Genomic DNA, 43276 nt, shown 5'->3' on the forward strand with positions numbered 1-43276 from the left:
GTAAGCATGCGCCGGTAAGCATGCGCCGTAGGCCGCCTTGTTGAGAAGTATTTCGGCGTTCAGCTTTTCGCGTTCGTAATCCGGCAGCATTGCCGGCAGCGGTGCTGGAGAGCTTTGCATGGATGATGAGACCTATGTCCGGCGCCGGCGCTGGAGCATGGAGGAGAAGCGCGCGGTCGTGACCGAGGCGCTGTCGAGCGGGAACGTGATCGCGACGGCGAAGCGGCATGGCATCCAAGCGCAGCAGATCTACCGATGGCGCGAGCGGCTCGATGAACGGCAAAGTCCCACGGCGTTTTTGCCGGTGTCGATTGCGCCGGATTCCGTGCCGCTTAGTCCGACACCGGTGCTGGATCAGGGCAGCAAGGATCACAGTCCAGCAGCGATGCTGGATCGCCCGCCGCGGGTCGAGATCGTGTTGTCAGTCGGTCGGCGCGTCATCGCCGAAGGCGGCGTCGATATCGATGTGCTGCTCAGGTTGGCGCGAGGCCTCGAGGCGCTCAGGTGATCCCGGTTCCGGTTGGCGTGAAGGTGTGGCTGGCGACCGGCCACACCGATATGCGCAAAGGGTTCGCCTCGCTGGCGTTGGTGGCGCAGGAGGTCTTGAAGCGCGATCCGCTCGGCGGCCACGTCTTCTGCTTCCGCGGGCGTCGCGGCGATCTTTTGAAGGTGATCTGGCACGACGGGCAGGCGGCGAGCCTCTATGTGCGGCGACTGGAGAAGGGCCGCTTTTTGTGGCCGTCGCCGGCCGACGGCGTCGTCGCGATCACGCCCGCGCAGATGGGTTACCTGCTCTCCGGCATCGACTGGCGTAATCCGGTGGAGACCTGGCGTCCGACTGCGATCGGATAGCGCTTTGCGCCTTGTTTTTGACGGCGGATGTGATTCCATCGCCTTGTGAACGCGCCCGCTGAATCGCCCGTGCCGCCAACCCTGCCGACCGATTTGGCGGCGGCGCATGCGATGATTCTGGCGGAGCGCCAGGCGAGGATCGAGGCGCAAGCCGAAGCCCTCGCCGCGAAGGCCGCAGCATCATCGACCGAGGTGACGATCGCGCATCTGAAGCTGATGATCGAGAAGCTCAAGCGCGAGCTCTATGGTCAGCGCTCCGAGCGCACCGTGCGCCTCATCGACCAGATGGAACTTCGGCTCGAGGAACTCGAAGCGAAGGCGACCGAGGACGAGCTGGCGGCGGAGGCGATGTCGCGCCAGGCGTCACTGCCTGCAGGGCGCCGCGGTCGCCCTGTCCGCAAGCCCTTCCCGCAGCATCTGCCGCGCGAGCGGGTCGTGATCGCAGCGCCGACGTCATGCCCGTGCTGTGGCTCCATGAAGCTTGCGAAGCTGGGCGAGGACGTCACCGAGACCCTGGAGGTGATCCCGCGCCAGTGGAAGGTGATCCAGACGGTGCGGGAGAAGTTCACCTGCCGCGAGTGTGAGGCAATCACGCAGCCGCCCGCGCCCTTCCATGTGACGCCGCGCGGCTTTGTGGGGCCGAACCTGCTGGCCATGCTGCTGTTTGAGAAGTTCGGTCAGCATCAACCGCTCAACCGCCAGAGCGAGCGCTACGGCCGCGAGGGCATCGACCTCTCGGTCTCGACGCTCGCCGACCAGGTCGGCGCGGCCACGGCGGCGCTGAAGCCGCTGCATGAGCTGATCGCCCGCCACGTCATGGCTGCTGAGAGGCTGCACGCCGACGACACGACGGTGCCGATCCTGGCCAAGAGCAAGACCGACACGGGCCGGATCTGGACCTATGTGCGCGACGACAGACCCTTCGGTGGCGCCGATCCGCCGGCGGCGCTTTACTTCGCCTCGCGCGACCGGCGGCAAGAGCATCCGGACGCGCATCTCGCGGCTTGGCGCGGCATCCTGCAGGCCGACGCCTATGGCGGATACAATGGGCTCTACGAACCCGCGCGTCCGGGCGGGCCGGTCACGTCGGCGCTCTGTTGGTCCCATGCCCGTCGCGGCTTCTTTGAGCTCGCCGACATCGCCGCGAGCGCACGGCGCGGGCCCGGCACCGCGCCTGTGTCGCCGATCGCTCTGGAAGCGGTGAAGCGCATCGACGCGCTCTTCGCCATCGAGCGCGAGATCAATGGTCTGAGCGCCGGCGAGCGCCGCCAGATCCGGCAGGAGCGCAGTCGTCCGCTCGTCGATGACCTGCGCGCCTGGCTCGGCGAGCAGCGCGTCACGCTCTCGCGCTCGGCGACCGTCGTCAAACCCATCGACTACATGCTCAGGCGCTGGGACAGCTTTGCGTCGTTCCTCGACGACGGGCGAGCCTGCCTGTCGAACAATGCCGCCGAGCGCGCGCTCAGAGGTTTTGCCCTCGGTCGAAAAGCGTGGCTGTTTGCGGGCTCCAGCCGCGGCGCCGAGCGTGCCGCCGCCATGGCGACGCTGATCCAGACCGCGAAAATGAATGACATCGATCCACAGGCCTGGCTTGCCGACGTGCTTGCCCGTGTAGCCGAGCATCCAATCCATCGGCTTGACGAACTGCTGCCGTGGAACTGGCGCGCGCAGTCGACCACTGCAATCGCAGCCTGACGATGCAAATCAACAAGGTCCACGCCGTCCGGACCTTGGCGCTCGTCGCAAGAGATCTCGGTGAGGACGTGGACTGGCTCGCCGATATCGCCATCGGCATGGAGCCCGAAGACGGGCTGATCTGGGTCTACGATCCGGAGCACCCGGACGGAACCATGGCCTTCTCACAGTTCGGCATCGAAAGCCTCTGCAACCTCATCGAAATCCACCGCAGCACAACGAAGTAGGTCTGCCGCGGCCCTCGCCGGATGAATACAATGGCCTTCTCACAGTTCGGCATCGAAAGCCTCTGCAACCTCATCGAAATCCACCGCAGCACAACGAAGTAGGTCTGCCGCGGCCCTCGCCGGATGAATACGTTGGTATAGATTGAAATTAGTCAATATGTACTACGGTCCGGACCCATAAAGGCTTCCCTTGAGTTGGCTTTCGTGATTCACATTCTCCAGATGGAGGCCGTTGATGAATCGAGACTATTCTGGCTGACAGATGCGCAGTTCGCGAAGCTTGAGCCATACCTTCCGACCGACACGCGAGGCAAACCGCGCGTTGATGTCCGTCGCGTGATAAGCGGCATCGTCCAAGTCATCAGGAGTGGGCGGACGCTGGTTCAATGTGCCTACGGTCTACGGCCCGAGGAGGACGCTCTACAACCGCTTCCAGCGCTGGGCCGCCAAGGGTGCGCCTCCAGCCGAAAGGCGAGAAGGGCGGTCGTGGGAAAACTATCCAGATTTCGGATAATTTACGAAGGCCGAAGCCAACGCGATGACGTTGCTCAAATTTCGGCAATGTCCCAGCAACAAGCGGCGCAGATGTTGAGTTGCCAAGAGTAGAACGCCCGGTGAACATCTTGCTACCATTTTGCTACCGAACTCCGTAGCAGAATCAGGTACACAACATAACAAGTGGGTGATGGTGCACCGGTAAGTAGCTGATTTTCCGATACGCATCGGGACGATTGATAACAGGGAAATACGGCTCTAAGCGAATTTCAAGACCGGTGCCTTAAACCGCTCGGCCACCCATCCAACATAGCTAGCGCTTTAACGTTGGCTGACGGACTTCGTCAACCGAACTTATGCTTCAAAGCAACAAGTAGGTCGCGGTTGAACATCTGGCGCAAGGCGCGGTCCGGTAACGTCTCTTGCCCTGAATGGGGCGCAAATGCCGCCGTTTGCCACAATGCTGCCGGTTTCCCGTCACATTCGATTAATAAGGAAATAAACAATTCCTGCGCAAATGAGGGTGCGGATTTAGGAAGCGGGTAGTTTTTTCGGGGCGGTTGCGTGTGTTGCAACAACGCTCACGATGAAACCTACAGGGGATAATCTTACATGCAGGCTGTGGCGCGACTGCGTCTTCGTCGCACTATGACCATCGTGTCGTTTACGGCATGTGCAGCCTTGCTTGCCGGTTGCGGGACGCCGCAACCGAAGTCTGTGGCGCAGCAAACCCGCTCAAAGGAATATTTCCCGGAATCGAAATATGGCGTCAAAGCCAGCCCGCGCGTTGCATTCGGCCGCGACGGCATCAGGCGGGGCGGCGGCCGTGACCAGTTGGGAAAACCCTACCAGGTTGCCGGCAAGTGGTACTATCCGAAGGAAGACCGGAAATATTCCAAGGTAGGCTCTGCCTCGTGGTATGGCGACGCCTTCCACGGCCGTCTCACTGCCAATGGCGAGATCTACGACACGGAGCATCTCACGGCGGCGCACCCCACCATGCCGCTGCCCAGCTATGCTCGCGTGACCAACACGGCGAATGGCAGTTCGGTCATCGTCCGCGTCAACGATCGCGGTCCCTATCACGGCAACCGCATCATCGACCTTTCCAAGCGCGCAGCTGAGATGCTCGACTATGCCAGCATCGGAACCGCCAAGGTAAAGGTTGACTATATCGGGCGCGCACCGCTTGAGGGCGACGATGACCATTACCTGATGGCCTCCTACAATCCCGGCAACCGCCCGCACGATCCTTCGGTCGGACTACCCACCGGCGTCATGATCGCCATGAACGGCTCGACGCCAAGCTCGGTAGTCGACGCGCCCGCAGTGCCGTTTCCCGGACAGCTTGTCGACATTGCACCTGCCCAGCCGACTTTCATGACGGCGCAGGCACCGGCACTTGGCTACGTCGTACTGCCTGATTTCGGGCCCATCGTTCCGCAGCGGCCGGACATGAACCTGCCTGAACAGACACCGTTTGCCATCGCGACGCTTTCTTACGCCGACGAGCGTATCGAGCGGGCGGGAGGCGCCTTTGCAGCGCTAGGCACCGCAAGGATGACGTCCGCAGACGTAACCGCGTCCTGGAAGCGTCTGAATGCGGCTGCATCCACTGATGCGGCTCCAACTGGCGACTATGTCGCCGCCGGTTCCTGCGAGAATTCAGCCGATGCTATGCGCGTGGCAAACCAGCTTCGGGCATTCGGCAAGGTCGAGATCCAGAAGGCCGAACTCGACGGCAAGACATGGCACTCGGTTAATCTTTATTCAAACGGCAAGGCCGGGCTCGACGCAATGCTCGAAGCAGCATGGACGCATGGCGCGCCGGATGCGCTGGTGGTGCGCAACTGATCTGGCTATCGGCTTGCATGTCGGGTGCCTAGCAGTTGTCATCATCGGTTGATTTGCAGGGCAGGGGGCTGCTAGCTTCCCACAACCCGCCGGGTGGCTTACGACCGAACAGGGCAATTCTTCTATGATAAATGGTTTGCGCGCACCGATGGCCGGTTTGTTGGCTGTTGTGCTGTTCATGGCTGCGACCTTGAACGAAGCTGCCGCGCAGTTGTTCGAAACCAAGGCAACGCAAGCCTTCATGATCGATGCCGAAACCGGCACGGTGCTGTTTTCCAAAGACGCTGATACCAACATCCAGCCGGCCTCGCTTGCAAAGCTGATGACACTGGAATTGGCCTTCAACGCCATCAAGTCGGGCCGGCTTACGCGTGAGGACACCTTTGTCGTCAGCGAGAACGCCTGGCGTACAGGAGGCGCGCCTTCGGGAACCTCAACGATGTTTGCGGCGGTAAAGTCGGCCATACGCCTTGAGGACCTCATCCGCGGCATTGCCGTGCAGTCTGCCAATGACGGCTGCATCGTGATTGCGGAAGGCTTTGCCGGGTCGGAGATCAATTTCGCCTTGCAGATGACCGAGCGTGCACGCGAAATCGGCCTCGCAAAGTCGACCTTCGTCAACTCCACTGGCTTGCCCGCCGAAGGACAGATGACAACGGTTCGGGAATTGGTGCAGCTTTCGCATCATCTGTGGCGCGAATATCCGGATCTTTATCGCTATCTCGGCGAAAAGGACTTCACCTGGAACAAGATTTCTCAACGCAACCGCAACCCGCTTCTAGCCATGGAGATCGGCGCGGATGGATTGGCGGTCGGTGCAAGCGAGCAGAATGGCTTCGGCATCGTGGGTTCGGTCAGCCAGGGTGGCAAACGGGTGATCGCGGCAATGAGCGGCTTCACTTCCGATCGCGAGCGTGCCGAAGAAGCGCGCAAGCTGGTTGAATGGGGGCTGCGTTCCTTCGAGAAAACCGAGATATTTGCCGCTGACGAAGTGGCTGGTGAGGCGCAGGTCTATGGCGGTACGAAATCCGGTGTTGCTCTCAAGGCCAAGGGGCCGATCGATATTTTCCTGCCGATCACCAATCGCGACAAGGTGACCGCCCGCATCATCTATCAGGGTCCGCTTTCGGCACCCGTGGAGGAAGGCCAGCCGGTCGGCACGTTGAAGGTATGGATTGGCGATACTTTGAGCCAGGAAACTCCGCTATTTGCCGCCGAAACCGTTGAGGTTGGCACGCTGCAGAGCCGAGCGCTCGACGCGGTCGAGGAACTCGCCATCGGCTGGCTGCGTTAATATGCGCGCCTGCGGATCGCTCCACAGATTGCCCGGATTGCTTTGTCAGCGTGGACCTTTCGATCTGCCCGCACTATGAGGAAGACGACAACAGGATATGCGTCTGCCAGTGGCAAAAGGGTTCTTCATAACTTTCGAGGGCGGCGAGGGCGCCGGCAAGTCGACCCAGATCGAGCGGCTTGCAGCGAAGCTGCGTGCCAAGAAATATGCCATCCTGGTTACGCGTGAACCGGGCGGTTCGCCGGGCGCGGAGGCGGTCCGCCATGTGTTGTTGTCCGGTGCAGCCGAATCTTTTGGGCCGAAGATGGAGGCGTTGCTGTTTGCCGCCGCCCGCTCGGATCATGTCGAGCAGGTTATCCGCCCAGCCATCGAACGGGGCGTGATCGTCCTTTGCGACCGCTTCGTCGATTCATCGCGCGTCTACCAAGGCGTGACCGGTGGACTTGATCCGGCTTTCATGGAGGTCGTTGAGCAGGTTTCCATCAACGGCATGGTGCCGGATATGACGCTTATCCTCGACATCGATCCCGCCGAGGGTTTGAAGCGGGCAGCGGTTCGCCGCTCACCCAATGACGTCCCGGATCGCTTCGAAAAGGAAAAGGTTTCGATCCATCAACAGCGGCGCGAAGCCTTTCTCGCGATCGCCGCTTCAGAGCCCGAGCGCTGCGTGGTGATCGATGCTTCGAAATCCCCAGGCGAAGTGGAGGATGCCATCACTGCGGCGGTGTTCGGCGGGCTGGAAGCGCGCATGGCAGCCGGCATCAAGCAGGCGGCGCCAGCATGATTTTCGAGCGCATCGCGCCTGAGCAGCACGACACGCTGGAAGGTGTGCCGGAGCCGTCGGAAATGCCTCGGCTTGTCGGCCACGTGGAGGCGGCAAACATGCTGGTCGCCGCCTATCGCGCCGGCAAGATGCCCCATGCCCTGATCTTTGTCGGACCGGTAGGCATAGGCAAGGCGACGCTGGCGTTCCACCTTGCAAATCACCTGCTGAAATACCCGCGTAGTGAGACATCGCCTGACACGCTTGCGGTGCCGGACCCTGCCTCGCCCTTATTTCGGCAGATCGCCCAGGGCGCACACCCCTCAGTCTTGCATCTCACCCGGCCGTACAATGAAAAGACCAAGACCTACAAATCTGTGGTCACCGTCGACGAGGTTCGCAAGGTCAGCAGTTTCCTGTCATTGACCTCCCATGATGGCGGCTACCGGGTTGTCATCGTCGATCCAGCCGACGACATGAACACAAGTGCTGCCAACGCCTTGCTCAAGAGCCTCGAGGAGCCGCCGGCACGCACCCTGTTCATTCTTGTGGTGCACGCACCGGGATCGCTCTTGGCCACCATTCGCTCGCGGTGCCAGATCGTGCGGCTTTCACCGCTGGATAGGGCTGACCTTGTGAATGTCCTTGGGGGCATGGACATGGCTGGTGAAGAGCCTTCCGCACAAACCTCGCTGGCCGAGCGGGCAGGGGGCAGCGTGCGCAATGCGATCCTGCTCACCCAGTATGGTGGACTGGAAATAGCCGACGCGCTGGATACGCTTGTTCGCTCAAGGCGCGCGAATACGGGCGAGGCGCATCGCCTTGCCGATGCTGTCGCCGGCCGCGACCGGGCCATACCCTTCGACATTTTCAATCGCCGTGCGCTTGATCTTTTGTCGAGCAGCGCCAGCGAAGCCGCCCTTGCGGGCGATCTCGGCCGCGCCAAAGCGCTGACAGACACTTGGCAGAATGCGCGCGACGCGATAATTGAGACCGAAACCTACAATCTCGACAAGAAGCAACACGCACTGACGATGATCGACCGCCTGAATTCTGCGCTGCGAATGTGATGCTCGGCTTTGCTTCGGGATGGCAATTGCTGCCCCGATACGATATCCACCGCCCATTCCTCCCCGCAGGTTCATACGGTCCATTTCATGTCACGCGACACTTTCTACATCACCACTGCGATCTCCTATCCGAATGGCAAGCCGCATATCGGCCATGCCTACGAACTGATCGCCACCGATGCGCTGGCGCGCTTCCAGCGCCTTGACGGCAAGGATGTGTTCTTCCTCACCGGCACGGACGAGCATGGTATCAAGATGCTCCAGACGGCCAAGAAGGAAGGCATTTCGGCACGCGAGCTCGCCGACCGAAATGCCGCGGAATTCAAGCGCATGGCGACCGCTCTGAATGCCTCCAATGACGATTTCATCCGCACCACGGAGGAACGCCACTACGCTGCGTCGCAAGCCATCTGGAAGGCGATGGCGGCAAACGGCGACATCTACAAGGGTGGCTATGCCGGCTGGTATTCGGTGCGCGATGAAGCCTACTACGGTGAAGAAGAGACCGAGGTCCGCGCGGACAATGTTCGCTACGGCCCGCAGGGAACGCCTGTCGAGTGGGTCGAGGAAGAAAGCTATTTCTTTCGCCTGTCGGCCTACCAGGACAAGCTTCTGGCGCTCTACGAGAACCGGCCCGACTTCATCGGCCCCGCCGAACGGCGCAATGAAGTCGCAAGTTTCGTCAGGTCCGGCCTGAAGGATCTTTCGATCTCGCGCACCACCTTCGATTGGGGCGTGCCTGTGCCGGGAGACGAGAAACACGTGATGTATGTGTGGGTCGACGCGCTCACCAATTACATCACGGGTATAGGCTATCCTGATGAAAAGGACGAGAAATGGCGCTTTTGGCCTGCTGATGCCCATATCATCGGCAAGGACATCGTGCGCTTCCACGCCATCTACTGGCCGGCCTTCCTGATGTCGGCTGGCATCGAATTGCCGAAGCGGGTTTTCGGGCACGGTTTCCTGTTCAACCGCGGGGAAAAGATGTCGAAGTCGTTGGGCAACGTCATCGATCCTTCCTCCATGGTCGAACACTATGGCCTCGATCAGGTGCGCTACTTCTTCCTCCGCGAAGTGCCGTTCGGGCAGGACGGCAGCTATAGCCACGAGGCGATCGTTAACCGCACCAACGCCGATCTGGCCAACGATCTCGGCAATCTTGCCCAGCGGTCGTTGTCGATGATTGCAAAGAACAGCAGTGGCGTGGTGCCGGCGCGCGGCGAACTGGCGGATGCCGACAAGGCTATCCTCGACCAGGCAAGCGAAGCGCTTACCATCGCGCGCAAGGCAATGGCGGAGCAGGGGATCCACCATGCGCTTGCGGCTATCTTCGCGGTGGTTGCCGAAGCCAACCGCTATTTCGCGGCGCAGGAGCCGTGGGCGCTGAAAAAGACCGATCCGGCGCGCATGGAAACGGTGCTGTGGGTAACCGCCGAGACGATCCGGCGCGTGGCGATCCTATGCCAGCCCTACATTCCGGGCTCTGCGGCGAAGTTGCTCGATATATTGGCGGTAGCCGAAGATGCGAGGAGCTTTGCGCATGTCGCGGAGGCACACGCGTTGGCGACTGGTACGGCATTGCCGGCGCCACAGCCAGTGTTTCCGCGCTATGTCGAGCAGGAAGCCAGCGCCTGATGCTTGTCGACAGCCATTGTCATCTTGATTTTCCGGACTTTGCCGAGGAGCGGGCGGCTGTTGTCGCCCGCGCCAAGGCAGCCGGGGTTAGCCTGATGGTGACAATCTCGACCCGGGTCAGGAAGTTTCCGCAAATACTTGAAATTGCTGAGACATTCGATGAAGTTTTTTGCTCAGTCGGCACGCATCCGCACAATGCGGGCGAAGAGCTTGATATAACAGCGGAAAAGCTCGTTGAGTTGGCCAAGCACCCCAAGGTCGTGGCAATCGGCGAGGCGGGGCTCGACTACCACTATGACTATGCGCCACGCGAGGCCCAGGTCCAGGGTTTCCGCACGCATATCGCTGCTGCGCGCCAAACAGGTCTACCGCTTGTGATCCATGCACGCAGCGCCGACGACGACGTCGCCATGATCCTCGAGGACGAGACGGGGAAGGGTGCGTTCCCCTTCATTTTGCATTGTTTTTCGTCAGGCAGGCGGTTGGCGGAGGTGGGCGTCGCCTTGGGCGGCTATATTTCATTCTCGGGCATCGTGACCTTCAAGAATTCGGCTGAGCTTCGCGAAATCGCAGCCGGCGTGCCGCACGACCGGCTGCTGGTCGAAACGGATGCACCTTATCTTGCGCCGGTGCCGCATCGCGGCAAGCGCAACGAACCGGCATTCGTTGCGCACACGGCAAAGGTGCTGGCGGAGACAATAGGCGTTACCGACGACGAAATCGCCGCTCTTACCACCGAGAATTTCTTCAGGTTATTCAAGAAGATGCCGCGCCCAGACAGGCAAGGTGGCTAGACGTGTCCGACCGGCTGCGCTTGACGATTTTGGGATGCGGATCGTCGCCCGGCGTGCCTCGCATAACCGGTGACTGGGGCAATTGCGACCCGCACAATCCAAAGAACCGCCGCATGCGGACATCCGCCATGGTCGAGCGCATTTCGGCCAGCGGACGGAAAACGACTGTCGTCATCGATACGGGGCCGGATTTCAGGTCGCAGATGCTGATGGCGAGCGTCAATCGCATCGATGCGGTGCTCTATACGCATCCGCACGCTGACCATATCCACGGCATCGACGATCTGCGTGGTTACGTCCTCGAGCAGAAGCGTTTGATCGACATTTATGCCGATCGTCACACGATGGGCCGTCTGCGCGAGGCATTCGGCTACTGTTTCGAAACACCGGCCGGCAGCTCGTATCCGCCGATCCTTTGGACGCGGACCATCGAGCAGGACAGGCCGGTTGTGATTGAAGGCGAGGGCGGCGCCCTCACCTTTGAGCCGCTGCTACAGGTGCACGGTGACATTGTATCACTTGGCTTCCGGATCGGCGGCCTGGCCTATTGCCCCGACGTCAGCGCGTTTCCCGTAGCGACGGCAAAGCGTCTGGAAGGCTTGGACATGCTGATCATCGATGCTTTGCAGTACAGGACGCATCCAAGCCATTTTTCGCTCGGCGAAGCGCTTGAATGGATCGACAAGCTGACGCCGGTCAAGGCCGTGCTTACGCACATGCACGTGCCGTTGGACTACGCGACGGTGCTCGCGGAAACGCCGGCGCATGTCGAGCCTGCCTATGATGGCATGATCATCGAACTGCCTTACGATTCAAATTGATGGGCGCATGAGTTGACGCGCCGCGCATCGCTCATGGAACGGCAACACTGCAGTCCGCATACAGCAGGTAAGCGCGGCGTTGCTGGCGCTGAGGTCCTCGGCATCTACTGGGGCTACACAAACTAAACGCCCCAAAAGCCCAGTTTCTGGATTGCCAATTGTTCCATAATCTATCTTATGCGACTTTGGTACGTGACTGGCGCGGCGCCCTGGTGATCGGTCGAGCCGCCTACTCCTCTGTGCGCCCTGCGGCATCACGATCGCGCTGATAGTGTCTCGCGAGCGGAAACGGCGGCAGCCAGGATTCACGTCGGATGGTCCAGAGTTCGTAGGTTGGCTTCAATTGGTCGGGTTCATCCAGCGAGCCGAGGTTCACCTCGATTTCGTCTGCGCTGTGCCCAAAAACCGACGAACCACACGTCGGGCAAAAATGGCGTCCTTTGTAATCGTGCGTCTCGCCGTCTACTCTTACTGCGCTCTCAGGGAAAACGGCCGAAGCGTGAAACAAGGCTCCGTGATGTTTGCGGCAATCGAGACAATGGCAGATGCCGACCCGGTAAGGCGCTCCGGACGCCACAAAGCGGACATTGCCGCACTGACAACCGCCTAAAAATCGGTCCATACGTAGCTCCTCCAAATCACGCCGGTAGCATGTCTACAATGAACCGCCACTGGGAACCGCCATCGGGTATCGCGGAAGACAGGTCTGTAGTGACACTTGTCGGCTCTATTGGCCTTTCGTGAAAGCAAGCCAGGTCCAGTAAACGTCCGCAGCGCGATTTTCAGGCTGGATGGAGTCAGCCTCCAACTGGCGCACAACACTGAAGCCTGAATGGCCGGCCGTCGCGACGGTGCTTTGCGGCGATATCGGGAAAACACGCCGGCCCGGCGCTCCCGGCCCGTGGCGTAGCGACATGATCAAAATCCCGTTGGCCGCGACCAGCCGGCCTAGGGCGATCATCGCCGTGCGACGCGCTTGCTCATCGAGGTGTTGCCATACGCCGCACAACAGCACCATGTCGAACGGCCCGCGCGCCTCCAGCTTTTCAAGTTCGGGAAGCCTGTCATCCAGCCATGTTATGTTGGCTGACGGGTGCAGCTTGATACCCGCCTCACGAAGCTGTTGGACCGGCTCGACGGCAAGCACCCGGTGGCCGCGATCAGCCAGCCATGCAGCGTCCCTGCCCGTTCCAGAACCGATATCTGCAACTCTCGCCGGCGATTTTGGCATCAGGTCGAGTACTGGCGCGTAGAGACTCTCGAAATCGAACGACTCATATCGCCCAATCAGCGCAGGCGTTGCCGCGGCCGCATATCCTTCCAGAATATCTTCCATCCAAACTCGCGCAGTTGGCGGTTGCGATTTCCGGCACGATCCCGATGAGATTATGGAGGCTTATCCGATCCAGCGTTGGTAGTCGGAAACCAGCAGATGTAGTGGCGCGGTATCTTCCTCGACATCGGAAAACCGGCCGATCGGTTCCCTGAAGATGTTGTCTGTCAGGTCGTCATTGACCGTCGAGACCTCACCGATCAGCACGTCCTTGCCCTCGCCCCAGAATGCGTGCCAGACGCCGGGCAGAAGGGTTACGCTTTCACCCGGATCGAGTTTCAGCAAACCGCCCGCCGGCAGCTTGCGGATCGTGCCGTCGACGGGAACCGAAACCTCCGCCTTCGGATCGATGCCGCCTTCCGCATCCGGCATGAACAGTTCCAGCACCAGCTTGCCGCCACCGCGATTGATGATGTCCTCGGCCTTGATGACATGCCTGTGCATCGGAGAAAGCTGATCCTTGCGCGAGATCATGATTTTCTCGGCATAGAGCATGCCTGCTCCCTTCTTCATGTCCTCAAAACGGCCATTGCGCACCGTGAACAGGAAAAGGCCGAGCTCATCGAACTTGCCCTGCCCGTAGTCCGTGATGTCCCAGCCGAGACGCGCATCGAAGATGCCCGCCGAGCTTTGCTGGCGTTCCTTCATCTGCTTCGGCGTCCAATAGGCGAAAGGCGGCATGATATAGCCGAACGATCGGATGAACGTGTCCGCTTCGCGGATGATTGAGTTGATCGTTGATCGCTTCATGATTGCTTCCGCGCCTTCGCCAGAGTTCTGACGGCCACTATAAAGTGAAGTTCTATCTCAGGCGTCGCTGTTGCGGGCCGCCAGCCTGCGCATTGAGGCGATGCGGCGCCGGCTGATTTCAGTGCGCATCGCGGTCAGGTGCAGTGCGAAAAAGAGAACGGTGAAGCCAAGCGCCATGACAAGCAGCGGCCACAGCATGCTCGGATCGATGGTCGGGCCATCCATGCGCAAGACCGAGGCAGGCTGATGGAGCGTGTTCCACCACTCGACCGAGAACTTGATGATCGGAATATTGATGAAGCCGACAAGCGTGATGATCGCGGCCGCCCAGGCGGAGCGGCTGACATCATCAAGCGCGCGGGTCAGCGCAATAATGCCGAGATACATGAGGAACAGCACGAAAACCGACGTCAGGCGCGCGTCCCACACCCACCAGGTTCCCCACATCGGCTTGCCCCAGATGGAGCCGGTGATCAGTGCAAGTGCGGTAAAGGCAGCGCCTATAGGTGCCGCCGATTTCAGCGCGACGTCGGCCAGCGGGTGGCGCCAAACCAGCGTGCCGAGAGCTGAAACAGCCATCAGGCCGTAGCACATCATCGCCAGCCAGGCGAACGGCACATGGATGTACATGATGCGCACCGTCGAGCCCTGCTGATAGTCCTCAGGTGCTGCAAAGCTCATATAGAGGCCAACAGCCAGCAGCACGCACGCGATACCTGCCAGCCACGGCACGATCCGGTCGGCAAACGCGACGAAGCGCGTGGGATTGGCGAGGTCGATCCAGTTGGCGAAGCGCGTACGTGTATTGCTCATCATCCCCTGCTTAATAGACCGAGGCTGGGATTCGAGCAATCAGTGACCGGGAGCTTTCCCGATCACAAGCCCGTCAGGCTGCTGCGTCTTCCTTGACCGCAGAAATACGGCTCAGGCGACGGACTTCCTCGTCATTGAGCAGGCCGCCGGCGCGCAGCAGGGCGGCAAAGCGGCCATTGCGCAGGGAAAGCTCGGCAAAGCCGCCCATCTCGACCACCCTGCCCTTGTCCATGAACACGACAAGATCGGCGTCGCGCACGGTGGTCAGGCGGTGAGCGATGATGAAGGTGGTGCGGCCGCGGCGCAACTCGTCGATCGCCTGTTTGACGCGGTCTTCGGTCTCGACATCGAGCGCACTCGTCGCTTCGTCCAGAACGAGGATCGGCGCGTTTTTCAGCACGGCGCGTGCAATGGCGATACGCTGGCGCTCGCCGCCGGACAACTGCCCGCCGCGCTCGCCCACGACCGTGTCGTAGCCACCGCATTTCGAAAGGATGAAATCCTGAGCGACAGCAGCGTCGGCTGCAGCGTGGATCTCGTCATACGTGGCTTCTGCCCTGCCGATGCGGATGTTGTCCTCGATCGACCGGTTGAGCAGGCCGGCATCCTGGAACACCGTTGCAATCGAATGGCGCAGCGAGCGATTGGTCACCGTGCGGGTATCGACGCCGTCGATGAGGATGCGGCCACGCTGCGGCGTGAACACGCGCTGCAACAGGTTGATGAGCGTCGTCTTGCCCGCACCCGTCGGGCCGACGATGGCAACGGTCTGGCCAGCGTGAACCTCGAACGAGACCTCGTCCACGCCCTGCCCTGAGTTGGCGAACTCGAAGCCGACGTTTTCAAAACGCACATGGCCGGTAATTCCACCAAGCTCGCGCAAGCCGGCCGGTTCCGAAACCTCGCGGGAGGAATCTTCCATGCGGTAGAAATCCTCGAGCTTTGCGCGCGCCTCGGAAATCTGGTTCACGAAGGCGGAGATCTGGTCGAGCTTGGAGATGAGAAGCGTCGCGAAACCGGTGAACGCAATGACGTCGCCGATGCGCAACTGCCCGCGCATGACAAGGTAAGAGCCGATCAGCAGCACTACCATCATCGAGATCGTCGAAGACAGGCGGTGCAATGCGCTGGCAAGCGCCCACCAGTCCAGAACCGGATACTGGGCATTCAGCAGATTGCGCACATAGCGCTTGAGAGATTCTGTCTCGTGGCCGATGCGGTTGTAGCTCTGGAGAACGGCGACGTTGCTGACGGAGTCGGTCACATGAGCAAAAACCTTATGGTAGTGCTGTTCGACACTCGCCTGCCCCTGCTTGGTCTTGCGCATGACCAGCCGGCCTATGCAGAAATACAGCGCGCCAAGAACCAGCAGCACCATCGACATGCGCAGGTCCAGGGTCAAAGCGGTTGGAACCAGCAGGACCAGTGCAACCGCGGTAGACAGGTGCTGGCGCATGAATTCCAGCCACAGGCTGAAGAGCGATTCCACCGCGCGCAGGAGCGTATGCAGGGAATTGGAGGTGCCGCGCTCGTGATGCCAGGCGAGCGGCATGGTGATGACGCGTTCGAAGGAGGTGCAAAGCACATCGCTGCGCAGCCGATGCGCGAAACGGTCGGCGCCACGCGCGACCAGCACGAAGGCAACGATATTGAACGCGCCCAGCCCTGCCCACATGACGAGCGCCGGAACGACGTTGATGTGTTCGGAGATCGAGTCGATGACACGGCCGAACAGGATGGGTTCGAGAATTGCAACGATTGCCAAAGTGACGTTGGCGCCGCAGATCAGGGCAACCCGCTTCTTGTCGGCGGCAAGATAGCCGAGAGCACGCCAGTAGACTTGCAGAAGGGACACTCGCTTACTCCGCGAAATCGCTCATTGTGCAATGCACCATTTCCGAAACACGTATCGATCGATGCGCCGCAAAACAATGCCTCCATATCCCTTCAGTTCCCATTTCGCGAACAAAAGATGGCTACGGAAAGAAATCTGGCGTGATCACCTAACGGTTTGAGAAAAAAGGTGAAATGCCCATCATGCGGCAAAATAATGGCAGCGGCGCGCCACTGCCACAATTTTAGTCACATTTGATGAGGGAGCCGTGAAGTCACGATGGAATTCGGACCACGACCTCCATTTCCGCGGCCTTGCCCATATCGAACGATGTTCCCTTTACCTTGGCGCCGTTCACTTCAAGCGAGACGGCCTTGGCGCCCTTGGTGCGCACGACGCGGATATTCTGGCGAGAGCCCAACATATTGAGCGTTGCCGAATAACCATCCCAATGGCTTGGGATGCGCGGGTTGATTTCAATGCGCGTTCCGCGCCGCTGGATGCCGAGGATCGCCTCGATCGCGGCACGATAGAGCCAGCCGGCAGAACCCGTGTACCACGTCCAGCCGCCTCGCCCGCCCTTGTCGCCGGAGTAGATGTCGGCCGCCACCACATATGGCTCGACGCGATAGCGCTCGGCCATTGCCTCGTCTGTCGAATGCATGGCCGGGTTGAGCATGGAGAAGCAGCGGTAGGCGTCGTCAACGCGCCCCATTTCGGCCAGAGCGATGACGAACCATGTCGCGGCATGGGTGTACTGGCCGCCGTTCTCACGCACTCCCGGTGGATAGCTCTTGATATATCCGGGGTCCTTGTCGGTCTTCGAGAAGGGCGGCGTGAACAGTTTCATGATCTTCAACTCGTCATCGACAAGCAGATCCAGCGCCTGATCCATCGCCGTCTGCGAACGGGCAGGATCGCCCTCGCCTGAAAGCACGCTCCATGATTGTGCAATGGAGTCGATCTTGCATTCGTCGGAGCTTCTCGACCCGAGCGGCGTGCCATCGTCGAAGCTGCCGCGCCGATACCACTGGCCATCCCACGCTGTGTTTTCCAAGGCGCGCTTCAGCACGCTCGCGTGTTTCTGCCAGGCTTGGGCGTGCTTGGTATCGCCCTCGGCCTTGGCAACTGCCGCGAAGTCGCCGAGCGTCTTCAGCAGGAACCAGCCCAGCCAAACGCTCTCGCCCCTGCCCTCGTCGCCGACGCTGTTCATGCCATCGTTCCAGTCGCCGCCCAGGATCAGCGGCAGGCCATTCGCGCTGCTGCGCTTGATCGCCAGATCGAGTGCGCGCGCACAATGCTCGTAGAGCGATGCTGTCGTCTTGGTGGCTTCCGGCGTGAAGAAGGCGTCGTGCTCGCCTTCGGCAAGCTTTTCGCCATCGATGAACGGCAGGCTTTCCTTCAGGATCGCGCGGTCGCCCGTCACGGCGATGTAGTAGGCAACGGCATAGGCAAGCCATACGACATCATCCGAAATCATCGTGCGGACCCCTGCCCCGGTGCGCGGCAGCCACCAGTGCTGCACGTCGCCTTCGGGGAACTGCCGCCGGGCGGCATTCAGGATCTGATCGCGCGCAAGGCCCGGATCATGTGCCAGCAGGGCCAGCGTGTCTTGCAACTGGTCCCGGAAGCCGAACGCGCCGCTTGCCTGATAGAAAGCTGAGCGGGCCCGGATGCGGCAGGCTACGCTCTGGTACGGCAGCCAGTGGTTGACCATGGCGTCCAGAGACTTGTCCGGCGTCTCCACCTGGATGGTGTCGAGGAAGCCGCGCCAGTTGGTTTCGTTGTCCGCCAGCCGCTTGTCGAAGTCCTTGTCGCGGTGGCGCTTGATCAGTTCCGAGGCTTCGGCGGCTGATGCGGCGTCACCCAGAAGCCATACCAGCGTCACGTCGCCGTTTGCAGGCACTTCGATATCGCGCGCAATCGCCGCACAGGGGTCGTCTCCTGCCTCGATCCGCCCCGACAACGCAGCGCCAGCCATGACTGCATAAGGTTCAAGGGTTGTGCCGCCCGAACCGAGGAATTCCTGCCTGTCTGCGGTTACCGATTGCGGCTTGGCATCGCCGGCAAGGAATGCAACGCGCCCGCCGAAATCCAGATTGTACGGGTTGATGGCGAAAAGAGCGCCGGTAGCAGCGTCTTGCGATGGAATGATCGTGCCGGCCGTGCGCGAACGGTGTGTGCCGAGAACCCATTCCGCATAGGAATAGATGCGCAACCTAACGGCGCTCGACCCGGAATTCTGGATACGCAGCCTCGAGAGCTTAACGGGATCGACTGGATCGACGACATGGGTCAGATCCATCGACAAAGGTCCGCGCTGCGACCGGAAAGTCGAGAATCCCTGCCCGTGCCATGCTTCGTAGGTCATGGACGGGTCGCGGACCACCGCGGCCATCGGGGAAAACGCCTTGCCGCTGGAATGGTCGTAAATGTAGATGCCCTCTCCAGGTCGGTTCGTGACGGGATCGTTGGACCACGGCGTTAACTGGTAGTCACGGCTGTTGCGGCTCCACGTGAAGGCGGCACCTTCAGCCGAGGTATGGAAACCGAAGCTTTCGTTGGAAATGACGTTGATCCACGGCTGGGGCGTGGTCTTGCTGCCGGTCAGCCGCACGACATAGTGGCGCCCGTCATCGTTGAATCCGCCAAAGCCGTTCCAATTCGACAAGCCGGTTCCGTCACTTGGAATATCTCGCGAGAGCGAGGTAGTGCCGGAGGAAGCGGTTGCAAGATCACGGGAAATGGCCGGCTTGCCCGCATGAAGCGCATCTCGCGCCTGCAGCGCCGTTATTTCCGCACGCTCGATCTGGTCGGCAATCGTGCCATTGCGCGTGTGCAAGACCACCCGCGCCGAGGCCAGCAAGGTCCTGTAGGTGGGCTCATCCATCAAATCCCGCCGTACTGCGAAGATATGCTGGCGGGGTCCGAGTTCCGTGCCTCGCAATCGGCTATTTTCACAAAGTGAATCAATGGCTTGCTGTAGGTCTTGAACGTAAGACGATGCCTGTTCGTTGACGATTACGAGGTCGGCCATCATGCCGCGGGCACGCATGTACTCCTGGAAGCGCAGTGCCTGCGCCACGATCTCAAGGTCGGCCACGTCATCGATGCGCAGGGCAAAGATCGGATAGTCGCCGGATATGCTGGTTGGCCACAGGCTGGATTGCTTGCCGAGGCCCGAGATGATCGCCTCGGATGGCAGCCGCAGGTTGGAATCGGGATAGATCAGATAGCGCGCAAGCTGCTGCCCGATAGCAGCGTCTGCGAGGCTCAGCCCCAGGTGCCGGGTCTGCACTTGCGAACGGGTCCAGGCAAGCATTGCCTGTCTGGCGAAGCTTTCGGGATGGTCAAGCCGGTTTACCGCATCCTCGAGCTCCGTCCGGTTCGCTCCCACGCAGGTCCAGAAGGTCAGCGAGATTTTCTTGTTCGCCGGCACCCGGACCCGGCGTCGCAGCGCCGCAATGGGGTCAAGCGTGAATCCGGTGCTTCCGGTAAGACGAACGCCCGTGTCCATGGCCGCAGGATCGGCAATGGTTCGGCCACGCCCGATGAAGGCGCGCCGGTCGGTTTCTGCTTCGGTATCCCGCGCCAGACCTGACGGATCGGTGACGAAATGCACGGCCGCGAAATCCGGCTCCTTCTGGTCGCGCTTGCGACGGGTGGCGAAGATGGCCCCGTTGTTCGGGGCAATCTCGGTTTCGATGAACATTTTCGAGAACGCCGGATGGGCGTTGTCCGCAGCTTCGGATCCAAGCACCAGCTCGGCGAAAGACGTCACCTCGATATGCCTGTCGGTCGCGCCATCGTTGTAAAGAGTGACGCGCCTGCCCTCACCATTGCCCTCGGAAATGACGATGCATTCGACCTCCGAGCGCAACGAGCGCACGGTCTTGATGAAGCTTGCCTTGTCGTCGGAGAAAAGGGTCTGAGTCACCTCGCCGGGAGCCTGTTTCGGCTCGACGGTGGCAGACCACCAGTCTCCCGTATCGGCATCACGCAAGAAGATGTAGGAGCCCAGCCGATCCTCTGTCGGGTCGGGCTGCCAGCGCGTCACGGCCAATTCGCCCCAGCGGCTGTACCCCGAACCCGTGGCGGCCAGCATCACCGAATAATGGCCGTTGGACATCAGGCTCGTCGAGCGAAGCGCCCATGCCGGGTCGAGGATTATGCGCGTATCGAGGCTCTGCGTTTCGGGTTCGTCCAGCGCCGGCCTTTCCTCGGCCTCCGTACGGACGGTGTCTGCCGGAATTTCGCGCGGCGCCTTTTCCTGCAGCAAGAGTTCGGCGGATTCGATGACGGGATCGCTATGGAACCTGTCGCGCAAACGGCCTTCGAACACGGCGTCGGCAACGGCTGCGATCGACATGCCCGAATGGTGGGCGAAATAGTTCAGCACCACGGCGTGATCCGCGCCTTCCGGCACACGCTGCGGCGTGAAGTCAACCGAGTCGTAGTAGCCGTGCCGGCCCAGGGCGCCGATGCCTTTCAGCCGCCGCAGGTTCTCCACCGCCTCGCGCGGCATGAACTGGGCAGCTAGGATTGTCGCGTATGGCGCGATGACCGTGTTCTGGCCAAGGCCGCGTTTCAGGCCGAGGCCCGGTACGCCGAAATTGGTGTACTGATAGGTCAGTTCGCGATCGCGGGCGTTGTAGGCGGCTTCGGAAATTCCCCATGGGATGTTCTTGGAACGCGCGTACTGCATCTGCCGCTTGATGACGAGCTTGCTGGTCTGGTTGAGCAAGCTGCCATGCGGCTCCTTCATGACCAGGGGCGGCATCAGATATTCGAACATCGAGCCCGACCACGAGATCAGCGCGCCACGGAAGCCGATCTCGACGATCGGTCGACCAAGCTTGAACCAGTGTTCGGTCGGCAGGTCGCCTTTGGCGATGGCGAAAAGGCTGGTCAGGCGCGCTTCCGAGGCCAGCAGGTCGTAGCAGCTTTCATCAAGCTGATGCTCTTCCACGCGGTAGCCGATGGAGAGCAGCTTGCGTTCCGTGCGCATAAGGAAGGAAAAATCCATCTCGAAGGCGAAGCGGCGGGTGCGCTCGCGCAGTTTCTGCAACCTGGCGCGCAGCAGTTCCACCGCCTTCTCGTCACTGTGCGAGTCATGAACGTGCGCTTCGCAGGTCGCCTCCAGCCGCGCCGCCCAATCGACGATGATGTCGCTTTGCGTCGAACCGACTTCCGTGTGGATCGCTGCCGCCAGCTTGCGGATTTCCCCGGCAAGCACCGACAGGTTGATGGTGCGGATGGATGCCATTTCCGGCTGCGCCTTGATGGTGCGAACAGCGCGCTGCATGCCATCCAGCCGATCAGCCAGCCTTTGCCGCAACGGGCGGAGTTGACGGCGGTCGTCGGGCAACTCGTCGAGGCATTCTGAAAGGATCGCCACTACGTCGAGGACGCCTCCGAAATCGCCTTGCAGGTGCACCGACGGCGCCTCTGCCCATTCCGCGCACGTCGCCGCTACCGCTACGAGGTGGCCGGCCAGATTGCCGCTGTCGACGCTCGAAATATAGAGCGGATGCAGCGGCTTCAGGGTCTTGGTGTCGTACCAGTTGAACAGGTGCCCGCGATTACGCGGCATGTTCTCGATGGTCGTCATCGTCGTTTCGATGCGATTGATGGTATCGGCGAGGCTGATCCAGCCGAAATCGCGCGCGGATACGACCGACAGAAGATAGACGCCAATGTTGGTCGGAGAGGTGCGCGGCGCCACCACGGGAACCGGGCTTTCCTGGAAATTGTCCGGCGGCAGGTCGTGGTGCTCGTCGGTGACGAAATTTTCGAAATAGTGCCATGTACGGCGCGCCGCGATGCGCAAGGCATGCATGTCGCGCGCCGACAGGTGCAGGCGATCCTCGGTTTCCGCCGAGCGGCTGATCACCCACGCGAATGCGGGCGAGCCGATCCAGAACAGCGCGAAGAAGAAGGCGACGAAAGCCCCGGTCGAGTCATCGAACACAGGAATGGCCAGGCCGACGACGCCGATGATAACTGCGCCGTACATCGAACTGTAGTAGGAGCCGAGGTCGTTGCCGCCGCCTTTGTGGGCCTGCGAAGCGGTGCGCCATTCGAGCAGGTTCTTGCGGCTTACGAACAGCCGGTAAAGCGTGCGCACCACCGCGTCGCCCATCATCCAGGCGGTATGCGCCATCAACACGATCTTCAGCGCCACCAGCGCCGTTCCGAAGGCGACGTCGTGCGCCAGGGCGGAGAAATGGCCGCGCGGCGTCGCATCGCGGTTCTTGGGCAGGATCGCGTTGACGATATCGAAGGTCGGCGCCATGAACAGGCTGAGTATCAAAAGCGCCTGCCACTGGGCGGCCTGGGTGAACGGCAGCAATGTCCATCCGGCAATCGCAGCCATCACCCAGAAGATCGGGGTCAGCGTCCGGCGCAGATTGTCGACCATCTTCCAGCGCGACAGCGCCGGCACGCCCGAGCGCGGGTCGAGGATGAAGTTGAGCAACTGCCAGTCGCCACGCGCCCAGCGATGCTGGCGCGAGGCATCGACCGAATAGCGGGTCGGATAGTCCTCGACCAGTTCGACATCGGTGACCAGCGCCGAGCGCGCCAGCGAGCCCTCGATCAGATCGTGGCTGAGGATGGTATTTTCCTCGAAGCGGTCCTTCAAGGCGGCTTCGAAAGCATCGATGTGGTAAAGCCCCTTGCCGGTGAAGGAGCCTGCTCCGAACACGTCCTGATAGAGATCGGAAACAGCGAAGACGTACGGATCGAGGCCGCGGTTCGCCGAAAATACACGCTGGAAGAACGAGGCTTCATCGCCTGTCGTAAGCGAGGGCGTGATGCGCGGCTGGAGGATGGTGTAGCCAGCGGAAACCTTCCTTTTCGCAGTATCGTAATGTGGCCGGTTCAGCGGGTGGCACAGCTTGCCGATCAGCTTGGCAATGGCGTCGCGCGTCGTGCGCGTGTCGGCATCCAGCGTCATCACATAGACGACGTTTTCGGGCAGCGGCGCATCAAGCGGCATGAAGGTGGTGTCGCTGTCGCCGCGCAACAGCAGGTTCAGTTCGTGCAGCTTGCCGCGCTTGCGCTCCCAGCCCATCCACTTGCCCTGTCCTGGGTTGTAGAGCCGGCGGCGGTGCAACAGGTGGAACCGGGGCGCCCCTTGTGACGGGTAGCGCTGGTTTAGCCGGGCAATCTGCATGCGCGCGAAATCGAGGATTTCGGTGTCCGCGGGCGCAATCTCGCTATTGCTGTCCGGCCAGTCCGATAGCAAGGCGAAGTAGAGTTCATCCGAGGTGTTGGCGAGGTAGTGGACTTCGATGTTGCGGATATTTTCCTCGACATCGTCGCGCGACCCGATCAGCGAAGGAACCACGACAAGCGTGCGCGCGTCTTCCGGAACCCCGTCCTTGTACTCGTAGCCGATCAACCGCGTCGGCTTGAGGAACAACAGCACGACCGTGTTGAAAAAAGCCAACGCGCCCTCGCTGGCCGGCACGGCGAACAGCACCAGCATCAAGGCAATGGCCGAAACCGGCAAGCCAAGGGCCGCAAGAGCGTTGCCGGTGAGGTAGAGAAGCAGTGCCGTAAGCGCAAAAACCGGGATGAAGATGCCAAGCCATCCGGTCCTGCGGAACGCCCTCTTCAACCATTGGCCGAAGCCGGGATGATATCCGATAGCGCTTTCCAGTTCCGCCCGGTGGGGGCCGACCAGATAGAAACCAACGTCGGTAGAAGCTGGAGCCGCTTCACTGACTGACGCGGCGGTTGCGTGCGGCGAATATTTGGCGAGGTCCGTAGCGATCTCGGCGACGCTGTATTCCGATTTGTCGGAGCGGCGCGCGAGTTCCTCGATTGCCGTCCGGTACTGGTCGCGCGAAGCGAAATCGAGCGCGGCGAAATCAGTGCGCTCCCGCAAAAGCACGTCGATCTTGCTGACGTCCTCGAACCAGACGGTCCAGTCGACGTCGTTTATCAGGCGCAGGCCACGAATGATGTTACCGGTGGTGACGTTGCCGCTCGACAAGGTCTGGTGTTCGGCGATGATGATTTCTTCGGCGTCCGAGCCGGTTTTCTCCAGTTCGCCTTCAAGCCATTCCAGCGCCCTGCCCGCATTCTGGGAGCCGTCGCGCAGGCGGTAGAGCAGTTGGGTCGCGAAAGTGGTGTCCTGCGCATGGGCGCCGTATTTGGCGAGAAGATCCTGGCGCGCGCCACCTTCGGCGGAAGCCAGCACGCGGTCTGCCACTTCATTGGCGATGAGGCGCATGTCGCGCGCCCTGCTGACACGTACGGCCAGCCGGCGCAGGTTCTCGACCAGCACGAAGCGCAGCAGCGACGGCAGCGCCCATAGCTCGCCGATCTTCATCGGCTCCACGGATTGAAAGCCTTCGACGATCGACTTGAACATATGCGCTGAGACGGAACTGTCGGAATGCGCGACATAGGCCCATGCAACAACGAGTGCCCGCGGAACACTGGTGCCGTCAGGCAGCTTCAGCGTCGGCAGTTGCCGGTAGAAGCGGCGCGGCAGGTCGCGCTTGATCTGGTAGATGGTTTCCTCGACCAGATAATTGTTGTCGAGCAGCCACTGGGCTGCCGGCGTCACCGTTTCGCCCTTTGCCTGCGCCGCATTGGTGGAACGATAGACCTCCAGGATTTTCTTCGCGCTTTCGCGGATTCGGGCCTGGAAGTCGAAAGTGGCAATGCCTGCAAAATCATCGACCTCGCCCTGCGCAATGCTCTCGCCAAGGCTGCGCAGGCGTTCTTCCTGAAAAAATTGCGAACGGATCGGTGCTTCCGGAGCGGCTGGAAACGTGGAGCTTGTTCGTTGCAAACGGTCTGGGCTGGTCTGAATATTCATTAATAATCCATGCGACGGGAACGCAGGTGCTGCCTCGTCGGCGCAATTGCGTTCATAAAACCGGTTCAAATGCGATTGGTTGCATCGCAGCAAAAGCCGAATGAGGTCGTATCAGCATCCTGACAGACAATAGCAGGCGTTGTCCCCCCGACAACCTTTGAGCTCGCGCTTTCTGCACGAACCGGGCGGATCGAAAGGAAAGGATTGGGGCTTTTTCGTGTTCGATACGGCGTCAGGCGGGCTATTTCGCCCTATTGCAGTGACGCTTGGCTACAGGCGTTAACGACCGCCAGAGATTTCGTGAATCCGGATGACGAACAGCGTCGAGGCTTGCCGCGATTCAAGCCGGACCGGAGCATCAGCCGCCGTCAGAATGACCGTATCACGTGGCCTGAGTTCGAAATGAGTCGAAACGTGAACTTCGACGCCCCCTTGAAGACTGAACAAGAGGACGGTTCTTGCGCATGGGTCGATATTCATCGCCCCGAAAAGCTCAATTCTTTCAACCGAATGGCCACATCGTCCCCTGCGCGACATGACGTTCAGGTCGACAATCGGACCGTCGATCAGCTCGGCATCGGTCGAAACGTCCGCCGGGAAAGGCAATGGAGGCGAAGCCCTGACCAGTTTGGCAGGTGCCTTACCCCCTATCGAGAGACTGATCCCCTCGCCTTCCAGCACGGACAGTGTGCGGTCGATGCCGGCAAACGATGAGAAAGGGCCGCCGCTTTCGACCTTGGCCATGGATAGACGCCAGTCAAAATCATCCAGCCCGGCACCGGCGGGCGAGACGAAGATTTCCGTCGTCAGCCCGCCGCCGTTCTTCCACGGCATCGAACGATAGGTGTCCGCGCGCAGAACCTGCATCTGTCAGCCCAGTATGCCCGGCAGATTGAGCTGATGCTCCTTTGCGCACTGGATGGCGATGTCGTAGCCGGCATCCGCGTGGCGCATGACACCGGTCGCCGGGTCGTTCCACAAAACGCGCTCGATGCGTCGTGCCGCATCCTGCGTGCCGTCGCAGACGATGACCATGCCCGAGTGCTGGGAAAAGCCCATGCCGACGCCGCCGCCGTGATGCAGGGATACCCAGGTTGCGCCGGAAGCGGTGTTCAAAAGCGCATTGAGCAGCGGCCAGTCCGATACGGCATCGGAACCGTCCTTCATCGCTTCGGTTTCGCGGTTCGGGGAAGCCACCGAGCCGGAGTCCAGATGATCGCGGCCAATAACCACCGGAGCCTTCAGCTCGCCCTTGGCGACCATTTCGTTGAAGGCAAGGCCGAGGCGGTGACGGTCGCCCAACCCAACCCAGCAGATGCGCGCCGGCAGGCCCTGGAAATGGATGCGTTCCTTGGCCATGTCCAGCCAGTTGTGCAGGTGCTTGTTGTCGGGCAGCAGTTCCTTCACCTTGGCGTCGGTCTTGTAGATGTCCTCCGGATCGCCCGACAGCGCCGCCCATCGGAACGGGCCGATGCCGCGGCAGAACAACGGACGAATGTAGGCCGGGACGAAGCCGGGGAAATCGAACGCGTTCTCGACCCCTTCCTCCAGCGCCATCTGGCGAATGTTGTTGCCATAGTCGACGGTTGGAATGCCCATCTTGTGGAAGTCGAGCATGGCGCGCACATGGGCGGCCATCGACTTCTTGGCCGCGCTCGTGACCGACTTCGGGTCGCGCTCACGCTTTGACTCCCACTCGGCCACCGTCCAACCCTGCGGCAGGTAACCATTGACCGGATCGTGGGCCGACGTCTGGTCGGTTACGGCATCGGGCTTCACGCCGCGCCTGACCAGTTCGGGGAAGACGTCGGCGGCGTTGCCCAGAAGCGCGACGGAGATCGCCTTTTTTTCCTTGCAGGCCTTGTCGATGATCGCCAGCGCGTCGTCGAGATCCTTGGCCTGGACATCGACATAGCCGGTCTTGAGGCGCATCTCGATGCGGCTTGGCTGGCATTCGACGGCAAGGCACGAGGCTCCAGCCATCGTCGCGGCCAGCGGCTGCGCGCCGCCCATGCCGCCGAGGCCGGCGGTGAGGATCCAGCGGCCCGAAAGGTCGCCGTTATAATGCTGACGGCCAAGTTCGACGAAGGTTTCGTAAGTGCCCTGAACGATGCCTTGGGAGCCGATGTAGATCCATGAGCCGGCGGTCATCTGGCCATACATCATCAGGCCCTTCTTGTCGAGGGCATTGAAGTGATCCCAATTGGCCCAGTGCGGCACGAGGTTGGAATTGGCGATCAACACGCGCGGCGCGTCCTTGTGGGTACGGAAGACGCCGACTGGCTTGCCGGACTGAACCAGCAACGTCTGGTCCTCTTCCAACGCCCTCAAAGCAGCGACGATGCGGTCGAAGCTTTCCCAGTCGCGGGCAGCGCGTCCGATGCCGCCATAGACCACCAGCTCGCCAGGCTTTTCGGCGACGATTGGATCGAGGTTGTTCATCAGCATGCGCAATGGGGCTTCCGTCAGCCAGCTCTTGGCTGAAAGCTCGGTGCCGGTGGCGGCGCGGATTACACGGGCATTGTCGATACGGGTGTGCGTGGTCATGGATGCCTCCGATAAAATGGTGTCGTCAGCCGCGCGCCCAGGCAAGCGCGGCTTCGAGGATTTTGGTGAGCGTGGCGCGCATTGGCGCGGCGAATTCCGGATCGTAACGCGTCGGCCAGCTGGACGCATCGACGCGCCCATTCGGCTCCAGCATGTAACCCCGGCAGGCCAGTTCCATTTGAAGCGCATGAACGCCGACCTCGGGGCGTCCATGATGGCGGGTAATCCAGCCACCCTTGAAACGGCCGTTGACAACCGAAGGGCGCCCGGTCTCCGTCATGATCGCCGCAACGCCATCCTGCAGCTTTGCATCGGCGCTCTTGCCGCTGTTGGTGCCGAGGTTGAAGAGCGGCAGACGCCCCTCGAACAGCCGGGGAATAACCGAACGGATCGAATGGCAATCGTAAAGCACGATGTGGGGATGCAGCGCGCGCAACCGCGCTATCTCGGCTTCAAGTGCAGCATGATAAGGGTCGTAGTAGGTGGCGCGGCGTTGCGCGATTTCAGCGTCGTCGGGTTCCTGCTCCTCTTTGTAGAGCCGGTCGCCGTCGAAAGTCGTCGTTGGGCAAAGCTCGGTCGTCGCCTGCCCCGGATAGAGCGATGCGCCTGACGGATCGCGATTGACGTCGATCACCGTGCGCGAAATCGCGGTGTGCACCACCGTCGCGCCGAGGTCCGCTGCAAAATCGTAGAGCCTGTCGATCCACCAGTCGGCATCGCGCCGCGCCAGCCACGGCGACACCAGCCTTTTGTCGTGGTCCGCCAGGTCGGCTCCCGTATGTGGCATGCTGACCACCAGTGGCGCGTCGCCGCGCCTGATGGTCAACCAGTTCGGGTTGGTCATTGGCGAGCCCCCGAAATCGCCGGCAACGCAACCGAGCCTGCCGCCTTGATGACCGCTTCGCTGCGCACCAGCGCGATCGCCTTTTCCATGTCGGGATGGAAGTGGCGGTCGGTATCGAGATGCGGCACCTCGGCGCGAACCAGCTTGCGCACGGCTTCCAGCGGTCCGCTTGAAGCCAGCGGCTGGTGGAAATCGCAGCCCTGCACCGCAGCCAGAAGTTCGATGCCGATGACAGCCGTCGCGTTCTCGATCATGCCGATCAGACGGCGCGCGCCATGCGCGGCCATCGAAACGTGATCTTCCTGGTTGGCCGAGGTCGGAATGGAATCGACGCTGGCCGGATAGGCTTTCTGTTTGTTTTCCGAGACAAGCGCTGCCGCCGTCACCTGCGGGATCATGAACCCGGAGTTGAGGCCGGGCTTCGGCGTCAGGAAAGCCGGCATGCCCGACAGCGCCGGGTCAACCAGCATGGCGATGCGCCGTTCCGACAGCGAGCCGATCTCGCAGACCGCAAGCGCGATCATGTCGGCTGCGAATGCCACCGGCTCGGCATGGAAGTTGCCGCCTGAAAGCGCGGTGTCGTCCTCGGCGAAGATCAGCGGATTGTCGGTGACGCCGTTGGCCTCCGTTTCCAGCGTGTCGGCCGCCTTGCGCAGCACGTCGAGCGCAGCGCCCATCACCTGCGGCTGGCAGCGCAGGCAGTACGGGTCCTGCACGCGCTCGTCGCCGATGCGATGCGATTCACGGATGGCGCTTCCTGCCATCAGATTGCGCAGCGTGTCGGCCGTTTCGATCTGGCCGCGATGCTTGCGCAAAAGATGGATGCGCGGGTCGAATGGTGCATCGGAGCCGCGCGCGGCGTCCGTCGAAAGCGCGCCTGCCACGAGCGCTGACTGGTAGAGTACTTCGGCTTCAAACAGGCCGGCCAGCGCAAAGGCCGTCGAGAATTGGGTGCCGTTGAGCAACGCCAGCCCTTCCTTTGCGCCCAGGACCGCCGGCTCCAGCCCATGCGATACGAACGCGACCTGCGCCGGAAAACGGCCATGCGGCGTGAAGCAGTCGCCAACGCCGATCATCACGGCTGTCATATGCGACAAGGGCGCAAGATCGCCCGACGCCCCGACCGAGCCCTGTGACGGCACCACGGGGATGACGTCGTTCGCCAGCATGGCCTCGAGCAATTCGACCGTCTGCGGGCGTACGCCCGAAGCGCCCTGCGCCAGGCTGGCGAGCTTCAGCGCCATCATCAGCCGTACGACGGCAACCGGCATCGGCTCGCCAACGCCGGCGGCATGCGACAGCACGATGTTTCGCTGCAAGGTTTCGAGGTCGGAGGCCGGGATGCGCACGCTGGCCAGTTTGCCGAAACCCGTATTGATGCCGTAAACCGGCTCGCCCTTGGCGATGATGCGCGCCACGGCCTGCGCGCTTGCCTCGATCTTCGGCTTGCAGGCCGGGTCGAGCTTCGGCACCGCGCCGCGATAGATCGCGCGCCAGTCGGCAAGCGTTGCACTGCCCGGTTTCAACATCAGTTCCGTCATTGTCCCCTCCAGATGCGCGCATGAAGCGGGTTGAACCCCATGCGATAAACGAGTTCCGCGGGCCGCTCGATGTCCCAGATGGCAAGATCGGCCCATTTTCCGGCTTCCAGTGTGCCGGTTTCGCCAAGCACGCCGAGCGCCCTTGCCGCTTCACGCGTCACGCCTGCAATGCATTCATCGACCGTCATGCCAAACAGCGTCGCAGCCATGTTCATGGTCAGCAGCAGCGAGGTCAGCGGCGAGGTGCCGGGGTTGCTGTCGGTCGCCACCGCCATCCTTGTTCCATGAGCGCGGAACAGGTCGATCGGCGGTTTCTTCGTCTCGCGGATGAAATAATACGCTCCCGGCAGGATGACAGCCACCGTCCCGGCCTTGGCCATGGCCGCAGCGCCCGCCTCGTCGGTGTATTCCAGATGGTCGGCCGAAAGCGCGCCGTAGCGTGCCGCCAACTCCGCACCATGCAGGTTCGAAAGCTGGTCGGCATGGAGCTTGACCGGAAGTCCCGCCGCCTTGGCCGCATCGAAAACGCGGGTGATCTGCTCCGGCGAAAAGGCAAGGCCTTCGCAGAAGCCGTCCACCGCGTCGGCCAGGCCTTCGGCCGCGATCGCAGGCAGCATGTCTTTCACGACGCTGTCGATATAGCCGTCCTTGTTGCCGGCAAACTCTGGCGGCAGCGCATGCGCACCGAGGAAACTCGTCTTGACGGCAACGGCTCGTTCCCCGCCAACCCGGCGCGCGGCGCGCAGCGCCTTGGCCTCGTTGTCGCGGTCAAGGCCGTAGCCCGACTTGATCTCGACCGTGGTCACGCCTTCGGCCATCAAGGCGTCGAGACGCGGCAGCGATTGCGCCACCAGCTCGTCTTCGCTTGCGGCGCGCAATGCCTTGACCGAGGAGACGATGCCGCCCCCTGCCCGCGCAACCTCCTCATAGGTCGCGCCTGCCAGCCGCATCTCGAATTCGTTGGCGCGGTTTCCCGCATAGACAAGGTGGGTATGGCAGTCGATCAGGCCCGGGGTGATCCAGCGGCCCCCGCAATCGATCGTTTCCGCGTTTGAAGGCGCGGCAGGCATTCCAGCTTCCGGGCCGGCATAGACGATGCGCCCATTGGCGACGGAGACGGCGCCGTGCTCGACAATGCCAAGCCCGCCTGAAGGCCCGGCCATGGTAGCCAGTCGCGCATTACGCCAGATGCGCGGATGCTCGCCTGATTTCTCCGTGCCGGCCATCATCTTTCCCATTTCTTTCCTTGGTTGTTATGTATATACATATTGCAGCGACACGCAAGTGATATCGTGACACACTGTGAAGATTCGGGGAGACGGAATGACGACGTCGGTTTTTGCGGAACAGGCCCTGCTGGCGGATGGCTGGCGACATAATGTTCGTCTCAGCGTCGCGGGCGGCAGTTTGGCCAGCGTGGAGACAGATGCCAGCCCCGCTCCTACCGATGAACGCCACGCCATTGTCCTGCCCGGCATGCCGAACCTGCACAGCCACGCCTTCCAGCGCGGCATGGCGGGCCTGGCCGAAACGCGCGGTCCGGGAGCGGACAGTTTCTGGAGCTGGCGCGAAGTCATGTATCGCTTCGCGCTGTCGATGACGCCGGACCAGGTCGACGCGGTCGCAGCCCAGCTTTATGTCGAGATGCTGGAGGCAGGCTTTTCGCGCGTCGGCGAGTTCCACTATCTCCACCATGATCTCGATGGCCGGCCTTATGCCAATATTGCCGAAATGGCCGAGCGCATCGCAGCCGCGGCAGCGGACACCGGCATCGGCCTGACATTGTTGCCGGTGTTCTACGCGCATTCCGGCTTCGGCGGCGCGGCTCCCAATGAAGGACAACGACGTTTTATCAATGATATCAGCCAATTCCGCCGTCTTTTTGAAAAGGCGCAAGAGGCGGTCAAGCGGTTAGACCGTGCTGTGGTGGGCGTTGCGCCCCACAGTCTGCGCGCCGCCACCCCGGCGGAGCTTGCAGAAGTGGCCAACCTCTCGCCCGACACGCCGGTCCATATCCATGTTGCCGAGCAAACCAAGGAGGTGGACGATTGCGTTGCCTGGAGCGGCGCTCGCCCCGTGGAATGGCTGCTTGCCAACGCCAGCATGGATTCGCGCTGGTGCCTCATCCACGCCACGCACATGACCGAAGCGGAGACGATCGGCATGGCGAAAACTGGCGTCATAGCCGGCCTTTGCCCGATCACCGAAGCCAATCTTGGCGACGGCACATTTCCGGCGCCGCTGTTCATGCAGCATGGCGGCCGTTTCGGGGTCGGGTCCGATTCCAATGTCCTCATCGGCCTGCCCGACGAGTTGCGCCAGCTCGAATATTCGCAGCGCCTGTTCCATCGCGCCCGCAACGTGCTTGCCGCGCCCGGTCACTCGAATGGCCGCGCGCTTTTCGATGCCGCGCTGGACGGCGGCGCTGCGGCGCTGGGTGCCGCGTCTGGCCAATTGGCCGTGGGCGGCCCCGCTGATTTTGTCTCGCTCGATGCCGGTTCAGTGTCTCTTGCCGGGAAAACCGGCGACGCCATTTTGGATGCATGGGTCTTCGCCAATGCCACCAAGGTCGATTGCGTATGGGTTCATGGCAAAAAGCAGGTTAGTAACGGCAGGCATGTGCGGCGCGACGCGATTGCGACGCGCTTCCGAGACGTGATGAACAAGCTTTCGGCAAGATAATCGAATTCTGGATGCGCAATGGCCCTATCTGAAACAGACGAGACCGGCGGCGAAGCGACCTCGCTGCACCAGCGCATCCTGGCCGATATCAGCGAACGCATCCTGTCGGGCGAATGGCCGCCGGGCCATCGCATTCCCTTCGAACACGAGCTTACGGAGCAATATGACTGCTCGCGGATGACCGTGAACAAGGCGCTTTCGCAGCTTGCAAAGGCCGGCCTTATCGAGCGCAGGCGCCGCTCCGGCAGTTTCGTGCGCCGTCCGCAATCGCAGGCCGCCGTGTTGGAAATCCACGATATCCGGGTTGAGGTCGAAGCGCTTGGCCTGCCCTACCGTTACGAGCGCGTGTCCCGGCGCGAGAGGAAAGGCAATCAGGGTGACCGGGCGCTGCTCGGCCTGGATACGCCGGAACAGGTTCTGGTGCTGGAGGGCCTGCATTTCGCCGGCAAGCGTCCGTTCTGCCTGGAAGATCGCGTCATAAGCTTGCAGGCGGTGCCCGAAGCCGCCGAGGAAAGCTTCCTCGACGTCGCCCCCGGTCCGTGGCTGGTAGCACGTGTGCCCTGGAACAGCGCAGAGCATCGCATTCGTGCAACGGCGGCGGACAAGGCAACGGCAGCTGTGCTCGACATTGCCGTCGGATCGCCTTGCCTTGTCGTTGAGCGGCGCACGTGGAGTGCCGGCCAGCCGGTCACTCACGTCCGTTTCACCTATGCGGCCGACAACCACACGCTGGTGGCCAGGTTTACCCCCTCGCAGACCTGAATCTGGCCCCATACATCCACCTGGAAGCATGGAGCCGGCTCATCGCTTTGGAACAGGGTCGGATGCTCCGAAAACCGTATTCCGGTTCTCGGTCCGATGCCTTGTCAGATTGCGGCGGTGACGATAATTTCCACCTTGTACTTCGGGGCGGCGAGCTTGGCTTCGCCAGTCGCGCGCGCCGGGGTGTGACCCTGCGGAACCCAGGCATCCCAAGCCTTGTTCATCGCGGCGAAGTCGTTCATGTCGGCCAGCCAGATGATCGTCTGAACGATCTTGGTCTTGTCGGTGCCGGCCTCTGCCAGCAGCTTGTCGATCGAAGCCAGGATATCCTTGGTCTGGGCCTCGACGCCCTCGCCTTCGCCGACCTGGCCGGCAAGGTAAACGGTATTGCCGTGGATGACGGCTTGGCTCATGCGCGGACCAACTTCGATGCGGCGAATGCTCATGCTTCTTTCCTCTTCACTTGATTGTGCCCGGTCAGGCTTCAGGAAGCGCCTGTGTAGATACTGCATCGCTGTGGGGCAAGTCCCGAATGCCGCAATGACTATTCAGATTGGATGAAGAGTTCCCTGTGATTCTGCTCTGGTTTCGACGTCTGCATCGTTGACAAATGTAATAACATCACATACCCAATGCCTACCTCAACAAATCTGCTGGACCAGATGACGCAGGCCTGCCTCACCTTTCGCGACCTTACCCTCGGCTACGGCAGCCACCCGGCTGTGCATCATCTTGACGGCATCGTGGAAAAGGGTTCGTTGACGGCGGTCGTCGGCGCGAACGGCTCCGGCAAATCGACGCTGATGAAAGGCATTGTCGGCGTGCTGAATCCGATGGCCGGCAGCGTGTCCAAGGCGCAAGGAACGCGCATCGCCTATCTGCCGCAACAATCGGAACTCGACCGGTCCTTTCCTGCCCGTGTTGTCGATCTTGTTTCTCTCGGCCTGTGGCCGAAGCGCGGCCTGCTCGGCAGGCACACCTCCGAGGACCGGGCCTCGGTAAGCCAGGCATTGAAAGCCGTCGGCCTCGCGGGCTTCGAAAAGCGTCCGATCGACACCTTGTCCGGCGGCCAGTTGCAGCGGGCGCTGTTTGCCCGCGTGCTGGTCCAGGACGCGGACCTGATCCTGCTGGATGAGCCATTCAATGCGGTCGACACCAAGACCGTGGGCGACCTGATCGCGCTTATCAAGCAATGGCATGGCGAACACCGCACCATCCTTGTCGTGGCCCACGATCTTGAGCTTGTACGACAGAATTTCCCTGAAACGCTGCTGCTTGCCCGCCGGCCGGTGGCATGGGGCAGCACGCTCGAAACACTGCATCCGGAAAACCTGTTGCGCGCGCGCCGCTTCCACGAGGCCTGGGAAGATGATGCGCCTTGGTGTGAGCCTTCCGAAAATGGGCATTCGCATGAGCATCATCATGGCGATGCGCACCATCATCACCACCATGACGTCAAGGCGGCATCATGAGCGTCCTATATGACCTGCTGGTCGCGCCCTTTGTCGATTTCGCGTTCATGCAGCGCGCCTTGCTCGGCTCCCTGTTGTTGTCGCTCGGCGCCTGCCCTGTCGGTGTGTTCCTCATGCTGAGGCGCATGAGCCTGACCGGCGATGCCATGGCTCATGCCATATTGCCGGGAGCTGCTGCCGGGTTTCTCCTCTACGGACTTGAAATCCTGCCGATGACCGTCGGCGGCCTGATTGCCGGCGCAGTTGTCGCCTTGGGCGCCGGTGCCGTCTCTCGCTTCACCATCCAGCGCGAAGACGCCTCCATGGCTGCGTTCTACCTCATCTCGCTCGCCGTTGGCGTGCTGTTGGTTTCGGTCCGTGGCTCCAGCGTAGACCTCATGCACGTCCTGTTCGGCACCGTGTTGGCCCTCAACGACGAGGCGCTGGCGCTGATAGGCGGTATTGTGGTGGTCACGCTGGCTGGTCTCGCCGTCTTCTGGCGCGCCTTGGTGGCGGAGTGCCTCGATCCGCTTTTCCTGCGCTCGGTCAGCCGCTTCGGCACCCCCGTCCACTTCGTCTTTCTCGGTCTGGTCGTGCTCAACCTTGTCGGCGGCTTTCAGGCGCTTGGCACTCTGCTCTCAGTCGGCCTGATGATGCTGCCCGCTGCCGCAGCCCGCTTCTGGGCAAGCCGCGTCGAGCCAATGTGCGTGCTGGCCGTGGTCATTGGCTTTGCTTCATGCGTTGCGGGACTGCTGTTGTCCTACCATGCCTCGTTGCCGTCAGGGCCGGCCATCATCCTCGCCGCCGGCGTCGTTTATTTCGTATCCGTCCTGTTTGGGACACGCGGAGCGCTGCGCGCCCGTATCGTCCATCACCGCCACAGAACAGCCTGATCCTAAAGGAGTTTTGCCAATGCTGAAGGTTTTCCGTGCCGCCTTGGCTATGAGTGTTATAACATTTACTGCGGCTGCACCGTCGCTGGCCTCAGCGGAGCCGCTCAAGGTGGTGGCAAGCTTCTCCATCATCGGCGATTTCGCAAAGAATGTCGGCGGAGACAGGGTCGAGGTCACGACGCTTGTCGGCCCGGACGGCGACGCGCATGTCTATGAGCCCAAGCCTGCCGATGCCGTCGCTATGGCCAAGGCAGATGTGGTGCTGGTCAACGGCCTGCATTTCGAAGGCTTCCTGAAGCGACTGGTCGATGCCAGTGCAACCAAGGCAGCCGTTGTCGAACTGACCAAGGGGGTCGCTTCCATCGAATTCAAGCCTGAATTTGCCGAGGAAGCGGATGGCGAGGCAGCCGAAACGCACGAAGACCATGCGGATGAAGAAACGCACGAAGGCCACGACCACGGCCCGGTCGATCCGCATGCATTTCAGTCTGTCCGCAACGCCACGGTCTACGTCAAGAACATCGCCGACGCATTCTGTGCCGCCGATGCAGACGGTTGTGAAATTTATAAAGCCAATGCAGATACTTACACGACAAAGCTGAACGCTCTCGATGCGGAAATTCGCCGGACCATCGACGCGATCCCGCAGGCCAAGCGCGTCGTGATCACCTCACACGACGCTTTCGGCTACTTCGAGCATGAATACGGCCTCACCTTCCTCGCGCCGCAAGGTGTTTCGACCGATGCCGAGCCCTCCGCGGCGGATGTCGCCAGGCTGATCGAGCAGGTGAAGCAGCAGCACGCGGCGGCGATCTTCGTCGAGAACATCTCGAACCCGCGTCTCATTGAGCAGATCTCAAGCGAAACCGGCATCAAGGTTGGCGGCATCCTCTATTCCGACGCCTTGTCGCCAGCAGACGGTCCCGCCGCCACCTATGTCGACATGATGCAAAACAACCTCGGTGAGATCAAAGGCACGATTGCTGGAAGCTGAGCACCATTTGCTGCCGCGGCCCGCTGCGGCAGCAAAGTTTTCCCCGGTCCGGATTTCGTCATTGATCCCCGCTACGGGGAGTGGCAAGACTGCGCCGAAACGCGCGCAGGCGAAGGATCACGAGGACGAACATGGATATCCGCCAGATCAGTGAAGACTATTCGGTCTCCGGCCAGATTGCGCCGGACGAGGTCGCCGCCATCAAGGCCGCCGGCTTCAAGAGCGTCATCTGCAACCGCCCGGACGACGAACAGCCCGGCCAGCCCTCGCATGACGCCATCCAGTCCGCAGTGGAAGCAGCAGGGCTGACCTTCCGCTACATTCCGGTCATCAGCGGCCAGATGACCGCTGACAATGTCGTGGATCAGGCTGCGGCGCTCGATGAACTGCCGGGTCCCGTGTTCGCCTACTGCCGTTCGGGAACGCGCTGCACCAACCTGTTCGCTGCGATCCAGCAGATGAAGAGTTGAGTTCCGAAAACGCCCGCGCAATATGGATTTGATAATGACCGACACGACTGTCGCCGAGGCCATTGAGGCCATCTATACCTCCCTCCAGAACGACAACGAGGAACTTGACGCCCGTATCGGCGCGCTCAAAGGCGCGATGGCTCGCGAGGGAGTGAAGGAAGCCACCTTCGAGACAAGCAAGCTTGCCCAGCCGAACCGTCAGGGCCGCAAGCTGATGCAATCGTACTTCAGGAAGAAGGGCGTCGCGGTAGGCTTCGCCTGACGCTCATGCGATAGTCGGCGCTATCAAATCGGCAGTGCGCCGGTTTCCTTCAGTGTTTCCAACACGATCGCGGTCTTCACATGCTGTACGGATTCGTGCGGCAGCAGCACGCCGTTGACGAATTCCGACAACGACTTCAGGTCCGGCGTCACGACCTTCAAGATGTAATCCATCTCACCGGTCAGCGCATGCGCCTCCTGGACTTCCGGCAGCCGCGCCAATAGTTCGCCGAAGCGCCTTGCATTGTCGCGGTTGTGGGTGGCAAGCGTCACCGAAATGACGTTGACCAGCGAAAAGCCAAGCTTGTCGCGGTCGAGCATGGCGCGGTAGCCGCGAATATAGCCGTCCTCTTCCAGCCGCTGCCGCCGCCTCGAACATTGCGACGGCGACAGGTTCACCCGCTCCGACAGGTCATTGTTGGTAAGCCGCGCATCTTCCTGAAGAAGCGCCAATATCTTGCGATCAAACTGATCGATCCGCTCATCCATCGCGCAATGTCCGCATTTTATACACAAATCATGCGAAATATCATCATTTGAAGCGCGCGAATGCAAGCACCGTGCGCGTTCTTGGAGCTACAATGCACGAAATGGTCCTGTCGGGCCGCATCCGCATTGGAGGATATGCCATGGGTCCCTTCCCGCACGACGCCCCGCCCGCAAAGATCAGCGAAGCGAACCCGGCTGGCACCGACGGCTTCGAGTTCGTCGAATTCGCCCATCCCGAACCGGAAAAGCTCGCCGAGCTTTTTGCCCGCATGGGCTACACGCCCGTTGCAAAGCACAAAGCGAAGAACATCACCGTCTGGCGGCAGGGCGACATCAACTACATCGTCAACGCCGAGCCCGGTTCGCATGCGATGAAGTTCGTGGACGAGCACGGCCCGTGCGCCGCCTCGATGGCCTGGCGCGTTGTCGATGCCAAGCATGCCTTCGAGCACGCCGTCTCCAAGGGCGCGACGCCCTATCTGGCTGACGACAAGGCACTCAACGTGCCGGCCATCATCGGTATCGGCGGCTCGCTGATCTATTTCGTCGAGACATACGGGGCAAAAGGCTCGGCCTATGATGACGAGTTCGAATGGCTCGGCGCGCGAAATCCGAAACCCGTTGGCGTCGGCTTCTACTACCTCGACCATCTCACCCACAACGTCTACCGCGGCAACATGGACAAGTGGTGGGATTTTTACCGCGATCTGTTCGGCTTCAGGCAGATCCACTATTTCGACATTGACGGCCGCATCACCGGTCTCGTCAGCCGCGCCATCACCTCGCCGTGCGGCAAGATTCGCATCCCGCTCAACGAGTCCAAGGACGAGACGAGCCAGATCGTCGAATACCTGAAAAAATACAAGGGCGAAGGCATCCAGCACATCGCCGTCGGCACGGACGGAATCTACGACGCCACCGACAGGCTGGACGCCAACGGGTTGAAATTCATGCCCGGCCCGCCCGACACCTACTACGAAAAGAGCCTCGACCGCGTTACCGGCCACGACGAACCGATCGAGCGCATGAAGAAGCACGGCATTCTCATTGACGGCGAAGGCGTCGTTGACGGCGGCATGACCAAGATCCTGCTGCAGATATTCTCCAAAACCGTCATTGGCCCGATCTTCTTCGAGTTCATCCAGCGCAAGGGCGACGAAGGCTTCGGCGAAGGCAACTTCCGCGCCCTTTTCGAATCCATTGAGGAAGACCAGATCCGCCGCGGCGTCATCAAGGTTCAGGCGGCAGAGTAGACCGACCTTTCGGGCGGCTCACAGACCGAGCCGCTCGACCTCTCCTCGCCTCAGCTTCAGGTCGTAGTCGAGGAAGAATTCGTCCAGCTGCGGCGGCTTTACCGACGTTCCGGACAGCATGGCATGCACCTGTCCGCGATGGTGGACCTGGTGGATGAACAGGTGCGCCAGCAAACCGCCGATACGCTCCGGGATTTTTCCGTCCTCGCGCCGGTCGGTCGCAACCTGCCGGTCGAGCGCCGCCTCATCGATGCTTTGGCAGAATTTCAGCAACCGTCGGTCGGTCGCCGCCTGTGCATAGCCCAGCCTATTTGCATCCGCAAACGGAACAAAATCATCGTACGCAGCCGCGCCAAGCGCCCCCTCTTCCAGGAAATCGAGATAGAGATGATCGACCGCGAGGATGTGGTTGAGCGTTGCCTTGATCGAGGGAAAGAAGCCGGTGCGCTCTGCCTCGAATTCGCCCGGCCCGAGTGCCAGGACGGCGCGATAGAGGCGGTCGTTCGACCATAGATTGTTGCGCGCCATCCGGCGGAAATGGTCGATCAAGGTCACTTGCCGGTCCTCTGAAAACCACCGCCGCCCGTGGCCGCAGGCTCAGCCTTCGTGCTTCTCCACCTTCTGTTCGATGGCGCCGAAGATCGAACGACCCGATGCATCCTTCATCTCGATGCGCACCGTGTCGCCAAAATGCAGGAACGGCGTCTTGGCCTCACCGCCTTCGATCGTTTCCACCATGCGCATCTCGGCGATGCAGGAATAGCCGGCGCCGCCAGCGCTCACCGGCTTGCCCGCGCCGCCGCCCTGCTTGTTGGAAACCGTGCCCGATCCGATGATGCTGCCGGCAACCAGCGGACGCGTCTTGGCCGCATGGGCAATCAGCGTCGGGAAATCGAAGGTCATGTCCACGCCCGCATTGGCGCGGCCGAACGGCTTGCCGTTCAGGTCGACGGCGAGCGGCAGATGAACCTTGCCGCCATCCCAGGCATCGCCAAGTTCATCCGGCGTCACCGCAACCGGCGAGAAGGCCGACGAAGGCTTGGACTGGAAGAAGCCAAAACCCTTGCCGAGTTCCGCCGGGATCAGGCCGCGCAACGATACGTCATTGACCAGCAGGACCAGGCGGATCGCATCGCGTGCCTGCGCAAGGCTGGCACCCATCGGCACATCATCGACGATGACCGCGACTTCTGCCTCCATGTCGATCCCCCATGCCTCATCCGCCATGCGGATGCTGTCGCGCGGCGCGATGAAGCTGTCGGAACCACCCTGATACATCAGCGGATCGGTCCAGAAGCTGGCCGGCATCTCGGCTTTGCGCGCCTTGCGCACCAGTTCGACATGATTGACGTAGGCCGAACCGTCCGCCCACTGGTAGGCGCGCGGCAAAGGCGAATGCGCCTCATGTTCGTGAAAGCGGGAAGAAGGCACTGCGCCGCCTTCCAGCGATTCCGAAAGCGTTTCAAGATGTGGCGCGATGCGGGCCCAATCGTCCAATGCGGCTTGCAGCGTTCGCACCAGATACGACGCATCGGTACAGCGCGTCAGATCGCGCGAAACGACGACCAGTTTTCCGTCGCGCGACCCATCCTTCAACGTTGCAAGCTTCATAAGGGCTCCTCTCCCGTTCGCGGCTTCCGCGAAAATCCATGACAACGCCCCGCAGGCGTCGCCGTCAAGCTGTCGATTTTGTTTCCCGCAGACAACCGGTGCGGGCGTCAGCTCCAGTCGCCTTCCGGCGTGCCGTTGAAGCGCTTCTTCAGGTCGCTCCAGCAGTCGATGTAGTTGTCCTGCAGTGTCGGCAGTTCGGCGCCGTAGCGCGTCAGCATCTGCGGGAACCGGGTCTCGAACATGAAGGCCATGGTATTGTCGAGCTTCACCGGCTTCAGGTCCGCCCGCGACGCCTTCTCGAAACCGGGTGCATCGGGGCCATGCGCCAGCATCATGTTGTGCAGGCTCATGCCGCCGGGAACGAAGCCTTCCTCCTTGGCGTCGTACTGGCCGTGGATCAGGCCCATGAATTCGCTCATGATGTTGCGGTGATACCACGGCGGCCGGAAGGTGTTTTCAGCCACCAGCCAGCGCGGCGGGAAGATCACGAAGTCGACATTGGCCGTGCCGTCTTCGCCGCTTGGTGCGGTCAGCACGGTGAAGATCGATGGATCAGGGTGATCGAACAGGATTGCGCCGACTGGAGAAAATGTAGCAAGATCATATTTGTACGGCGCATAGTTGCCATGCCACGCCACCACATCGAGCGGCGATTGGCCAAGTTCGGTGACGTGGAACGAACCGCACCATTTCACGATCAGCCGGCAAGGCGTTTCCTTTTCCTCGAACCACGCGCATGGCGTCTTGAAATCGCGCGGATTGGCAAGGCAGTTGGCGCCGATCGGCCCGCGGTCGGGCATGGTGAACTTGGCCCCGTAATTTTCGCAGACATAGCCGCGAACTTCCTTGTCCACCAGCTCGACCTTGAAGACGAGGCCGCGCGGCAGGACGCAGATTTCGCCGGGCTTCATCTCGATCACGCCCATTTCGGTGACGAAGTTCAGCCGCCCCACCTGAGGCACGACAAGCAGCTCGCCGTCCGCGTTGAAGAAATGGTCGTCCACCATCGATTTGTTGGCGACATAGATGTGCGCCGCCATGCCGGATTGGCCGAGCGCATCGCCTGCCGTGGTGATCGACCGCATGCCGGAAACGAAGTCCGTCGGCTCTGCCGGCATCGGCACCGGGTTCCAGCGGTATTGGCCGAGCGCAAGCTCATGGTCGCCGACATTCGGCGCTGTTTTCCAATGCGGGTAACCGACACCCTTGAAGCGCCCGGTGTGCTTCACGCTCGGGCGAATGCGGTAGAGCCATGAGCGCTCATTGGTGCCGCGCGGGGCGGTAAACGGCGAACCCGACAATTGCTCGGCGTAGAGGCCGTAGGCGGGTCGCTGTGGTGAATTCATGCCTTGCGGCAGTGAACCGGCCAGCGTCTCCGTTTCGAAGTCGTTGCCGAAACCGGGCATATAGGAAAAAGCCATTGCATCCTCCGTGGCGATCAAGATTCTCACCAAACTGGTTGCATTCGTAACTATCTATTTTGTAACTATCAACGGCATCGGCAATCATGACGTGCGAACCGGAAGCAGGGCCAGATGGCGATGGAAATTCTCGACCTGGAAACATTTCTGCCTTATCGGCTCTATCATCTCGCCGATCTTGTCAGCCGAGATTTTTCAAGGCTTTACAAGGATCACTTCGGGCTCACCCGCCCCGAATGGCGCGTGCTGGCGGGGCTTGGCCAGCACGGCACCATGACAGCGTCGGCGCTCGGAGAACAGTCTGCCATGCACAAGACGATGGTTTCGCGGGCCGTTGCGGAACTGGAGCGACGTCGCTGGCTGGCACGCCGGCAGGACGATTCAGACCGGCGTCTCGAACATCTCACCCTGACCAAGGCGGGTGCCGAAGCCTATCGGAACATGGTGCCGCTCGCAAAAGCGTTCGAGCAGCAGATGCTCGGCAGGCTTACGACATCCGAACAGACAGCGCTGACGGCAGGTCTTGCCGCGTTGGAACGGAAGTTCGGTTGAGGCTTGGCGGCTGAAAGCCCTCGCTATGCTCGTGGCTGGCGGGTGCTTGCGCGCACTTCCCTTCTCCCCTTGTGGGAGAAGGTGGCCGAGTGTTAGCGAGGTCGGACGAGGGGTGTTCCAGCTAGACGATACCCCTCATCCGCCTTCACTTCGTTCAGGCACCTTCTCCCACAAGGGGAGAAGGCAGGTCGCCACATACTTATTCATCACCACGCCCGGATTCTCATCCGTCTGGCCATTGTCAAAGAACTGACCTTTGCCKTTGAAGCGCAGGTCGGGAAGACGGGCGGCCGTTCGGTCGCTCGTTTAGGTAAAGTATGCGGCCTCGCGGCCGCCCGTCCGGTGTCTGTCATCCAGTCGACCGGTCCCAAGATCGTCCGATGGGCTCACCCTGTCGCGACGATCAGACGAAATGCGTCTCCTGCCGCCACGGGTT

General features: G+C 61.4%; 36 protein-coding genes and 1 pseudogene. 21 read left to right on the top strand and 16 right to left on the bottom strand.

All coding sequences use genetic code 11. The features are described 5' to 3' along the window. Positions 1 to 118 precede the first annotated feature (118 nt). The 12 genes and pseudogenes from tnpA (at position 119) to ASD50_RS17725 (ending at position 11503) form a co-directional block, all read left to right on the top strand. On the top strand, positions 119 to 508 hold the full coding sequence (tnpA, locus tag ASD50_RS17670) for an IS66-like element accessory protein TnpA (RefSeq protein ID WP_056243992.1): 390 nt from the start codon (positions 119 to 121) through the stop codon (positions 506 to 508). Beyond that, on the top strand, positions 505 to 852 hold the full coding sequence (tnpB, locus tag ASD50_RS17675) for an IS66 family insertion sequence element accessory protein TnpB (RefSeq protein WP_056243994.1): 348 nt from the start codon (positions 505 to 507) through the stop codon (positions 850 to 852). The genes tnpA and tnpB overlap by 4 nt, the downstream gene beginning before the upstream one ends. A gap of 111 nt (positions 853 to 963) precedes the next feature. Beyond that, the gene (gene tnpC, locus ASD50_RS17680; protein WP_056244718.1) at positions 964 to 2547 is read left to right on the top strand and encodes an IS66 family transposase; all 1584 of its coding nucleotides are present in this window, start codon (positions 964 to 966) and stop codon (positions 2545 to 2547) included. Positions 2548 to 2549: 2 nt separating this feature from the next. Beyond that, a complete protein-coding gene (locus tag ASD50_RS17685) occupies positions 2550 to 2774 on the top strand; it encodes a hypothetical protein (RefSeq protein ID WP_056243996.1) in 225 nt (74 codons plus the stop codon). A 222-nt stretch (positions 2775 to 2996) separates the two neighbouring features. Beyond that, positions 2997 to 3228, top strand: a pseudogene (locus ASD50_RS17690) (transposase); the annotation flags it as partial. A 653-nt stretch (positions 3229 to 3881) separates the two neighbouring features. Further along, positions 3882 to 5123 (top strand): septal ring lytic transglycosylase RlpA family protein, encoded by a 1242-nt coding sequence (locus tag ASD50_RS17695; protein ID WP_056243997.1) that lies wholly within the window; start codon positions 3882 to 3884, stop codon positions 5121 to 5123. Positions 5124 to 5271: 148 nt separating this feature from the next. Then, positions 5272 to 6417 (top strand): D-alanyl-D-alanine carboxypeptidase family protein, encoded by a 1146-nt coding sequence (locus ASD50_RS17700; protein WP_200952434.1) that lies wholly within the window; start codon positions 5272 to 5274, stop codon positions 6415 to 6417. 109 nt (positions 6418 to 6526) lie between these two features. Then, positions 6527 to 7201, top strand: a complete 675-nt coding sequence (gene tmk, locus ASD50_RS17705) for a dTMP kinase (RefSeq protein WP_056244725.1) — start codon at positions 6527 to 6529, stop codon at positions 7199 to 7201. After that, positions 7198 to 8250, top strand: a complete 1053-nt coding sequence (locus ASD50_RS17710; protein WP_056243999.1) for a DNA polymerase III subunit delta' — start codon at positions 7198 to 7200, stop codon at positions 8248 to 8250. Before tmk ends, ASD50_RS17710 begins: the two co-directional genes overlap by 4 nt. An 87-nt stretch (positions 8251 to 8337) precedes the next feature. After that, on the top strand, positions 8338 to 9888 hold the full coding sequence (gene metG, locus ASD50_RS17715) for a methionine--tRNA ligase (protein ID WP_056244002.1): 1551 nt from the start codon (positions 8338 to 8340) through the stop codon (positions 9886 to 9888). Then, entirely contained in the window at positions 9888 to 10682 is a 795-nt protein-coding gene (locus ASD50_RS17720) for a TatD family hydrolase (protein WP_056244005.1), read from the top strand. Before metG ends, ASD50_RS17720 begins: the two co-directional genes overlap by 1 nt. Positions 10683 to 10684: 2 nt before the next feature. After that, positions 10685 to 11503: an MBL fold metallo-hydrolase gene (locus tag ASD50_RS17725; protein ID WP_056244007.1), complete on the top strand. Its 819-nt coding sequence runs from the start codon at positions 10685 to 10687 to the stop codon at positions 11501 to 11503. Between the two features lie 229 nt (positions 11504 to 11732). Here the strand turns inward: ASD50_RS17725 and ASD50_RS17730 are convergent, their stop codons facing one another. From ASD50_RS17730 to hutI, 11 genes are all read right to left on the bottom strand, one after another. Further along, on the bottom strand, positions 11733 to 12125 hold the full coding sequence (locus tag ASD50_RS17730; RefSeq protein WP_056244010.1) for a GFA family protein: 393 nt from the start codon (positions 12123 to 12125) through the stop codon (positions 11733 to 11735). 105 nt (positions 12126 to 12230) lie between these two features. After that, complete coding sequence (locus ASD50_RS17735) at positions 12231 to 12839, bottom strand: class I SAM-dependent methyltransferase (RefSeq protein WP_056244012.1); 609 nt, start codon at positions 12837 to 12839, stop codon at positions 12231 to 12233. Positions 12840 to 12899: 60 nt separating this feature from the next. Next, positions 12900 to 13586: a D-lyxose/D-mannose family sugar isomerase gene (locus tag ASD50_RS17740; protein WP_056244015.1), complete on the bottom strand. Its 687-nt coding sequence runs from the start codon at positions 13584 to 13586 to the stop codon at positions 12900 to 12902. Positions 13587 to 13643: 57 nt separating this feature from the next. Then, positions 13644 to 14399 carry a heme ABC transporter permease gene (locus tag ASD50_RS17745; protein ID WP_056244730.1) on the bottom strand — a complete coding sequence of 252 codons (756 nt, stop codon included), beginning with the start codon at positions 14397 to 14399 and terminating at the stop codon, positions 13644 to 13646. Between the two features lie 73 nt (positions 14400 to 14472). After that, positions 14473 to 16254, bottom strand: a complete 1782-nt coding sequence (locus ASD50_RS17750; RefSeq protein ID WP_056244018.1) for a glucan ABC transporter ATP-binding protein/ permease — start codon at positions 16252 to 16254, stop codon at positions 14473 to 14475. A 253-nt stretch (positions 16255 to 16507) separates the two neighbouring features. Then, the gene (locus ASD50_RS17755; RefSeq protein WP_056244021.1) at positions 16508 to 25069 is read right to left on the bottom strand and encodes a GH36-type glycosyl hydrolase domain-containing protein; all 8562 of its coding nucleotides are present in this window, start codon (positions 25067 to 25069) and stop codon (positions 16508 to 16510) included. 279 nt (positions 25070 to 25348) lie between these two features. After that, the gene (locus tag ASD50_RS17760) at positions 25349 to 25936 is read right to left on the bottom strand and encodes a HutD family protein (protein ID WP_056244023.1); all 588 of its coding nucleotides are present in this window, start codon (positions 25934 to 25936) and stop codon (positions 25349 to 25351) included. A 3-nt stretch (positions 25937 to 25939) separates the two neighbouring features. Further along, on the bottom strand, positions 25940 to 27616 hold the full coding sequence (gene hutU, locus ASD50_RS17765; protein ID WP_056244025.1) for a urocanate hydratase: 1677 nt from the start codon (positions 27614 to 27616) through the stop codon (positions 25940 to 25942). Positions 27617 to 27641: 25 nt separating this feature from the next. Further along, positions 27642 to 28460 carry an N-formylglutamate deformylase gene (hutG, locus tag ASD50_RS17770; protein ID WP_056244028.1) on the bottom strand — a complete coding sequence of 273 codons (819 nt, stop codon included), beginning with the start codon at positions 28458 to 28460 and terminating at the stop codon, positions 27642 to 27644. After that, positions 28457 to 30001: a histidine ammonia-lyase gene (gene hutH, locus ASD50_RS17775; RefSeq protein ID WP_056244031.1), complete on the bottom strand. Its 1545-nt coding sequence runs from the start codon at positions 29999 to 30001 to the stop codon at positions 28457 to 28459. The genes hutG and hutH overlap by 4 nt, the downstream gene beginning before the upstream one ends. Further along, entirely contained in the window at positions 29998 to 31239 is a 1242-nt protein-coding gene (hutI, locus tag ASD50_RS17780) for an imidazolonepropionase (protein WP_200952435.1), read from the bottom strand. Before hutI ends, hutH begins: the two co-directional genes overlap by 4 nt. 85 nt (positions 31240 to 31324) lie before the next feature. Here hutI and ASD50_RS17785 point away from each other — a divergent pair, with 85 nt between their 5' ends. After that, entirely contained in the window at positions 31325 to 32683 is a 1359-nt protein-coding gene (locus ASD50_RS17785) for a formimidoylglutamate deiminase (RefSeq protein ID WP_056244034.1), read from the top strand. Positions 32684 to 32701: 18 nt separating this feature from the next. Further along, positions 32702 to 33445 (top strand): histidine utilization repressor, encoded by a 744-nt coding sequence (hutC, locus tag ASD50_RS17790; RefSeq protein WP_056244036.1) that lies wholly within the window; start codon positions 32702 to 32704, stop codon positions 33443 to 33445. Positions 33446 to 33549: 104 nt separating this feature from the next. On the opposite strand, the gene ASD50_RS17795 is transcribed toward hutC, so the two are convergent. Continuing rightward, a complete protein-coding gene (locus ASD50_RS17795) occupies positions 33550 to 33891 on the bottom strand; it encodes a RidA family protein (protein WP_056244039.1) in 342 nt (113 codons plus the stop codon). 216 nt (positions 33892 to 34107) lie between these two features. On the opposite strand from ASD50_RS17795, the gene aztA reads away from it, so the two are divergent. The 5 genes from aztA to ASD50_RS17820 all read left to right on the top strand — a co-directional run bounded on the left by aztA (position 34108) and on the right by ASD50_RS17820 (position 37515). Then, positions 34108 to 34917: a zinc ABC transporter ATP-binding protein AztA gene (gene aztA / locus ASD50_RS17800; RefSeq protein ID WP_056244736.1), complete on the top strand. Its 810-nt coding sequence runs from the start codon at positions 34108 to 34110 to the stop codon at positions 34915 to 34917. Continuing rightward, a complete protein-coding gene (gene aztB, locus ASD50_RS17805; RefSeq protein ID WP_056244042.1) occupies positions 34914 to 35789 on the top strand; it encodes a zinc ABC transporter permease AztB in 876 nt (291 codons plus the stop codon). The genes aztA and aztB overlap by 4 nt, the downstream gene beginning before the upstream one ends. A gap of 19 nt (positions 35790 to 35808) precedes the next feature. After that, positions 35809 to 36783 (top strand): zinc ABC transporter substrate-binding protein AztC, encoded by a 975-nt coding sequence (gene aztC, locus ASD50_RS17810; RefSeq protein ID WP_056244044.1) that lies wholly within the window; start codon positions 35809 to 35811, stop codon positions 36781 to 36783. A gap of 131 nt (positions 36784 to 36914) precedes the next feature. Further along, a complete protein-coding gene (locus tag ASD50_RS17815; protein WP_056244047.1) occupies positions 36915 to 37253 on the top strand; it encodes a TIGR01244 family sulfur transferase in 339 nt (112 codons plus the stop codon). 34 nt (positions 37254 to 37287) lie between these two features. Then, the gene (locus ASD50_RS17820; RefSeq protein WP_056244050.1) at positions 37288 to 37515 is read left to right on the top strand and encodes a hypothetical protein; all 228 of its coding nucleotides are present in this window, start codon (positions 37288 to 37290) and stop codon (positions 37513 to 37515) included. Between the two features lie 23 nt (positions 37516 to 37538). On the opposite strand, the gene ASD50_RS17825 is transcribed toward ASD50_RS17820, so the two are convergent. After that, on the bottom strand, positions 37539 to 38003 hold the full coding sequence (locus ASD50_RS17825) for an Lrp/AsnC family transcriptional regulator (RefSeq protein ID WP_056244053.1): 465 nt from the start codon (positions 38001 to 38003) through the stop codon (positions 37539 to 37541). Positions 38004 to 38143: 140 nt separating this feature from the next. On the opposite strand from ASD50_RS17825, the gene hppD reads away from it, so the two are divergent. Continuing rightward, the gene (gene hppD, locus ASD50_RS17830; protein ID WP_056244738.1) at positions 38144 to 39256 is read left to right on the top strand and encodes a 4-hydroxyphenylpyruvate dioxygenase; all 1113 of its coding nucleotides are present in this window, start codon (positions 38144 to 38146) and stop codon (positions 39254 to 39256) included. 18 nt (positions 39257 to 39274) lie between these two features. On the opposite strand, the gene ASD50_RS17835 is transcribed toward hppD, so the two are convergent. The 3 genes from ASD50_RS17835 to hmgA form a co-directional block, all read right to left on the bottom strand. After that, complete coding sequence (locus tag ASD50_RS17835) at positions 39275 to 39811, bottom strand: DinB family protein (protein ID WP_056244057.1); 537 nt, start codon at positions 39809 to 39811, stop codon at positions 39275 to 39277. Positions 39812 to 39853: 42 nt separating this feature from the next. Further along, positions 39854 to 40867 carry a fumarylacetoacetate hydrolase family protein gene (locus ASD50_RS17840; protein WP_056244060.1) on the bottom strand — a complete coding sequence of 338 codons (1014 nt, stop codon included), beginning with the start codon at positions 40865 to 40867 and terminating at the stop codon, positions 39854 to 39856. A gap of 107 nt (positions 40868 to 40974) precedes the next feature. Beyond that, positions 40975 to 42288: a homogentisate 1,2-dioxygenase gene (gene hmgA, locus ASD50_RS17845; RefSeq protein WP_056244741.1), complete on the bottom strand. Its 1314-nt coding sequence runs from the start codon at positions 42286 to 42288 to the stop codon at positions 40975 to 40977. Positions 42289 to 42408: 120 nt separating this feature from the next. On the opposite strand from hmgA, the gene ASD50_RS17850 reads away from it, so the two are divergent. Further along, positions 42409 to 42840: a MarR family winged helix-turn-helix transcriptional regulator gene (locus ASD50_RS17850; RefSeq protein ID WP_056244742.1), complete on the top strand. Its 432-nt coding sequence runs from the start codon at positions 42409 to 42411 to the stop codon at positions 42838 to 42840. Positions 42841 to 43276: the final 436 nt, after the last annotated feature.

It is taken from the genome of Mesorhizobium sp. Root552 (assembly GCF_001427285.1).
Classification (GTDB): Bacteria; Pseudomonadota; Alphaproteobacteria; order Rhizobiales; family Rhizobiaceae; genus Mesorhizobium.

What these genes read in the sequence shown, in the direction of transcription:
- hutI (WP_200952435.1), bottom strand. Translation starts at nt 31,239, where the DNA reads ATGGGAAAGATGATGGCCGGCACGGAGAAATCAGGCGAGCATCCGCGC.
- ASD50_RS17760 (WP_056244023.1), bottom strand. Translation starts at nt 25,936, where the DNA reads ATGCAGGTTCTGCGCGCGGACACCTATCGTTCGATGCCGTGGAAGAAC.
- ASD50_RS17850 (WP_056244742.1), top strand. Translation starts at nt 42,409, where the DNA reads ATGGAAATTCTCGACCTGGAAACATTTCTGCCTTATCGGCTCTATCAT.
- ASD50_RS17785 (WP_056244034.1), top strand. Translation starts at nt 31,325, where the DNA reads ATGACGACGTCGGTTTTTGCGGAACAGGCCCTGCTGGCGGATGGCTGG.
- hutH (WP_056244031.1), bottom strand. Translation starts at nt 30,001, where the DNA reads ATGACGGAACTGATGTTGAAACCGGGCAGTGCAACGCTTGCCGACTGG.
- ASD50_RS17755 (WP_056244021.1), bottom strand. Translation starts at nt 25,069, where the DNA reads ATGAATATTCAGACCAGCCCAGACCGTTTGCAACGAACAAGCTCCACG.
- ASD50_RS17745 (WP_056244730.1), bottom strand. Translation starts at nt 14,399, where the DNA reads ATGAGCAATACACGTACGCGCTTCGCCAACTGGATCGACCTCGCCAAT.
- ASD50_RS17840 (WP_056244060.1), bottom strand. Translation starts at nt 40,867, where the DNA reads ATGAAGCTTGCAACGTTGAAGGATGGGTCGCGCGACGGAAAACTGGTC.
- tnpA (WP_056243992.1), top strand. Translation starts at nt 119, where the DNA reads ATGGATGATGAGACCTATGTCCGGCGCCGGCGCTGGAGCATGGAGGAG.
- ASD50_RS17815 (WP_056244047.1), top strand. Translation starts at nt 36,915, where the DNA reads ATGGATATCCGCCAGATCAGTGAAGACTATTCGGTCTCCGGCCAGATT.
- ASD50_RS17700 (WP_200952434.1), top strand. Translation starts at nt 5,272, where the DNA reads ATGGCCGGTTTGTTGGCTGTTGTGCTGTTCATGGCTGCGACCTTGAAC.
- hppD (WP_056244738.1), top strand. Translation starts at nt 38,144, where the DNA reads ATGGGTCCCTTCCCGCACGACGCCCCGCCCGCAAAGATCAGCGAAGCG.
- ASD50_RS17820 (WP_056244050.1), top strand. Translation starts at nt 37,288, where the DNA reads ATGACCGACACGACTGTCGCCGAGGCCATTGAGGCCATCTATACCTCC.
- aztC (WP_056244044.1), top strand. Translation starts at nt 35,809, where the DNA reads ATGCTGAAGGTTTTCCGTGCCGCCTTGGCTATGAGTGTTATAACATTT.
- aztA (WP_056244736.1), top strand. Translation starts at nt 34,108, where the DNA reads ATGACGCAGGCCTGCCTCACCTTTCGCGACCTTACCCTCGGCTACGGC.
- aztB (WP_056244042.1), top strand. Translation starts at nt 34,914, where the DNA reads ATGAGCGTCCTATATGACCTGCTGGTCGCGCCCTTTGTCGATTTCGCG.
- ASD50_RS17740 (WP_056244015.1), bottom strand. Translation starts at nt 13,586, where the DNA reads ATGAAGCGATCAACGATCAACTCAATCATCCGCGAAGCGGACACGTTC.
- ASD50_RS17825 (WP_056244053.1), bottom strand. Translation starts at nt 38,003, where the DNA reads ATGGATGAGCGGATCGATCAGTTTGATCGCAAGATATTGGCGCTTCTT.
- ASD50_RS17730 (WP_056244010.1), bottom strand. Translation starts at nt 12,125, where the DNA reads ATGGACCGATTTTTAGGCGGTTGTCAGTGCGGCAATGTCCGCTTTGTG.
- metG (WP_056244002.1), top strand. Translation starts at nt 8,338, where the DNA reads ATGTCACGCGACACTTTCTACATCACCACTGCGATCTCCTATCCGAAT.
- hmgA (WP_056244741.1), bottom strand. Translation starts at nt 42,288, where the DNA reads ATGGCTTTTTCCTATATGCCCGGTTTCGGCAACGACTTCGAAACGGAG.
- hutU (WP_056244025.1), bottom strand. Translation starts at nt 27,616, where the DNA reads ATGACCACGCACACCCGTATCGACAATGCCCGTGTAATCCGCGCCGCC.
- ASD50_RS17710 (WP_056243999.1), top strand. Translation starts at nt 7,198, where the DNA reads ATGATTTTCGAGCGCATCGCGCCTGAGCAGCACGACACGCTGGAAGGT.
- ASD50_RS17695 (WP_056243997.1), top strand. Translation starts at nt 3,882, where the DNA reads ATGCAGGCTGTGGCGCGACTGCGTCTTCGTCGCACTATGACCATCGTG.
- ASD50_RS17685 (WP_056243996.1), top strand. Translation starts at nt 2,550, where the DNA reads ATGCAAATCAACAAGGTCCACGCCGTCCGGACCTTGGCGCTCGTCGCA.
- tnpC (WP_056244718.1), top strand. Translation starts at nt 964, where the DNA reads ATGATTCTGGCGGAGCGCCAGGCGAGGATCGAGGCGCAAGCCGAAGCC.
- hutG (WP_056244028.1), bottom strand. Translation starts at nt 28,460, where the DNA reads ATGACCAACCCGAACTGGTTGACCATCAGGCGCGGCGACGCGCCACTG.
- ASD50_RS17720 (WP_056244005.1), top strand. Translation starts at nt 9,888, where the DNA reads ATGCTTGTCGACAGCCATTGTCATCTTGATTTTCCGGACTTTGCCGAG.
- ASD50_RS17795 (WP_056244039.1), bottom strand. Translation starts at nt 33,891, where the DNA reads ATGAGCATTCGCCGCATCGAAGTTGGTCCGCGCATGAGCCAAGCCGTC.
- hutC (WP_056244036.1), top strand. Translation starts at nt 32,702, where the DNA reads ATGGCCCTATCTGAAACAGACGAGACCGGCGGCGAAGCGACCTCGCTG.
- ASD50_RS17735 (WP_056244012.1), bottom strand. Translation starts at nt 12,839, where the DNA reads ATGGAAGATATTCTGGAAGGATATGCGGCCGCGGCAACGCCTGCGCTG.